The organism is Aedoeadaptatus nemausensis, from assembly GCF_903819165.1.
In the GTDB taxonomy this organism is placed as follows: domain Bacteria; phylum Bacillota; class Clostridia; order Tissierellales; family Peptoniphilaceae; genus Aedoeadaptatus; species Aedoeadaptatus nemausensis.
On record NZ_CAIJCS010000022.1, the window covers coordinates 1 to 56,756 of the forward strand.

Sequence of the window (56,756 nt, forward strand, 5' to 3'; positions counted from 1 at the left end):
CTATGCAGACCACGTCTACCGAAGCCGGAAAGAACTGGTTCGGGCTATTAAAAACTTTATCCACTACTACAACCATGATCGAATCAAAGAAAAGTTAGGGGGCTTAAGTCCGAAACAATACCGTGAACGCATGCAATCCGCATAGAAAATAAGCTATGAAAATAAAATCGAGTAAGCATTTGCTTACTCAATTAAGTCCAACTTTATGGGGTCACTCTAAACCTTCGTGGATTTTTTATTGGGGAGAAGAACGAAAAAAGAAGAGACCTGCCCGCCCGTAAGGGGAGGAGAAGAAACAATTAGAGAAGTAGCTGCTAAACTGAATATTTCTCATCCAGCCGTTATTAAAAGGCGTAATAAAGTCTTAGAAAAATTAAAGGAAATGTTAAAAGACTTTTAGATGACAGTTACCAAAAGGGTCTAATTTTCACTGTTACTTATGCAGTGGGAATTGGACCTTTTCATTTACCAAATTTTTTTGAAAATTAGTTACCAAGAAAGCTTCTACAAGAATAATCAAAAGGAAATAGACCAACATATAAGGGCAAGAACCTTAATTGAAAAAATCAGTGGAAAGAAAAATTTAAGAAAAAATGAATAATACAATATAGTGGACTATATAAAATAGAAGATGAGGTTAGAAAATACGTGGATGTATTATTGTGATTAATATCGAGAGTATAAAGGGCAAGATAAGAAGTCTGGCAGAGAAGAAAAACAGTATAAACATGTGGTGCTATAATAGATGTATTAGCAAATGAAAATTATACTGGAACTTACACTTTCAATATGCAAGATAAGTCAGTATTAAATCCTTCTTCTTTTAAATTCAAACCAAAAGAAGAATGGGGAAGAGTTGAGAATAACCATGAGACTATTATTTCTAGAGGAGACTTTGAAAAAGTTAAAAAAATTAAAGAGAAGAATCTATTTATGAAAGGTACAAATACCGATTATGAATGGAGAAAGAAATCTCCACTACAAGGTTTTGCAAAATGTCCAACTTGCAATCACATTTTAGGATGTGTTCAATCTAAACACAAAAGACCTGACGGAAGCCTCAGAGTACACACATATTTTACTTGTAGGATATGTAAGTGTAATAATGTTAAACACAAAAACTCAAGAGCAGGAAGCCTTGAAGAGCAAGTATTTGAAGCAATAAAAGAAAAAATACAAAAAGCAAAAGAAGAAAAAGAAGTACTAGACAACACTAAACTTACCAAAGAACTGATGGAGAAATATATAGACTCAGTATTCTGTGAAGGAAACGAAGTGTTGAACATAATATGGAAGTAGCAAAGGGAGTGAGCAATCACTCTCTTTCACAACTAGCTATTGGACAAATTTTGATAAAAATGTAAAATTATTGACTTTTTCAAAAACATAAGATATAATATAGACAAATACAATTTGGAGGTTTATAATTGAAAAAGTTAAAAGAAATTATAGCTAATGTCATTGTCGAAGCATTAGAACAAGATTTTTTAGATTGTAAATATAAATTAAACTTAGATACTCATAATTGTTTTGGTGGATTGAAATCAGATGTTATAAATACTAAGTTAAGGGAAGTACTTACTTCTGAGAATTATATAATTCATAAATTTAAAAGATATGCATGGGAAGGAAGATTTATTTTAGATTTAGAAAGCAAATCTTTAATAAGTATTACTAGTATATCGAATTTGAATAGAATACCAAAAGATAAAAATCGAAGAGTTCCTCATTATATGCAATCCATCTTATATTATTTAAATAGTGAAATTGATACTAATAAGCAAATATCTTTTGATTTAGGTAAAACTTTTAATCCAGATGTATACGAACAAGATTTTAAAAATATATTTTCTGGTTTAGATATAAATTTAAGTGATTTCACTTATTATGTAGTTGCATATGATTATAAGGCAAATAAAATAAATGAAATGAATTGGTATTTATTAGGAAACGAATTTAATATAGCGAAGAAAGAGTCTATTATGAATCTGGTAAATCCTGATTTTATCAATTTAACAAGACTAGAAAATGACTTTAGTGATGAATTAACTGAAATAGCAGAAGATAAACCTAATAAAGGTATTAGACTAGGATTAAAAGAGAAAAATGTAAAAAAAACATGGCTAAGAGGAGATTAAAGTATGAGTTCGAAATTTAATGGGGATAGCTTAAAAACAGCTAGAATATATAGAAGTATGACGTTAGCTGAATTAGGAAAATCTTTAGATTTGAGCAAACAAACACTATCCTTGTATGAAAATAATAAAGGGAATCCTGATTTTTCAACAGTTATTAAATTATCGAAAACTTTACATTTTCCTATTAATTATTTTTTTCAAGAGAAAAATATCAATATCACCTCTGGTACTACTTATTTTAGATCATTGAGTAGCACAAGTAAAAAAAGTAGATCAGCAGAAATTACAAAAGTTAAATTTATAGGTGCTTTATATGAAGCACTATACAATTACATCGAATTTCCAGTTCTAAACCTACCCAAAATAAATATAAATAGCCAAAATTTATCGGATGAAGAGATTGAAAATGTTGCTATAAAACTTAGAGAGTTTTGGAATTTAGGCTATGATCCAATAAATGATTTACAATATACATTAGAAGAGAATGGCTTAATAGTAACAGGAATGAATGTAGCAGACCAAAAAATAGATGCATATAGTCAAGTTGTAAATATTGATGGTATAGAAAACTATATTATTGTGTTATCTGTTGGAAATAAAGGGAAAGCAAGGATAAATTTCGATTTAGCACACGAATTAGGTCACATATTATTACATCCTTGGACAGAAGATATTGAAACCCTATCTAATGATGAATTTAAAGATAGAGAGAGACAAGCAAATAAGTTTGCAAGTTCTCTTTTACTTCCAAAAGAAACATTTTCAAAGGATTGTTCAAGATATCCAACAGAATTAGAATATTATATTAGGTTGAAGAAAAAGTGGGGAGTCTCTATACAAGCTATGCTCTATAGAGCGTGTGATTTGGATATTATATCAAATAATCAGTTTCAGTATTTAATGCGTCAAATTAGTAGTAAAGGTTGGAGAAAAAAAGAACCTGGAGATACACCTCATGTTTTAAATGAAAATATTTTTAAAATGGGCATAGAATTACTATTAGATAATAATTATACCAAACAGGATGTAACTAATATTTTTGAGGAATCATCGATAAATTTATTCAGTGATGAAATTGAAGAATTGCTAAATTTACCAAGTAAATATTTAAATGTTGATGATAAACCTAAGAATAATATTATAGAATTAAAACTTAATAAACACTAATAATTATGAATTCCGCGGAGCTAATAAGCTCCATTTTTTATCTTAATAATTGATGATTTTTTGTCATAAGCTTGACATGAGAGGGGACCGCCGGTTTTTTAGTTTCCGCCGCTCAGTATCTGCGCAAGGTGAAAAAAGACCTTTTCTACGATAAAGCCTTCGTTAAGTACTATCACCACTCCATGTTTCACGGCTACGATATGGATACGACCATGCTCCGCATCGCCGCCATGAACATGATGCTTCACCACGTGGACCATCCCCAAATCAGCTACCGTGATTCTCTTTCCGAAGAAAATGACGATCGCGGTGTCTACAGTTTAATACTGGCAAACCCGCCCTTTAAAGGATCCTTGGATGCCGATTCCGTGGCCAACGATCTTTTTACATCTATTAAAACCAAAAAAACCGAGCTTCTATTTGTTCAGCTGATATTAGAAATGCTGGAAACGGGCGGGCGCGCGGCGGTTATCGTCCCCGACGGCGTCCTCTTGGGCTCGTCGAGAGCCCACAAAACCCTGCGAAAAGAACTGGTGGAAGACCACCGCTTGCAGGGGGGCATCTCCATGCCGAGCGGCGTGTTTAAACCTTATGCCGGCGTCTCTACGGGGATTCTTCTCTTTACCAAAACGGGCATCGGCGGCACGGACGACGTATGGTTTTACGATATGACCGCCGACGGCTACACCCTAAACGATAACAGAACTCCCATCGAAGACAACGATATTCCCGACACTCTCCATTGCTTTAAAAACCTGGAGGATCAAAAAGAAAAACCTCGCACGGGGCAAATCCTTTATGGTGTCCAAGGAAGAAATCGCATCAAACGATTACGATCTTTCCATTAATAAATACAAAGAGATCGAATACGAGCCCGTGGCCTACGATCCGCCGGAAGAAATTTTGGTGAGAATCAACGATCTTGAAAAAGACATTCAGGAAGGGCTTGGAGCGCTGAAAAGCATGCTGGGTGATTTGTAATGACAAAAGTGCGCTTATCTGACATCTTTATGAACCCTATTACAGGAGAGTGGGGAGAATCCCTGAGTGACGATGAAATAGGAAGTCCAGTCATCCGAACAACTAATTTTACAAATGAAGGCGTCATTAATTATGATGATATCGCAATGCGCAGCATAGACATGGCAGCGAAAGATAATAAACTTTTACAGCCAGGCGATATTATAATTGAGAAATCAGGTGGTACACCCACCACCCCGGTAGGAAGAGTTGTATATTTTGATGGAGAAGAGAAGAAATATTTTGTGAATAACTTCACCTCCATCTTGAGAACACGTGATGATTTTTGCTCGAAATATTTATTATATCTATTACTTTATTTCCACAAAGTGGGTGTAGTTCTAAAATTTCAGAATAAAACAACCGGCATTATAAATCTCAAATTACGGGATTATCTCGAGTCAACCTTAATCAACATACCGACTCATTCTGTTCAAGAAGATGTAGCGTTTCGATTAGATCTGTTAAAAAACCTAATCGCCAAACGTCAGGAGCAGATTGAGGCTTTGGATGATTTGGTGGAGAGCGTGTTTTATGACCTTATTTTTGAAAATACCAATGAAAAAGTTAAATTAGGAAATCTACTAAGTGAATTTATTGCAGGCAAAAGTTTAGCGGGAACACGTCCGAGCGAGTATAGGGTTTTAAAGACATCATGCGTTTACAGTGGGTATTTTGATGAAGACGAGTGGAAGTTTTTACCCGAAGATTATAAACCTAAAGATGAACACATTATAAAAAATGGAGATTTACTCGTTAGCAGAATGAATACGGAAGAGTTAGTGGGGGCCTCGGCTTACGTTACGAAAGATTATGAAGATTTAACCATACCGGATAGGCTGTGGATATTACGAACTAACGAACAAGTTTCACCAATTTTCCTATGGAAATTTTTTTAAACACAATACTACAGAAGTTTAATCAATAAAATTGCAACCGTAACAAGTGGGTCAATGAAAAATATATCGAAAAAGAATTTTTCGGAACTTAAGATACCGTTGCCTCCCATCGTCCTTCAAAATCGTTTCGCCGACATCGTCCGTTCTATTGAAGGGAAAAAAGAGAAACTGAAAGCTTCTCTAGAGGCGTTGGAGACTTTGTTCGACGCTCTAATGCAGGAGGCTTTTTCCGGCAATTTAGTGTAAATTTCGCAGAAAGGAGGCGGCCATGGCCGGCAATTTTGATTTTTTACTTTCTCAATCGGATTATGGCGATTTCGCTCAAGCGGCAGTGGATGCCGAGCGCTCCATGCTTATTTCCACGATTAATTGTGCGGCGGCTACGCGGCGGGCGTTGGAGCTTGCGGTGAAGTGGGTCTATAAAGTGGATCGGAATTTATCTTTGCCTTATCGGGATAATTTAAGTTCCCTGACGCGCCACGGGGATTTTTTAAATATTATCGATGAAGATTTGGAGCCTTTAATCGTCTATATTATTAAGCTGGGCAATTTGGCGACTCATACGGGCAAATCCATCGACAAAACCAAGGCCATGGTGGCGCTAAGGAATCTTTTCGCCTTTATTCAATGGATCGATTACTGTTACGGCTATGATTACGAGGAGAGGGGCTTCGATGAATCCCTCGTTCCCTCGCCTCACGACTTGGCCACGACGCTTTCCGGGAAGGAAGCGGAGGCTGTTAAAGCGGCGGCTCAGGTAGAGGATGTGCCTCTGGAAGAGCAACGAAACGCCACCGACGAGGGACGAGGATTTAAAGGATCGCATGACCCATCAGCGGGCGTCTTCGGATCACCACGGGTTTTCTGTGGATCAACGTTCCGAAGCTATCACCCGCAAGGAGCTTATCGACGTAGATTTGGCTCTCGCCGGCTGGGTGATCGGGAAAAATGCCGAGGCGGAAGTGGAAGTTTCAGGCATGCCCAATAAAACGGGGAAGGGTTATGTAGATTATGTTCTGTACGGAAAAAATGGTCTGCCCCTCGCCGTGGTGGAGGCGAAGAAGTCGTCGAAGCATCCGGGGGAAGGGCGGCATCAGGCGCGCCTTTATGCGGAGCGTTTAGAGGCTCGTTATGGCAGGCGGCCTTTTACATTCACGACCAATGGCTTTGAAATTCATTTCACCGACGATGTTTCCGAGTGGAAGGTGTCGGGTTTTTACAGTGCCGGTGATTTAGAGCGGCTCATGAATCGGCGGGGGCTCAGTCGCCCCCTTACCGGGGAGCAGCCCGATGAATCTATTGCCGGGCGCGCGTACCAATTAATGGCGATAAAGGCGGTGAGAGAGCGTTTCGAGGAGAGCCGCCCCAGTGCGCTGATCGTCATGGCGACAGGCACGGGAAAGACCCGTACGGCGGCCAGTATTGTAGATATCATGATGAGGGCCAATCGCGCCACGCGGATTTTGTTTTTGGCCGATCGTGTGGCCCTCGTTAAGCAGGCGATGCGTACGTTTAATCAAGTGCTCCCCCGATCTTTCCATCGCTTCTTTAAGTGATACGAAGAATGTGAATGAGCTGGCCACGGCACGTATGTTGTTTTCGACTTACCCCGACATGCTTAATGCTTTAGACCATATGAAGGTCGGCGAGGATGCCCGCTTTTTTACGGTAGGTTATTTTGATTTGATTATTATCGACGAGGCGCACCGTTCGATTTACGAGCGTTACAAGACGATCTTCGATCATTTTGACGCTCGTCTCGTGGGGCTTACGGCCACGCCTCGAGAGGATTTGGATCGCAATACTTATGAAATTTTCGGTTTGGAAGACGGCGTACCTACTTTTTATTACGAATTGGAGCAGGCGGTAAAGGAAGGTTATCTCGTAAGTTATACCACGCGGGAGGTGCGCCTCAAGTTTCCCGAAGAGGGGATTCGCTACGATCTTTTATCTCCCGAGGAGAAAGAGCGTTTTGAAAAGATATTTGCCGTGGAAGACGGTGAGGACTATGTGCCGCCTTCGGCCATTAATAACTGGTTCTTAAATGTAGATACGATCGACATTGTCTTAAATGAGCTAATGGATAGGGGGATCCGGGATGAATCCGGAAATGACGTGGGCAAGACGATTATTTTCGCTGTCAATCAGCGCCACGCCGAGCTTATTAAGGAGCGTTTTGATCATTTATACGCCTACAAGGGGCCGGATTATGCCGATGTGATCACCCATAAATCCGCTTATGCTCAGGATCTCATCGATCGTTTTTCGGTAAAACAAAAAATGCTTCGAATCGCTATTTCTGTCAATATGTTGGATATGGGGATCGACGTGCCCGAGGTGGTGAACCTGGTCTTTTTCAAAAAGGTTTTGTCGAAGACGATGTTTTGGCAAATGGTGGGTCGCGGCACCCGTTTGTGTCCCGATCTCTTCGGGCCGGGCAAGGATAAAGAGAAGTTTTTGATTTTAGATTATGGCGGCAATATGGAACGCTTTGATGCGCCTTTGCCTCCTTCTATGGATTCGCCGCCTGCTTCTTTAACGGAGCGTTTTTACAGTGCCAAGGCGGACTTAATTTACGGTTTGGAGCACGGGATCTTTAAGGGCGATGATGTTCGCCTACTCCGTGCGGAGCTCGTGGATGAATGGATTGGGGCGCTTTCGGATCTCAATACGCAGCTTGTGGCGGTGCGTCAATCTCTGAAGGAAGTGCTCAGGTTTAGGGAACAGGCCTCTTGGGAAAGTCTGTCGCGGCAGGATTTAAGTATTTTGCAAGGGAATTTGGCGCCTCTTGTTCACGGTTCTTGTGAGGATATTAAAATTCAAAAGTTCGATTTGGCCATGACGATTCTCGCCGGAAAGGGCGCTCTCGGCGAGCGGGATGAGTATCAGGAAAAGCGTGTAAAGGAATGGGCTGATGAGCTTTTGGAAAAGAAAGATACGTTACCCATGGTGCGCGATCGTTTCTTTGAGCTTAAGCAGTTGTTGGAAGAGGGTTTTTGGGAAAAATCTTCGCCTACGGCTATTGACGATATGCGGAAAGCTTTAAGGGATTTAATGCCTCTTTTGCCCGACGGAGCCCGTCGCCAAAATAGGCGGGGGGATTTTGTCGACGACATTCTCGAAGCGAAAGAAGGCGGTCCCATTTACGGCACGGGTCAATTTGAATCTTATCGCGCCAAGGTGGAGCATCATATACGATCGCAGATCGAAGATGATTCGGTGGTCAATAAGATTTATAATAATATTCCTTTAAATGAAGATGATTTCGCCCATTTGGAAGAGATTCTCTGGCATGATTTGGGAACGAAGGAAGATTACGATAAGGCTTTCGAAAACCTTACGATTTTCAGGATGATCCGTGAGATCAACGGGCTTTCTCCGCAAGCGGTGCAAGATGCTTTTGCGGATTTTCTTCTCCATCACGATTTGAGCTTTGATCAATCTCAATTTGTACAGATGATTATGAATTATTATGAACGAAACGGTTATTTGGAAACAGTTAAATTTAACGAGGAGCCTTTTAAGAGTTTCGGCTCCGTCGTTCGTATTTTTAATAATGATCGGGAGGCTTTGCATTCCATCGTCGAGATTATAGACGTATTGAATGGTAAAGTGGCCTAAGTCGGTGAGAGGAAAATAATACAGAAACGAATCCACGAGGGGAGGCTCTCGAGGATTTTTTATTGGGGATTTTTATTGAATGGCTTTGAGGGGCGGTGCTCTTAACTTTTGTAGTGCGGCGTCTTCGAGTTGCTCTCTAGGAATGTATGAAATGCATGAGAAAAAAACATGAAGTTTTTTCATACAGACTGTGTTCAATCTATACTTATGTGGTACAATAGGAACAAGTTTCGAATCTACTCTTTATTTATCCTGATTCGAAACTACATATTTTAAGAAAGGGGTCGATAATGAACCGTAAAAGAAAACTTTATGTTACGCTTTTGCTGGCGTTTGTCTTCGGTTTGTTTTCATTGAATTCAAAGGCTTTTGCCGAAGAGATGAATTCCACGACGGAAACGGCAATCGAGGCCGATGAAGTAAAAGCGGATGCGGAAGTTAACGCAGCGGTCGATCGGGAAAGCCCCGCCATTTCAGAAGAGAAACTCTCGGATGAGGATCAAAATATTTCGTCCGGGGGGGTACAGAAGTAAAATCTGAACCTATTCATGAACTGAAAAGCGATGTTAACTCTCTGAACGAGGAGAAGACTATTCCCGACGATGAAGCGACTTCCGCAGTGAACGACGAAAACTCCAAATCTCAAGAACCGTCTCAAGATGGTGAAAATTTGGCGGAACAAGGGAAAGGTTTAGAATCTTCCGAAGAGAGTGACGCTCTCGATAAAAAAGAAGCTACCTTGGAGGTAGCCGAAGAAAAGAAGCTGGAACAAGTAAAGGCAGAAACACCATCTGATGTGCTCTATCTTAATGGACAAGGTGGTAGCGATGAGAACGATGGTTCGAGTCCTGAAAAGGCTTTGAAATCTTTTGCTAAAGCTAGAGATATAGCGAAGAATGTAAAGAAAACTATCGAGAATATCTTTATTACCGGCACAGTTTCTGTAGAAGGTGATGTCAGCCTTGAAGACACCAATGCCAAACTTGTTCGTCACAAGGACTTTAATGGTTATTTACTTAAAGTAGATAAAAAAGCTACCTTGGAGAATATTACCATCGACGGCAATTCGGAGAACAATCCGAACATCGAAAAGTCTTTGGTTTATGTAGATGGCGGTACTTTAAATATTAAAGATGGTGCCGTTTTAAAAAACAACAAGATTAAACCCGATGCGAATTTTATTCAGACCAAGGGTGGTGGAATTGATGCCCGTAACCATGCTACGGTCAATATGAGCGGTGGAAGCGTCGAGAATAACCAAGCTACTTATGGTGGCGGGGTTCATCTCGAGAATTCCACTATGAACTTCACCGGTGGTGCGGTTCAAAACAATCGATCAGACCTGGTGTATGATAAACCGTACAATTATTATTACGGTGCCGGTGGAGGCATTATTCTCAGAGAAGGCTCTGTGCTGAATATGTCAGAGAAGGCCGAGGTTTTAAATAACTTTGCGGCAGAAATTGGTGGCGGTGTTAGTGTGGGTTCGCATAATCCTGAAAAGGGCAGCATTCTCAACATGAAGGGCGGCACAGTCGACGGTAATGTAGCCGGTTCTTCCGGCGGTGGTATTTTTATTCAGGCCAAATACTATAGTGGAACTCAAGGAAAGGCCTATATTACTGCCGGACGAATCACCAATAATGAAATGGACGGCTCCGGTAAAACCAACATGGCCTTCGGTGGCGGCGGTATTTATGTCAATGGCGCTACGGAGACCATTCGTTATAAAGACGAAAATGGTGTGCTTCAGGAAGCAACCGTACATGGCGCAAACGGTGAGCTATACATTAAAAATGTTTTGATCACCGACAATAAATCTGAATGGGAAGGCGCCGGCATGGCCAGTTGCCCAATTTCCGATACGACTATTCACGTCAACAATGGCGTAGCCTTTGGTAAAAATCAAGCCGGCAAGCCCGGAAATGATTTGTTTATCTATTCCAACGAAGATTACGGCGCACACAGTGGCAATGCCAAATATAAGCTATCCAAGCGTATGCTCGGCGGCGGCCTCTTTAACTGGACGAAGCCGGACGGAACTGCATTGACTGATGAAGAACACGCAGGTACATTGGTCATACCCGAAGGTGAAAAGGATGGTAAGTTTGCTGTAAACTCCAATCCTGAAGATATCGGTCTTGCCAAAGCATTGGCGAAAGTTATTATTTCCGGAAACACCTCTGCAACCCGCGGCGGTGGTATCGGCAGTAACGGTACGATTGTTATCGGAACGGAAGAGGGAAAGACTGAAGTTAAAGTTGAAAAGAAATGGAAAGATAACAAGAACGCCAATAAGAAGCGTCCCGATACCATTGAGGTTCAACTTTTAGCCAAAGTCGACGGCAAGGAATACCTTGTAGAAACCAAGGAAGTAAAAGCTACAGAAGATTGGAAGGTTCAATTCAAAGATCTTCCCACTTTATTTGAAGGTGCAAAAGTTACCTACACCATCAAAGAAAAAGCTATCGACGGTTATGAATCTGAAGTAGCCGGAGATCAAACGAACGGCTTCATCCTTACCAATAAGAAAAAGCCTGAAGAGCCGAAAACCCGCGATATTAAGGTCACCAAGCGTTGGGATCTTGCCGGCAGTGAAAAGCCCGTGGAAAATATCGACGTAGAACTTTATCGCAACGGCGAATCTACCGGTAAAACCTTAAAATTAAACGCCGGCAACAATTGGAGCGGTGTATTTGAAGGTTTAGAGATTGCCGATAAGGAAACGCCTGCAGCCGAATATCGCTACACGATTAAAGAAGTCGGCGAAGTTCGCGGCCTTATCCAATTTGGCGGTAAAGAATTCGAAGTTAGCTATTCCGGCGATATGACAGACGGCTTTACTATTACCAATAAGGAAAAGCCTGAAAGACCTCCGGAAGAGCCGCCCACTCCTCCTACGAGGGATATTCACATTGTGAAGAAATGGGATCTTTCGGGAGATGACAAGCCTGTGGCTCGCATTGAGATCGAGCTTTACCGCGACGGCAAGGCCACCGGTAAGGTGATCGAACTTAACGAAAGTAACAACTGGTCCGGTTCGTTTACCGGCTTAGATGTAAGAGACGGAAATGATCCTTCCCGAGATTATGTCTATACGGTTAAGGAACGTGGCGAAAACGGCGGCTCCCTTCGTCTCGGCGACAGGGATTTCGACGTAAGCTATGAAGGTTCTATGGATTCCGGCTTCGTGATTACGAACAAGGAAAAACCGGAAACACCTCCGGAGACTCCTCCGGAAGAGCCTGAAAAGCCTGAAGAGCCCGGCAAACCGGAAGAACCTGAGACACCGGAAACACCGGATGTTCCCAAGGTTCCCGATAAACCTGAAAAACCGAATAAACCCGGAAAACCGGGCGCGCCTCAAACGGGCGTCGGTTCCGATATGGGTTTATGGGCAGGTCTCGCTTCGATGTCCGCTGCAGCCCTCGGGTTCATCGGTACGAAGAAAAGACGAGATGAAGAATAATTGTAAAATGGAAAGCTCCTATTGTTAGGGGCTTTCTTTTTTTGGCTGTAAATGTAGGGGCGGGCTAGGGCTTCAGGCTCGTCCCTACGAATGCGCAAGGCTTGGCTATTACGTATTAAAGTTACGGCCGGTACTTCAATCAGCCCTACCATTTCTTTCGTGTAATTTTGATTTCTATTTGCTTTTATGCGATAAAATAATAATAGAAAAGTCCGCTTAAAAAAATCAGTTCCCTCAATGGAGGAAGTTATGAAGCTTACATTTAAAAAGGTATTGCTCGCCGTTCTCGTCTTGTTCGTTCTCTTTGTCGCGAATACTTTTTTCGGTAATCCCGTTTCTAAGTTTTTGGCGGAAAGGGGAGCCGATCGGGTGATCGCTGCGAAGTATGAGGATTTGGATCTTTTCCGCGAAAAGGTGATTTACAATCTGAAAGACGGGGATTATATCGTATTCCTGGAGGATAAAAACAGTGTAGATTCTCAATTTGCATTGCACTTCGATTCCTTTGGGCGTTTAACGTGGGATTCATACGACGACCGTATCTCCAATACGGTGATGCGCTTCGATCGGATCGTGTCGCAATATGGCAGAAGTCTTGAAAAGAAGTATGATTTCCCTTATACGATCACTCTTTCCTCTTGGGACAAGGAGGACCCGGCGGAGTATTTAAAGGTGGATCAGCCGGTGGATGTCAAGCACTTGCCCTATAAGCTTCAGGCTCAGGCTTACGGCGTGGGGAAGGATGCCACGGCAGAAGAAGCTATGGCGGTTCTCAAGGGGCTCCAAGAGATTATGGACGAAGAAGGCCTCGATGTGGTGGACTACGCTATTGATCTCGTGCCGGAAAAAAATCGAGGCAAAGAGGACGAGGTGGAAACCTGGGAGGATATGTATTCGGCCTACGAGGTTCCGGCGGATGTGGTGCGCCGAGGGGATGTAAAGGCGCTGGAAGATTTAGTGAAGCTACAGACGACGACGGGCAAGGAGTAAACTTATGTGGCTTATTTTAGGCATGGCCGCCGTTCTGTTTGCCTTTTTAAAATGTCGAAAGCCGCGTGAAAAGCGGGAGCTGCATCGCTGGGCGAGCTTATCTTTTACGGCGCTTACCCTCTGCGCTTTTTACTCTGACGGCGCCGCAAGAGTGGTTCGAGAGGATTGGGGCGGGCTGATGGACACCATGCCCACTTTGAGTCACGCCCTTTGGATCTGTGCTCTCGCCTCTATTTTTTTAAACGGTTTCGATTTATTCAGTAAGGGTTTTCGTAAGTAGTTTTTTGAGTTCGGTTAAATCCGGGCTCTTTTTTGTAGCCTTTTTATAGGTTCTCTGTTTTTACAATCTTTGTTTTTCTCCATTAAAAAAGCCCGCATCAGCGGGCTCTTTTAATATATAGGTATCATATTTTAGAAGGGTTCGAAGTTTTGCATGTTCCACCATTCTTGTTGATAGATATCATATTGTTTTTGCAATGTGTCGACGTGGGATTGTTCCCATTTCACTAAGATGTCGAAAAGTTCTTTGGATTGTGCGCTTTCCACTTGGTCTTTGGCGTCTTCGTAGAATTTAACGGAATCTTTTTCCATGTTTAATCCTACGGAGAAGACGGTAACGGCTAAGCGTACCATGTCTTCATCAACTTTGTCCCAATTGAAGATGCCGGGAGATTCAACTTCTTTTTTAAGGTCTTCGGGATCGAAGTTGATTTCTTTAGCATCGTCGATTAATTTTTCCGAAAGGGATTTTAAATACTCGATGTGTTCTTCTTCTTGGCGAGCAAGATCTAAGAGGGCGTCTTTTGTGCCGGAGGGTGCGAATTTATCTGCGGAGAGTTTGTAAAATTCAGCGCCTTCGACTTCGTTGAGCATAGCTTGTCTTAGGATTTTAACTTCATTTTGCATTGATGATCTCCTTCATTTTGTTTTCGCCGAACTGAAGGGCTTTCAAGTTCATGGCGGTGACTTTTTCGCCTTTTTTGCCGTAAAGCTTATCTACGGATTTTTCCAATGCTTCTTGGCTTACCATGTTCAGCACTTCGTTAAATGCGCCGATCATGATCATGTTCAGAACTCTCGGGTTGCCGAATTCAGCGGTAAGTTCGTTGACGGGCAAAAAGTGAGAGGTGATGTCGCCTCTGGAGGTATCTTTATTGACGAGTGAGCTGTTAATAAAGATATGTCCGCCGGGTTTGACATAGGATTCGAATTTATCGAGGGACGGCTCGTTCATGACGATGGCCGCATCGGCGGTGGAAATATTCGGTGCGCCGATGGGTTCATCGGAGATGATAACCGAGCAGTTGGCAGCGCCACCACGCATGGCGGGGCCGTAGGAAGGTAACCAGGATACGTGTTTGTCGTCGAACATGCCGGCATAGGTTAGGAGTTGACCGATGCCCATTACGCCTTGTCCACCGAAGCCGGATACAATTACTCTATTGGTAGTCATTATAGATCCTCCCCGTTACGCAAATTTCCCAAAGGATAGTAGGGAATCATGTTGTCTTCTAACCATTTCAGTGCTTCTGCCGGCGGGAATCCCCAGTTGGTCGGGCAGGAGGAAAGTACTTCGACGATGCCGAAGCCTTTGCCGTCTAGTTGTAGTTGGAAGCATTCTTTGATGGCGCGTTTTGCCTTGCGAATGTTGGCGGGTGTGTTGACGGCAACGCGTTCTACGAATTTTGCGCCGTTAATGGTGGCGAGCATTTCGGCGATGCGGATCGGTTTTCCCGACCAGTCTTCGTCGCGGCCTGTGGGAGAGGTGGTGGTCTTTTGGCCGACGAGGGTTGTCGGTGCCATTTGACCGCCGGTCATGCCGTAGATACCGTTGTTAATGAAAATGGTGGAAATTTTTTCGCCGCGGTGAGCAGCTTGTACGATTTCACCACTACCGATGGATGCCAAGTCGCCGTCACCTTGATAAGTGAAGACGAATTTATCGGGATTGGACCGTTTAATACCGGTTGCAACAGCCGGTGCACGGCCGTGAGCGGCTTCAAACATGTCGCAGTTAAAGTATTTGTAGGCGAGTACCGCACATCCTACGGGCGCGATGCCGATGGTATCGCCGGTGATGCCCAGTTCTTCCAATACTTCGGCGACGAGTTTGTGTACTACGCCGTGGGTACAGCCCGGGCAGTAGTGTGTAGGTTCATCGGTTAAAGCTTTACTTCTGGTATAGATGAGTTTTTCCATGTTACGCCTCCAATAGTTCTAAGGCAACATCCGCGAGTTCTTCGGCTGTGGGGATCATACCGCCTTGACGGCCGTAAAATTCAACGCGATGTTTGCCGTTGACAGCGAGTCGGACGTCTTCCACCATTTGACCTTGGTTTAATTCGACGTCTAAGATCAATTTAACATTGTCGTTGATCTTTTGATAAGCGTCGTCGGGGAAGGGCCAGAGAGTGATCGGGCGTACGTAGCCGACTTTGTATCCTTTAGCCTTTAAGAGTTCGCCGGCAGATTTACAGATACGGCTCGTGGTACCGAATGCGGTAAAGACGATGTCGGCATCTTCTACATCGGTAACTTCAGCGCGTTTTTCGTTGGCGGTAATCGCTTCGTATTTTTTAATGAGTTTTTTGTTATGTGCTTCCAATTCGTCGGGGGAGAGGTAGAGGGAGTTGATGATATGGGGTTCACGTTCGCCCTTGGTACCTGTGGCGGCCCATTCCGAGTGGTCGAATTCTTTAGTTTCTTTTGCACTGAATTCGATGGGTTCCATCATTTGGCCGAGCATACCGTCGCCGCAAAGCACGACTGGTGTGCGGTATTGATCGGCGAGTTCAAAGCCTAAGTGCACGAGGTCGACCATTTCCTGAATGGAAGCAGGTGCTAAGCAAAGTGTGCGATAGTCGCCGTTTCCGCCGCCGCGAGTGGATTGGAAGTAGTCTGTTTGAGAAGGTTGGATCGAACCGAGGCCCGGACCCCCGCGCATCATGTTGATGATCATGCAGGGTAGTTCGCAGGCTGCGATGTAGCTGATGCCTTCTTGCATTAAGGAAACGCCGGGAGACGAGGAGCTTGTTGCGACCCGTGTGCCGGTTCCGGCGCAGCCGTAGAGCATATTAATAGCGGCTACTTCGGATTCGGCTTGTAAGAATGTACCGCCGATTTTCGGTAATTCTCTTGCTAAGTACTCGGGAACTTCAGATTGGGGTGTAATCGGGTATCCGAAATAGGTTTTACATCCCGCAGCGATTAATGCCGCGCCGATTGCTTCATTACCTTTAATTAGAATTTTTTCAGACATGTGAAGACTCCTTTCACTCTTCTATGCGATAGACGCTGATTACAGAGTCGGGGCAGATGATGGCGCAGCTTGCGCAGGCGATACATTCATCCGGGTTTTTCGCATAGGCAGGTCGATAGCCCTTCGGGTTCAATTCATCTGTCTTAAGAGCCAAAACATCTTTCGGGCATACAGACACGCAAAGGGCACAGCCTTTGCAGTAGTCTTGATCGAAAGTGACTTTTCCTTTTGCCATGTTATTCCTCCTTATAACATCCATTGATCTCTGAAGAAGAGATCGATGGGAAGAATATAGAGATCGTTTGTACGTGCTTTTACTTCATCGACCAGTTCTCGCTTACAGACCGTTCCCAATAGGGGAAGGCCTGTTTGATCCGAAACGGCCTCGGCAAGTTTTAGCCCTTCGATGACATCATCGGCGGTGGTGTCTTTTAGGAAATGGGCCGTGTTGAACAGACCCGTGACCTGCGTGCCACTGGTGGCCTGCGTATCTTCCATAAATTTAATGACTTGCTCGGGGGTTTTGGTTTCGGGTCGGTTGGAGTTTATGACGAAAAGTTGTTCGTAGCCGGTTTCCTCCAATGTGGGGCGATACCTGGCCAAGGCACGAGCACCCGAGGGATTGCCACCTACATCGACGATGACCCGTCCCTTGTCGTATAAGAGGGCGGCATCGATGGCGGGGTCTAATGCCGGAATGTCCACGGCTCGGGCTTTAACACCGGTGGAGAGTGTTTTCACTCCCGCTTTGTTGAGCGCTTCATCTTTATCCCGAATGCGGAAATAGGTGTTGATGATGTCTAAGTCCACGACGGTAACCTCCTCGCCCGCCGCGCGCCGCTCAAGTGCCAAGTTAATGGACATTTCAGTTTTACCGCTGCCGAAGTGGCCGGTAATAATGAGAATCCTGTGATGCTTCTTCCAATCCATATTTTCTTCCTTTCTTAAAAGAATCGCAGCAAGAAAACGTTCACGCAAAGGTAGTGGTTTTCGAGCTAAGTACAATATACCATATAAATCATAAAACGGGTAGCACGTTACTAAAAAAGTTGCAGGAAGGCTTGCTAAAAAGTAAGCAATCTGCACTTTTCTCGTTGAAGTCGTTTATTTCGGGTATAAAATAAACTATAAAATGGAATAAAAGGAGTGTCTTATGCAACAAGATAATCAGTACACGACGTTATATAATGAAAGAAAGAATCGCTTTCACGGAAAACCGTGTTATCAAATGTCCGAAGCGGAGACGGCAGTAAGGCAATTTCAAAGAAAAAATAAAGATTTAATTTTGCCGATTTTAAAACATAAACGGCGGGCCGCCATGGCGGGTTTTTTAATTCGCGGAGTGTTCCGCACCACGAGACGTACTTTCGGCATTCCCCGCCGGGTGCAAAAAGCAAGACTTTCCGCCCGTCGACAATTTTTAACATCGGACGATGTGAAGCGCGCGGTGGAGAACACGAGTTTCGCCATTAAGCGAGCGAGGAATTCGAAGCGCCATGGCAAATAGAACGCACCTTTTTAAAGGAATTGAAGAGAACGCTTTAAAGGATTATCTTTCGGCAAAGGGTGCCTTGGAGCGACGGATTTCAAAAGAAGATTATATTTTTAGGGAAGAAGAAAAACCGGAAGGCCTTTATGTTCTCCTGGAGGGCTCGGTGGAGGTGGAAAAGATCACTCCTTCCGGCAATCGCCAGGTAGTCAACCGCTTTACGGATTCGGGTACGGTGTTCGGAGAAGTGTATGTTTTTCTCGAGGAGAGACCCTACGACTTCGGCTGCGTGGCAAAGAATGAAAGCCGGATTCTCTATATTCCTAAAACGGCCTTCGACGCCGGCGGAGGAGAGGTGGCGGATCGATTGATCTCCAATATGCTGGGCATTTTATCGGAAAAGGCACTTTTTTTGAATCAAAAAATGCTTATCCACTCGGCGGGGAGCATTCGCAAAAAAATTGCCATGCACCTCCTTCAAAAAATGCCCGGCGGGGGCACAATGCAGTTAATGAAGCGGGAGGATCTGGCACAGTACCTTGCCGTGCCACGGCCCTCTCTCTCCAGGGAGCTTATGAAACTTCATAGAGAAGGCATTATAGAATTGGACGGAAGGGTCGTAAGGTTTGACGCTTCTAAAGTCGAGGAAATTTTATTCTGAAGAGCGTAACAATGGTTACATACATTGAAATCTCTATCTCCTATACTGTAATCAGAAACAGAAAAGGAAAATACTAGGAGGTAGCACATGTTTTGCTTTCAATGTCAGGAAACCGCTAATAACAAAGGTTGTACGGTAAAAGGCGTCTGTGGAAAGGCGGCGGAGGTTGCCGATCTTCAAGACAATTTAATTTTCGTCACCAAAGGTCTCGCTCAAGTTAAGAACAGAGTGAAGGATCTCGGCGATCGTCTGGAAGAAGTAGACGGTCGCATCGCCGACAATCTCTTTACTACTATTACGAATGCCAACTTCAGTGCCGAAAGTATTGAAGAATACATCGACGCAACCCTGGATTTAAAAGAAGAACTTATGGCATCTTTAGATTCTACGGAAGATCTTCCCTTAGAAGCTACATTCGACATGCGTAAAGGTATCTCTCCCGAAGAACGGGCCCGTTACATCGGCGTCATGGCTACGGAAGATGAAGACATTCGCTCCCTTCGCGAACTCATTACCTATGGCTTAAAGGGTATGGCGGCCTACACCCGCCACGCCAATGTTTTGGGCTTCCGCGACGAAGAAGTCCACACCTTTATTTCGGAAACTCTTGAAAAAATTACTGACGACTCTTTAAGTGTGGATGATCTCGTCGCTCTCACACTTGCAACAGGTGAACACGGCGTGAAGGCAATGGCTCTTTTAGATGAGGCCAATACTTCGAAATACGGTCATCCTGAAATGACGGAAGTTTCCCTTGAGCCCCGTAACAATCCCGGTATCTTAATCTCCGGCCACGATCTCGGCGATATGGAAGCTCTTCTGGAACAAACGAAGGGCACCGGCGTGGATGTGTACACCCACTCGGAAATGCTTCCCGCCAATTACTATCCTGCCTTTAAACAATATGATCACTTCGTCGGCAACTACGGCGGAAGCTGGTGGCATCAAAGAGATGAATTTAAATCCTTTAACGGTCCCATCCTTATGACCACCAACTGTATCGTGCCTCCGAAGGACGACAGCTATATCGATCGCCTCTATACCACGGGCGTTGCCGCCTTCCCCGGTGCGAAAGTCGTAGAAGAAAAAGGCGGCGAAAAAGATTTCTCCGCTTTAATCGAGCAAGCGAAACAATGTGAAGCTCCCGAAAAAATAGAATCGGGTACACTCGTCGGCGGTTTTGCTCATAATCAAGTGTTTGCCCTTGCAGATAAGGTAGTAGACGCTGTTAAGAGCGGTGCCATCAAAAAATTCGTCGTTATGGGCGGATGCGACGGCAGACAAAGCGACCGTAATTATTATGAAGAATTTGCAAAAGCTCTACCCGACAACACGGTCATCTTGACGGCGGGCTGCGCAAAATATCGTTACAATAAACTGCACATGGGCGACATCGGCGGCATCCCGAGAGTTCTGGACGCCGGCCAATGTAACGACTCCTACTCTCTCGCCGTTATCGCCATGAAGCTGCAAGAAATCTTCGGGTTGAACGATATTAACGAACTGCCCATCGCCTACAATATTGCATGGTATGAACAAAAAGCTGTTATCGTGCTTCTTGCACTCCTGTCCCTCGGCGTGAAAAACATTCACTTGGGACCGACTCTACCCGCATTCTTAAGCCCCAATGTGGTAGACGTCCTCGTAGAAAACTTCAACATCGCACCGAACACCACGGTGGAAGAAGATATTAAAACAATGATCGAAGCATAAAATTATAAAGTCAGTCCGAAAAATTTTCGGGCTGACTTTTTTGATGCGTTTTTATAAAAAATCACACTGTATCCTGCATGTTTGCGACTTTCGACTACATGAAGAAGATAGTGTGCAGCATACAAATTTAAGTTTTAACAAGAAAAGTGTATCGGAGAGACAAAAAATGCGACGGAGCACTGAAAATATAGCAAATAAATCCCGGTAAAAAAATTAAATTTTGTGGCAGAAAGAACGAATTTTTACTAAATAACAATAAAAACAGAAAATAATGGCTTGTTAAATGTAAGACACAAGAAACGGGATGTTTTTATAGCATTATATTGTACTAAAGCAAAAGAAAGTGTCGTCGCCTCGAGTTGCCTATTTTTAGATATGTATTATAATTAACATAGAAATGATAAATAAATCACATTTCGAAAATGAAGTTATTGCATCGGAAATATATCAGTATTAGGAGGAAAGATCATGACGAAGAAATGGGTTGGAATGAATTTTATCGGTAAGTTATCCTACATAATGGCTGGCGCTTTATTATTAGCTCTGCCGGTTGCTATACTGTCCGGTGAACTGTTCCATACCAGTCTCGTAAGTCCGGAACATTTCTACCTATTCTATATAGCAGTCGGTGCTGTAGCTGCATTGACGAAACAATGGAAACTATTCTTTGGCGTTATGGCCGGCAGCTTGTTCTTATCCACCGCCGCCATCGCTGCAACTGAAATTATCGGTATGTTTTTATAAGACGTCGGGCGAGTATCTGTTGCCCACAAAGGGGAGGAAATCATGGAAAAGAAATGGGAAAACATGACGTTAGACGGTAGAGTCTCTTATTTGTTAGCTGGCGTACTATTTTTACTTATCCCTTGCTTAGGTCTTTCGGTCGGACTTAACAGCAATATCGTTAGCCCGGAAGGCGTCTATACTTTCTTTGGCGGGGCGATGCTCGTAGCGGCTCTTGCCAAACAACGCAAGCTCGTGTTTATGATCTTAGCGGGCAGCTTGTTCCTATCCTCTGTCGTGATGGCAATCTTGGATATTGCAGGCGTATTAATGTAAAGAGAAGAGCGGTATAAGCCGCTCTTTTTTGTTGCTTAAAATGGGAATGTGGATATAAAAAAGACGATACTTTCGGGTATCGTCTTTTCGTTTACTCTGCAATGCGTTCTTCTGTAGTTCCGTCGAATAGATGGAGGCTTTCTTTTGAAAACTCTATATTTACTTTTTCTCCAAGCTCGTAATGTATGTGGCTAGGGGATTTTACAACGAGGACCTGTTCGGGTCCCGCCATGTATTTCAGAGTTATCAATTGTTCGCTGCCCAGATTTTCGATGATGTCGACGATAAATTCATCGCCTTCTACAATGGCAACATCTTCTGCGCGAATTCCCGCGACGGCTTTGCCGTCGTGATAATTCACCGAGAAGGAGCGGCCAAAGAGGGTAAAGTTTTTATCCTTAATTTCAGTGGGTACAAGATTGATTTCCGGGGAGCCGATAAAGGATGCGGTAAAAAGATTTTGCGGTTTTTTGTAAAGTTCGCCCGGCGTTCCCGATTGCATGATTTCGCCTTTATTCATTAAGACGATGCGTGTCGCCATGGTCATGGCTTCGATTTGGTCGTGGGTAACGTAGACGGTGGTAATGCCGAGGCGCTTATGGAGTTTTATGATTTCGGTACGAGTCTGCATCCGAAGTTTCGCATCGAGATTGGAAAGGGGCTCGTCCATTAAATAGACCTGAGGGTTTCGCACCATGGCCCGTCCCAGGGCGACCCTTTGCATCTGTCCGCCGGAAAGCTGACGTGGCTTACGATCTAAAAGATCTTGGATGCCCAATATGCCGGCGATTTCGTTTACCTTAGCATCCACAGTTTCCTGAGGCGTTTTTTTAAGGGTCAGGGGAATGGCGAGATTTTGATAGACGCTCATGTGAGGGTAGAGTGCGTAGTTTTGGAATACCATGGCGATATCTCTGTCTTTGGGCGGCGTGTCGTTGACGCGGGTGTTGCCGATTAAGATTTCGCCCTTTTGTAAATCTTCCAGCCCTGCAATAAGGCGAAGCAATGTGGATTTTCCGCAGCCCGACGGGCCGAGGAGGACGAGGAAATCCCCGTCATCGATGGTTAAATTGAAATCTTCCAATACATACTGCTTGCCGTCGTAGGTTTTGCTTAGATTTTTAATTTCGATACCGCTCATAATCTGCTCCTTTGCTTATGATTAAGCTAACTTTATCATTTTCCTATGTAAGCTTCAATCGTATAGAAAAAATCTATACAACCGGCAAAAGGAAAGCGTTTAACTATTGGTCTATTTTTAGATGCGGTGATACGATGAATTTATAAATAATATAAGGAGGACTTCATATGAAGAAGAAAGTACTTTTATCTTTGATGATGGTTATGCTCTTGGCTTTCGCCACCGCTTGCGGTAATAAAGACGCAGCCAATGCACCGAAGAACGACGGCGGAAACAATGCCGCGGCTGATGCCAATCAAGAAGGCACTGAAATCAGCTTAATGATTCCCGACTGGGGCGCTCCCACCGACGAAATGCTCGCGGAATTTAAAGAAGAAACAGGTATCACCGTTAAGGTTCTTCCCACTGCTTGGGACGATATTAAATCGAAAGTCTCCATCGCTTCCGCTGCAGGCAATGCGGCAGCCGACGTTATTGAAGTCGACTGGTCCTGGGCCGGCGAGTTCACTAGCGCAGGTTGGCTGGAAGAGTTGGATGTAGACGATGCGACTAAGGAAGACATTCCCTCGATTTCCTACTTCGACTTCGACAACAAGATCTACGCCGTACCTTATGCTAACGGTCTTCGCCTCGCATACATGAATGAAGATATGACGAAAAAAGCGGGTATCGACAAGGCACCTGAAACTTGGGATGAATTACTGAGTGATTTCCAACAACTTAAAGACAAGAATGTAGTGGAATATCCCTATCTTTTCCCCTTGGCAGCTGAAGAAAAAACCACCACTTCTTTTATGAGTGTGGTTTATACTCGTAGTGGCAAGATCTTTAATGACGATGACACCCTCAACAAAGAAGCTGTTCTCGACGCTCTTCAATTAATCGACGACTGCGTGAAAAAAGGTTATATCGATCCCGACAGCGTATCGAAAGCCGGCATCGACACTTTCCGCGGCATCAACAATGCTGAAGGTGCTTTCTTATTCGGCCCCACATCCTTTATCACCAGCTCCAACAATCCTGAATCTTCCAAGGTTGTAGGGCAAGTTACGACGATCCCCATGCCCTCTCTAGACGGCCCGGCGAAGAACACCATTTCTTTCACCGAAGCAGTGGGCGTTTCCAGCTTCTCCGAAAACAAAGAAGCTGCCAAGAAATTCGTCGAATGGTTCTCCAGACCTGAAACTCAATTGGCATTGAATAAAGCCATCGACAATACGCCGACCAGAACTTCCGTCATCGAAAAGATGGTAGAAGACGGCACTATCCAAAAACCCGGTTCCATCGTAGAGCAATCCAAGATTGTCAACACGCCGTTCCCCAATGGTGTGCCCAAATACTACACCAAGATGAGTACCGAAATTTTCAACCTTATCAACCAAATGGGTCAAGGCAAGATTACGCCTGAACAAGCAGCCGATCAAATGGTTGAAAAGGTCGACGAATTGGTAAAAGAAAATAAATAATGTTGAAAGCATAGCTTAGAGAACATTATAAAAGGAGAAAAGTCGGCTTAGCCCGACTTTTCTTTCGTGAGGTGCGCAATGAAACAATCAAAAAAAACGGCCTTTTTACTTTTGATTCCGGCGACGCTCATCATGGTGTTTACCGTGTTTTTGCCGATCATTACGACCTTTGGCTACAGTTTAAGGAATTTAAATTTAACGGAGCCCTATAATCAAAAGTTTGTAGGCTTTAAAAACTACGAGACGGTTTTAAAGAGCGAGGATTTCCATTCGGCTCTCTTCAATTCCGTCGCCGTCCTCGTCATGGTCCTCATTATCGGATTGGTTATCAGTGTGTTGATCGCCTTTGCCCTCAATAAAAAGACGAAAATCACGCCTTTATTGACGGCCATCGTCATCGTGCCCTGGGCGTTGCCGCCTATCGTAAACGGCATTATGTGGAAGTTTATTTTCTTCCCGGGCCACGGACTCATGAATAAGCTCCTTATGAACATGGGCCTAATTCAAGCGCCCATTTCGTGGATCAATAATCGAGGGCTCTTTTTATTCGTCGTGTCACTGGTAATCGCCTGGAGGATTATTCCCTTTTCCTCCATCGTTATTTTATCCAACTTACAAAGCATTCCTGAAAGCTATTACGAAGCATTCAAGATGGAGGGGAGCACGAGGCTCCAAGCCTTCCGCTACATTACCCTTCCCTTGATCGTGCCTTCTCTCGGGGTCGTGCTAATTAATCTAACCACGACGGCGATCAATGTTTTCGACGAAGTCATCGCCCTTTCGGGCTATCAATTCGCCAACCAGACCCTCTTGGTTTATAACTATTCCAACACATTCAGTTTTCTGGATTTCGGATTGGGAAGCTCTATTTCCTACATTATTATGGCCATTACGGGCATCTTCGGCTATTTCTATGTAAGAAATATGACAGTAGATAAGGTGTACGATTATGAAAAATAAAAACTTTACCTACCCGCTCATCGTCTTACTCATCGTGCTCTTCAGCTTGGGGCCCATTTTCTGGTGCTTTATCGTAAGCGTTACGCCGGAAAGCGATATGCTTCAGGCAACGGCGGGAATTTTGCCCGATATTACCACCTTCGAGCACTACGAAAAGATCTTCGACGCCGCATCACCTGAACATGCTACGGTTATGAACGGGCTTGTAAACAGTTTGAAGATTTCGGCCATCACTCTGGCCATCGGCGTACCCATTTCCTATTTGACGGCCTATGCTTTGGCCCGATTCGATTTTAAATTCAAAAAGATTTATATCCGCCTGCTTCTTTTAACCGTAGTTATTCCCGTGTTTACGACGATTATCCCGGTTTACAATATTTACAGAAAGCTCGGAATCTTAGACAATACTTTCTGGAACTGCGTGATCTATGTGTCCTCCTTCCTTCCTTTAAACACCTGGATCACCATGAACTATATTAAAGAAATTCCCGAGGAACTATGGCAAGCGAGTAAAATCGACGGTTTCAGCGAGGGCCAGATCCTGACGAAAATCGCCTTGCCCGTATCGGCGCCCGTGATCTTTACTACCACCTTGATCATGCTCCTAATGTCGTGGAAACAGTACATTATTCCCATGATTCTCCTGTCTTCCTACGACAACAAGCCCCTCACCATGATCATGTCGGAATTCATGTCCCGCTACGCCATTAATTACGGCATTATCGCCGCGGTTGGGATAATCTCTATTATTCCGCCGGCACTGGGCGCCCTCTTTTTCAGAAAGTTCCTGATATCCGGCCTGACATCGGGTTCAGTAAAAGGATAAGTCGATTAAAAAAACAAGTAAGTGTTTCCCTGCCGGGTACACTTACTTGTTTTTTATTGCTTATAAATGCGCTTTCACTCTTTTTTCCTTTACGCTTTGTTCCATAAAGATGAAGCTCGAAGCCACGGAGATCATGACGATGCCCACGACTTCATGAGGATAGATGATATCGCCCAAAAAAATCGCCGCCATTATGGGGGAGAGTACGGGTTTTACGGCGAAGACCAGTGAAGATATGGAGACAGGATTTTTCTCCACGGCGAAGAAGTGGCTTGCGAAGCCGATGCCCGTGACGAAGATACAGATATAGAGGAGAATGAGAATATTATCTCTATTGATTCCGGTAAAAATAGGTATGTCGATAAAAAGATCCAAGCCTATACTGTTCAGAAATGTGGCCGCCGGGGCCGTGTGGGAAAGGCCGATTAAGATCAAAAGCTCCGCCACGCCGAAGAAAAAAGAATGGGATGTAATGGTCGGGGCTTTAAAGGGTTTATCTTTGTAGAGTATTTTTCCCACTAAGGCGTAGAGGGAGAAAGTAAGGGCGGAAATGGAAATGATGATAACGCCTAAAAAAGAGCCTTTGAAATGAAGGGGATTGACCAAAATAAGAAAGCCCGCGAAGGAAAGGAGCACGGAATAAAAGGTTCTGCGGCTGATTTTTTCCGATGTAAAAAAGTGGGCGAGGATCATGGAGAAAAAGGTATTGGAACAAAATAATATCCCCGCCACATGGGCGTCTAAAAACGAAACCGATAAGGTGTAGAAGGTCATAGAGACGACGATGCACAGAAAGCCCGAAAGAGCGAAGTGTATGTAATCTTTTCCGTTGATTTTGTAATGGGTCTTCTTAAGCTCTCTTTCGCTTATCGGAAAGAGAATGAGGGCCGCGACAAAAAAGCGGATAAGATTCAACTGCACCGGATGGAAGGCGCCTCCTGTTAATTTGATGGCGACTTCCATGGATGAAAAGAGAAATGCTGCGACAAAAACATATATTAAATTCATAACACACCTCGAAAATAGTGTAGCACAACGAGGTGAATGGAGAGCATTTTTTACTAAAAACAGGAGAATTTTATAAATGCTTTTCCACACAACTTCTTATAGAACGAAAGACCTCTTCTATCGTGCCTTCCGAGGAGAGATTGTAATCGGCGGAAAAAACCATAATCTCTCTTCGAAAGCGTCCCTTTTCCCTGCGGAGATCCAGGCGGCGGTGCCGCTCTTTTTCCGGAAGGGTTAAGGCGATGGTAACGGCGCCCAGTGCTTGCAGCTTTTTTGCGCCGCGATCGTCCAGGACTACGACGCCGTGGCGATTTTTCGACTGAGCGAGAGAGACGAGGTCTTCTTTGGGAATGCCGTAGTGGGCGCCGTGGATTTTCGTAGGAGCTAAGAGTTCGCCGCGGTTTAATTTTTCGTCGTATAGTTCATCCGATAAGAAGTAGTAATCCCGCCCGTCGACTTCACCCGCTCGCTTGGGGCGGGTGGTGGCAGTAATGATTTTATGAAATCCGGGAAGTTCGGCGAGTTTTTCCGCCTGAGTGGTTTTTCCGGATCCCGAAGGGCCGAGGAGAACAAAGAGCATATTTTATCCTTTCTTTTACGGTAAATGTCGCATCGGCGATCAGTTTCTGATATGATGAAACTGACGGTTTTAATCGATACCTATGACGATTTCATGGGTATATAAACAATAGATATAAAACGAACTTACATTTTAAGGAGGAAACAATGTCAATTCGTGTAGGCGTAAACGGTTTTGGTCGCATCGGTCGCGACGTAGTAAGAGGAATTTGTCTTCGCAAGGATCTTCCCTTTGAACTGGTTCAATTAAATGCCAGCGGCGATTGGAATTTGATGGCCCACTTATTTAAATACGATACGGTATATCGTCGTTACCCCGGCGAAATCGAAGTAACGGATAAGGGCTTTAAAATTGACGGAAAAGACATTGTAATTTCCGATCAACGTGATCCCGTCAACATCCCCTGGAAAGAAAACGGCGTGGACATCGTCATCGACACCACCGGTGCCTTTAAAGATAAAGAAGGCGCTCAAAAACACTTCGACGCAGGCGCTAAAAAGGTCATCGTATCCGCTCCTACGAAGGGTGAAGATATTACTATCGTTATGGGCGTCAACGACGATCTTTACGACAACGAAAAACACCACTTCTTATCCAACGCATCCTGCACCACCAACTGCATGGCGCCGGTGACCAAAATTATACTCGATACCTTCGGCATTGAAAAGGGCATGATGACAACGGTTCACGCCTATACAAATGACCAACACATTCACGACGCTAAACACAAAAAAGACTGGAGAAGAGCGCGTGCCGCGGCGGAAAATATTATCCCCACCTCTACAGGTGCTGCAAAGGCCGTAGCGCAAGTTATTCCCGAACTCGCCGGTAAATTAGACGGCCACGCTCTTCGCGTTCCCGTTCCCACCGGTTCCATTACCGACATGGTCTTCGAACTTGAAAAAGAAGCCACTGTTGAAGAAATTAATGCAGCTATTAAGAAAGCGGCGGAAGGCCCGATGAAAGGCATTTTAGCTTACACGGAAGATCCCATCGTCTCTACCGACATTATCGCCGATCCCCACGCTTCTATCTTCGACGCATCCCTTACCTTGGCCCACGGAAAATTCGTAAAAGTATTCTCCTGGTATGACAATGAATGGGGTTACAGTCAACGAGTTATCGACTTGGCAAGCTTAGTTGCAGAAAAAATGTAAATGAGGTCGAGCTCTTAGGGGCTCGATTTTTCTTGGAGGTTTTATGGATATTCAAGCACTGAATCTTTCGGGGAAGACCGTCCTCGTCAGGGTAGATTTTAATGTTCCCGTAAAAGATAAAAAAGTAACCGACACGACCCGCATCGAAGCGGCGAAACCCACCATCGATTATCTTTTAGAACAAGGAGCCGCCGTGATCTTAATGAGCCACCGCGGACGCCCCAAAGGGGAATATGACGAAGCGTTCAGCATGGAACCCGTGCGCAAGGCTGCTGAAAAAGTATTGGGAAAAGATATTGTCCCTATGTTTTCCGGCCTCGTCGTCGACGACAATGTGGCCCGTATGGCGCGGGAATTAAAGCCCGGCGAAATCGGCCTTTTGGAAAATCTCCGTTTCAGAAACGAAGAAAAGAAAAATGATCCCGCCTTTGCAAAGGAACTGGCTTCCCTCGCCGATTGCTATGTAAACGACGCCTTCGGCACCGCCCACCGCGCCCACGCATCCAATGTGGGCATCGTAAAGGAACTTCCTTCGGCTCTCGGATTTTTAATGGGCAAGGAAGTAGAGGTGCTTTCGGATCTTTTAAACAATCCGAAGCGTCCCTTTATCGCCATTTTAGGCGGCGCAAAGGTCAGCGATAAGATTGCCGTCATCGAGCATTTAATGGAAGTATGCGACGGTATTTTAATCGTCGGCGCCATGGCCAATACTTTCCTCTTAAGTGAAGGGAAGAATATGGGCGCCTCCCTCGTGGAAGAAGGGGAAGTTCAAAAGGCGAAGATGCTCGTGGAAAAAGCGGAAGAAAAGGGCGTGAAGCTCCTCCTTCCCACGGATCTCGTAGTAGCGAAGGGGATCGACGCTCCGAAAACCGCCCACACAGTATCCGCAGACTCTATCGGAGAAGATGAGATGGCGCTGGATATCGGCGAAGACACGGTTCGCCGTTACGGAGAGGTTTTAAAGACGGCGAAATCCGTGGTCTGGAACGGACCTGCCGGCGTGTTTGAAACCAAACCTTTCGACAAGGGCACGGCGGCCCTCGCCGAATTACTGGGTGCCCTCGATGCAGAAGTGGTCATCGGTGGCGGCGACTCGGCGGCGGCTATTACCCAGGCGGGCCTTGCCGACAAGATGAGCCATATTTCATCGGGCGGCGGCGCCAGCTTGGAATTTTTAGAGGGCAAATCCCTTCCCGCCATTCAGGCCATAGAAGAGGTGTAAGATGAGACAAAAAGTAGTTGCCGGCAACTGGAAAATGAATACTACCCTGAAAGAAGGGGAAGAGCTTATTAAAGCCCTGGTCTCTGTGGATGCAAAGGGCGCGGAAGTCATTATTGCGCCGCCCTTTACCCACTTGGATCGAGTAGGCTCTCATATGGAAAAGACGGACTTCGCCCTGGCGGCACAAAATCTTTCTGAAGATTCCTTCGGCGCCCATACAGGGGAAATCGCCGGGGAAATGTTGAAAGACATGGGCTGCCGCTACGTCATCATCGGCCATAGCGAATGCCGGGGAAGAGGCGAAACTGATGAAGTGATTCAGAAGAAGATCACCCGCGCCATGGAAGTGGGCCTGACCCCCATTATCTGTTTCGGCGAAGACGAAGAGGTTTACAATAGCGGCAAGCGCATGGACTTTTTAAAGAATCAAGTGCACTCGGCTCTGGAATCTGTAAAAGAGGAAGAGTTCCTCCTGGCCTACGAGCCTATTTGGGCCATCGGCACGGGAAAAACCGCGAGCGCGGAAGATGCCAATGAGGTTATTGCGGAAATCAGAAATGAACTTCCCGAAGATCGACGTGAGGATGTAAGAATTCTCTACGGCGGCAGCGTAAAAGCCGACAATGTGGCGGGCTTTTTAAAGGCCGGCGAAATCGACGGCGTCCTCGTAGGCGGCGCCAGCTTAAAGGCGGATTCTTTCAAGGGCATCATCGACGAGGTTTCCCATGTCTAAGCCCATTTTACTGGCCATACTCGACGGACTGGGTCTTGCCGAAGGAGGCCCGAACAATGCCTTCGATCAGGCCCATACGCCGGTACTGGACCGCTTGATGGAAAATGGATACGCTCAGCTCCAAGCTTCAGGGGAAGCAGTTGGTCTACCTGAGGGACAAATGGGAAATTCCGAAGTGGGCCACACCAATATCGGCGCCGGCCGCATAGTCTACCAGGAGCTGACGCGCATTTCTCGCGACGCAAAAGACGGCACGCTGGCGAAAAATCCCGTGTTGCAGGAAGGTTTTTTGCATGCGAAAGATCACGCCCTCCATTTAGTAGGGCTCGTATCCTGCGGCGGCGTTCACTCCCATAGAGATCACCTGGTTTCTCTGGTCAAACTGGCCAAGGAAGCGGGTGTAGAAAAGATTTATATTCACGCCATTTTAGACGGTAGAGATGTGCCGCCTACATCGGCTAGGGAAGAAATCAAAAAGCTGCAAGAGGACCTGGCGACCATCGGCGCCGGAGAAGTGGTGAGTTTAGTCGGCCGCTTTTACGCCATGGACAGGGATACCCGCTGGGAGCGCGTAGAAGTGGCCTATGACCTCCTGACTCAGGGAAGGGGACGGGACTACACAAATGCCGACGAGATTTTCGCGGAATCTTATAGAGAACACAATACGGACGAGTTCTTTGAGCCCTCCTACTTGAAACGCGACGGAGAAGCCGTAGGGCGTATCGGGGACGGGGATGTGTTCCTGTTTTTCAATTTTCGACCCGATCGGGCCCGGGAAATTGTGCGGACCTTTACCGACCCCGATTTCGACGGATTTGTCCGGAAAGTATTCCCGAAAGTGCATATGGTCACCATGACCGATTACGACGAAACTATTCCGGGTACCCACATTATGTATCCGAAGGAAGAGCTGAGAGATACTTTAGGAGAAGTGATCTCCGATCAGGGGCTCAAGCAGCTTCGCATCGCCGAGACGGAAAAATACGCCCACGTAACGTTCTTTCTGAGCGGCGGCAGGGAAAATCCCTATATGGGGGAATACCGTATTCTCGTGCCTTCGCCGAAGGTGGCGACGTACGATCTGGAGCCGGAGATGCGCGCCGATCTCGTAGGGCGGCAGCTTATTAATGCCATTAACAAAGACCTTGCCGATGTTTACATCGTAAACTACGCCAATCCCGACATGGTAGGCCACACCGGCGTATTGGACGCCGCCATCCAAGCGGTGGAAGCGGTGGACAAATCACTCGGAAGTGTGCTGGAGGCCTTGGAGAAAAAAGGCGGACGAGCTTTAATTACGGCGGATCACGGCAATTGCGATGTAATGAAGGATGAGGAAGGAAACCCCGTCACATCCCACACTACCAATCCCGTATTCTTGATCCCCGTCGGATTTGAACGACAATTGAACGACGGCATTCTCGCCGACATTGCCCCGACCATTTTGGAAGAACTTTACATCGAAAAACCCGAGGCCATGACCGGCCGCAGTCTATGGAAATAAGGAGACGACATGAGCAGTATTATTGAAATTTATGGACGTGAAGTACTGGACAGCCGGGGAAATCCCACGGTAGAAGTTGAAGTTTACACACAAGACGGCGGTTTCGGCCGCGCCATCGTCCCCTCCGGTGCCAGTACCGGCGAATACGAAGCCGTAGAACTTCGCGACGGCGACGATCGCTACATGGGCAAGGGCGTGGAAAATGCCGTAGCCAATGTAAATGAAGTGATCGCCCACGATCTCTTGGGTTACGATGTGTTGGATCAACTGGGAATCGACGAGGCCCTTATCGCTTTAGACGGCACGGAGAACAAGGGCAAACTGGGCGCCAATGCGATATTAGGCGTATCCTTAGCCGTAGCGAAGGCGGCGGCCGATGAGCTGGGCCTTCCCCTTTATCAGTACATGGGCGGCGTAGGCGCGCGCACTCTTCCCGTCCCCATGATGAATATTTTAAACGGCGGGGAACATGCCGATAACAATGTGGACATTCAGGAATTTATGATCATGCCCGTGGGCGCCGAGAGCTTTAAAGAAGGCCTTCGCATGGGAACGGAAGTTTATCATCACCTGAAAAAGGTTATAAAAGAAAAGGGACTTTCCACCGGCGTCGGCGACGAAGGTGGATTCGCTCCGAATCTGGACAGTAATGTGGAAGCCCTGGACCTTATTGTGGAAGCGGTAAAATCCGCGGGCTTAGTTCCCGGAGAGGACATTGTCTTTGCGCTGGACGTGGCGGCTTCTGAAATGTACGATAGCGACAAAAAAGTCTACGTTCTCGCAGGAGAAGGCAAGGAAAAAACCGCGGCGGAAATGGTGGAATGGTACGCAGACATTACCTCTCGCTACCCGGTTATGAGTATCGAAGACGGTCTGGATGAGGACGACTGGGAAGGCTGGAAGCTCCTTACGGAAAAACTCGGCGACAAGATTCAACTGGTCGGCGACGATTTATTCGTCACCAATGTTAAGCGTCTGGCTCGCGGCATCGAAGAAGGAGTGGGCAATTCCATCCTCATTAAGCTCAACCAAATCGGCAGCTTATCGGAAACAGTCGATTCCGTACAAATGGCGCACCGCGCGTCCATGACCGCCGTTATCAGCCATAGAAGCGGCGAAACGGAAGACGCCACCATCGCCGATCTCGCCGTAGCATTAAATGCCGGCCAAATTAAAACCGGCGCTCCGGCGAGAACGGACCGCGTCGCCAAGTACAATCAATTGCTTAGAATTGAAGATGAACTGGGCGAATTGGCACGTTATGAAGGAATCAATGTATTTAGAAAATAAGAGGCAAATATGATTTTATATCTCATGCGTCACGGCGAGGCGGAAAGCTTTGCCGATCGAGACGAGGAAAGGGCCCTTACACAAGAGGGGGTCTTTCAGGCGGAAGATACGGCCGATGCTTTTTTAAGAAGAGAATGGCCGCTCCCGCAAAAAATCATCGTCTCGGAATATAAGCGCGCCGTGGAAACGGCGGAAGTGGTTGCGAAAAAACTGGGCGTTCACGATGTAAAGATCGTGAGCTATAAAGACGCCACCCGCTGGCGAAATATGAAGGAATATATTACCGACGAGCCCATTTTATTTATCGCCCATCAACCGAGTCTCGGTTACACGATCGAAGAGATCACAGGTGAAATCGTCTCGGTAAAAAAGGCGAGCCTTCACCGTATCGAATACGACCCCATTTTAGATAAGGGCGTCTATGTAGATAAAATAGAAAGGGTGAGAGCGTGAAATATGCACACACTTGTATTCGCGTAAAAGACTTAGAAGCATCGATCAAATTTTATGAAGAAGCTTTAGGTTATAAAGTGACCCGCGAAAAGGACCATACGAAAGACGGTTTTAAATTGGTCTATATGGCTCTGGAGGGTGACGAAACTGAGCTGGAGCTTACCTATAATATCGGCCACGGAGCTTACGATATCGGAAACGGCTACGGCCATGTCGCCGTCTATGCAGACGATCTGGAAGCGGAGCACGAACGTATGAAAAAAGCGGGCTTCGATGTGACCGAGCTTAAGGGCCTTCCCGGAGACCCGCCGCGCTACTTCTTTGTCACCGATCCCGACGGCTATAAGACCGAAGTTATTCGCAACAAGTGATATCTAAGACTTGGTAAACGGCGGTCAACCACCGACAATATAGGTTAAATATGATACAATAAGAACGCTTAGAGTATATACTCCGAGCGTTCTTATTATGTTTAAAAACTGGCCCGATCGGGCATCAAGATAATAAATCGTATTAGTAAGGGGAGATCGTTTTTGGAAAGAATAGTCGTGGAGAGAAGTCCCGCATTAAAAGGTCGCGTTCGTATCAGCGGCGCTAAAAATGCGGCGCTGCCCATTTTAGCCGCCTGTCTTTTAGGCACGGAAGATATTTATTTAGAAGAAGTACCGGAATTACAAGACGTACATATTATGTGCGAACTTTTAGAATCCCTGGGTTCCACCGTCGAAAAGTTGGGCAAGGGTAAACTTAAAATCAACTCCTCCGGCCTGCACGAGTACCGCACGCCTTTCGAGCTTATGAGCAAGATGCGCGCGTCATTTCTCGTTATGGGGCCTCTTTTGGCGCGCCTCGGCAAAACGGAAAATTCTCTGCCGGGAGGTTGCTCCATCGGTGCGCGGCCTATCGACTATCACTTAAAGGGCTTCCGCGCTTTGGGTGCCGATATTCAGGAAGACATCGGAAATATTACCGCTTCCTGTGATCGCTTAAAAGGCGATAAGATCTACTTGGATTTCCCCTCCGTAGGCGCCACGGAAAATATTATGATGGCGGCCGTCTTGGCGGAAGGGGAGACGATCATCGAAAACGCGGCGAAAGAACCGGAGATCGTCGATCTTTCGAATTTTTTGAGAAAACTCGGCGCGAAAGTAACCGGCGCCGGCACTTCCACTATTCGTATCGACGGTGTGGAAAAGCTGGGAGGCGCGCGCCACGCTATTATTCCCGACCGAATCGAGGCGGGTACCTTTATGGTGGCGGCGGCTATTACGGGCGGCGACGTTCTCGTGGAAAATGTTATTACGAGCCACATTAAACCCGTCATCGCCAAGCTCAAGGAATCGGGCTGCGAAATTATTGAAGAAGGGGAGAATGTTCGGGTAAAGGCGGCAGCCATTCCCGAAACCATCGACATCAAAACCCTTCCCTATCCCGGATTCCCGACGGATATGCAGGCACAATTTATGGCCTATATGACCCAATGTAAGGGGAGCAATGTCACCATCGAAACCGTCTTTGAAAACCGCTTTATGCACGTGGACGAGTTTAAGAAAATGGGCGCTGATATTAAAATCGACGGCAGGAGCGCCGTAGTGGTAGGCCCGAAACATTTGACGGGAACCTCCGTTAAAGCCAGCGACCTGCGCGCAGGTGCAGCTCTCATTCTCGTAGGCCTCGTCGCCGAAGGAAAGACCACCATTCGCGATATCTATCATATCGACAGAGGGTACGAGGACATCGAGGAAAAATTCCGTGGACTGGGCGCCAATGTTTACCGCATCGAAAGGGAAGAGGATGAATAATCTGATTCTTTAAGGATTTAGAAGGGTATAAAACCAGAGACACTAAAATTTATGTAGAAAGTGAAGGGATACCCATGAAGAAACGTTTAATGGCAATGTTTATGGCCATGGCGCTTATTTTAACGGCGTGTGGCGGCTCCGCCTCCAAAGGTGGGGACAAAGACAGCCTCGTCATCGCTCAGGCATCCGATGCGGAGTCGATGGACCCGATTATTCAAAACAGTATTTACGCTGAAAACATCATCAAGCAAATTTACGACACTTTGCTCGTGAGAAAGCCCGACGGCACCATGGAAAACCGCCTGGCGGAATCCATCGAACAGCCCGACGATTTAAGCTATGTCATTAAGCTTCGCGAAGGCGTCAAGTTCTCCAACGGAGAAGAGCTGACCTCGGAAGACGTGGCCTTTACTTTAAACCGCGCCGCTCAATCCGATGCCTACGGTTATATTTACAAGCAAATCGATCCGAACAGTTACGACACGTCGGATCCTCTGGTTTTAAAATTTAAACTTACAGAACCCGACGCCACTTTTACGGCGGCTTTAGCTCACCCGGCGGCTTCTATCGTGGATAAGACTACTACGGAAGCCGATCCCGAATCGTTGGGCACTAAGCCCATAGGCACCGGCCCCTTTAAGTTGGACGACTGGAAGAAGCTCGACAATACGACCCTAAGTTACAATGAAAACTATTGGGGCGAAAAGCCGGCTTTCAGTCAAATGATCTTCCGCATTATTCCGGAAGATTCCAACCGCCTTATCGAGTTGGACAGCGGTCAAGCGGATATCGCCATGGAAGTGGCGCCTAACGACGCGACGAAAGTGGAAGAAAATGAAGATCTTACGCTCTATACCAAGCTGGACAACTCCGTCCACTTTATGGGCCTTACTGTAGACAAGGGCATTTTCCAAAATCCCAAGGCTCGCGAAGCCATGACCTACGCATTGGATATGCAGGCCATTATCGATGCGGTTTACATGGGTCACGGTAAAGTAGCTACAGGCCCTGTAAACCCGAACATTCCCTATTCCATCTCCGATTCCATCGAGCCTACGAAGCGGGATGTGGAAAAAGCGAAGGCTCTCTTAAAAGAAGCCGGCGTTAAGGAAGGGGATACGATCAAACTTTATTGCCACGATCAACAATCCCGAGTCGATATGGCGACGATTATTCAATCGCAACTTAAAGATGTGGGACTTAATGTAGAAATCAATTCCATGGAATGGAATACCTATATGTCCACCTTGGCTCGTCCGGATCACGATCACGATATGTTCTTAATGAGCTGGTCGCCTTCCGTCGTGGATGCGCACTATCCTCTTTACGCCACCTATCATTCCGATAAAAAGGGAACGGGTCCGAACTTTATGTTCTATGGCAATCCGGCATTGGACGCTTTAATCGAAAAAGGTCTACGTGCACCGGAAAAGGACCGTGCCACCATTTATAAAGAAGCGCAAGAGCTCGTCATCAAAGAGCATCCCGCGATCTTCGCACTTTACGGCGAACAGATTATCGGCGCGCAAAAGAATATTAAAAACTTCGATCCCGATCCTTCGGGAAGCAACGAGTTTTATCACATCACGTTTGAATAAACACAGCAATAAAGACTCCTTTAAAAGGAGTCTTTATTACATGTTTTCACATGGAAAGAGGGAAACATGATTAAATACATTTTAAGACGCCTTTTCTTTATGGTGCCTACGATGCTCGGCGTGAGCCTGATTATTTTCGGGCTCCTCTACTTAACGCCCGGGGACGCTGCCGTGGCGAAGCTCGGCCAACAGGCGCCGCCTGAGGCTATCGAGGCGTACCGGGAAGAGCTCGGGCTCAACGATCCCTTCCTCGTACAATACGGACGCTATATTAAAGGCGCTCTCCACGGCGATTTGGGAAAGAGTTATCTTTCCGGCGCCGATGTAGGGGACACACTGAAAGAATATTTTCCCGCCACAGTGAAGCTCACTTTATTTTCCCTGGCGGTGGCCGTTATCTTCGGCATTATCTTCGGCATTTTAAGTGCCGTCTTTAAATACAGCTGGATCGACAAGATCTCCATGTTTTTCGGCATGATCGGCCTTTCCATGCCCATTTTCTGGTCGGGTCTTTTGTTTATTTTGCTCTTTTCCGTGAAGCTGGGCTGGTTGCCCTCCTCGGGACTTCGCTCCTTTAAGCACTTGATCCTTCCGGGCTTTGCATTGGGCTTTCAGTCCATGGCCGTCATTATGCGCCAAACAAGATCTTCTATGCTCGATGTCTTAAATAAAGATTATATTCGCACCGCGCGTTCCAAGGGATTCAGAGAGCGCTATGTTATTTTCGTTCACGCCCTTAAAAACGCCATGATCCCCGTATTAACCAGTGCGGGCCTTTTAACCGGCGCCCTTATCGGCGGAAGCGTGCTTACGGAGACCATCTTCTCCATTCCGGGCATCGGACGGCATATGGTACAAAGCATTACGGCGAGAGACTACCCTATGATTCTCGGCGCCGTTCTCCTGATCTCACTTTCTTACTGTATCTTAAATCTCGTCGTCGACATTCTCTACGGCTTCCTCGATCCTCGAGTTCGAAGCCAATACGAATAAGGAGGGCTTATGGAACAGAAACAATCGCGAACAAAAGACCTCCTGCGTATTTTTTACAAAAATAAAATGGCGGTAATGGGCTTTATTATTATTCTCGCCATGGTGATCATCGCCGTCTTCGCGCCGCTCATCGCCACGCAGGCCCCGGAGGCGCAGGATCTCGCCATAAGATTTCAATCGCCGTCGGCGGAGCATTTCTTCGGCACGGATAATTTCGGGCGGGATATCTTTTCAAATGTGGTCTACGGCGCCCGGATCTCTCTTTTTATCGGCCTCGTGGCCACGATTATCTCCGTCGTTATCGGCACGATCATCGGCGCCGTCGCCGGTTTTTTCGGCGGAGGTGTAGACAATGTGCTCATGCGCCTCGTGGATATTATTTTATCCATACCGTCTTTAATTTTAGCCATCGCCATTTCCGCCGTATTGGGCACGGGGATTCGCAATTTAATCCTCGCCGTATCCCTTTCGAGCATTACGAATTACGCCCGCATTGTAAGAGCCAGCGTGCTTTCCGTAAAAGAGCAGGAATATGTAGAGGCGGCTAAAATCGGCGGGGCGAGTAATTTCCGCCTGATCTTTCGCCATATTCTACCGAACTGCACGGGTCCCATTATTGTGCAGGCCACTTTGGGCGTAGGTACGGCGATTTTACAGGCGGCGAGCTTGAGCTTTATCGGCCTTGGCGTACAACCGCCGACACCGGAATGGGGCGGCATGCTTTCCCAGGGAAGAAGTTATATTCGGGACTATCCCCATATGACTATCTTCCCGGGTCTCGCCATCGCCCTTACGATTTTCTCGCTGAATCTTTTCGGCGACGGACTTAGTGATACGCTGGATGTAAAACAAAGGGGGTAGTTGTGAATTTAATCGAATTTAAGAATCTGCATACTTCCTTCTATACGGATAATGGCGTCGTCCATGCGGTAAACGGCGTCAACTTTTCCATTCCCGAAGGCTCTACTTTGGCCGTGGTCGGCGAAAGCGGCAGCGGTAAGAGCGTAACCGCCCTGTCCCTTATGGGTCTTTTGCCGAGACCTATAGGTAGGATCGACGAAGGGGAAATTCTCTATCAGGGGAAAAATATCCTCGATATGGATCCTGTGGAGCGTCGGAAACTTAGAAGCAGAGACTTGGCCATGATCTTCCAGGAACCTATGACCAGCTTAAACCCTGCCCTGAAAGTGGGCTTTCAAATAGAAGAAGTCTACCGACGCATTATGGGCCTTTCTAAAGAAGAGGCGAAGAAAAAGACAATCGAAATGTTGGAAATGGTGGAGATAGAAGATGCCGCCAACAAAGCCAAGAGCTATCCCCACGAACTTTCAGGCGGTCAGCGCCAAAGGGTCATGATCGCCATCGCCCTGGCCTCGTCGCCGAAACTTTTAATCGCCGACGAGCCTACGACGGCGCTGGATGTTACCATTCAAAAAGAAGTTCTGGAACTTATGGACGATTTAAAGCGGGATCTCAACACCTCCATTATGCTCATTACGCATGATCTCGGCGTCGTGGCCCAAATGGCGGACGATGTGGTGGTCATGTACGGCGGACGGGTGATGGAAAAATCCGACGTCTGCACGATCTTCGACAATCCCATGCACCCCTATACCAAGGGGCTTTTGCGGGCCCGTCCCACTTTGGAAAACCGAGGAGAAAAACTCTACAATATTCCCGGCAATGTGCCCCCACCCTCGGAAATGGAAGGGCATTGCCCCTTCTACTCCCGCTGCGAAAGCCGCATGGACAGATGTAAGGAAGAAGTGCCGAAGCTGAGAGCGCAATATCCGGGGCATTGCGTCGCCTGCTTTTTATACGAGGGGGAAAGTTGTGAATAAATTACTTGAAGTCAAAAATTTAGTTCAGGAATTTCCCGTCGGTAAAAAAAGCCTCTTCGGCAAGAGGCAGGATATGTTTCGCGCCGTAGACGGCGTGTCCTTTACATTGGGAGAAAAAGAAACTCTCGGAATCGTCGGCGAAAGCGGCAGCGGAAAATCCACCCTCGCTCGTTGTATTTTAGGGCTTTACGGAAAAGCCCAAGGCTCCGTCATCTACAAAGGGAGAGAGGTCTTAAAAGCCGATGCTAAGGAATTGAAGGAGATTCGCCGAGACGTTCAAATGATTTTCCAGGACCCCTACAGCTCTTTAAATCCTCAAATGAGCGCCAGGGAAATCGTCATGGAGCCCTTGATTAATTTAAACGCCCACATGGACCGCGGGGAAGCTCGAAAACGTGCCGAGGAGACACTCTCTCTATGCGGTCTCTCCGAAACCCATTTCGGCCGCTTTCCTCATGAATTTTCAGGCGGACAGCGTCAGCGCATCGGCATCGCCCGGGCCCTTGTCGTGGAACCGACCCTTATTTTGGCAGACGAGCCCACATCGGCTCTCGACGTATCCATTCAGGCCCAGATCATTAATCTCCTGGAGGAACTTCAAGAGGAGCGTAATCTGAGCTATCTCTTTATTTCTCACGACATCGCCGTCGTAGAACATATTTCCGATCGTATCGGCGTTATGTATCATGGGAAACTCGTGGAGATCAACGATCGGGACAGTATTATGAACGATCCTCAAGAGGATTACACGAAAAGACTACTTTCGGCGGTACCGCCCTTGGATCCTCATTGTAAATAAAATACCGGTAGATGCACCATACTTTGTAAATTTTCTATGAAATTATGAGATCGACAAAGTATGGTGTGTTTTTTATAAAGGAGGACACTTGAAACAAGTTAAAAGTAAAAGGAAGCTTCTCTTGATCATCCTATTACTGCTCATTCCCGTTATCTATAGTTTGATGACCAAAAATCCCGAGGGAACGAATATCTCCGGAAATCCGGAGCTCACGGAGGCGGAGTTTATTTACGATCTCAGTTACGTAAAAGAAGGAAAGAAAATTCACGAGCAAAATATCTTTAATCGGGAAATGGAGACCATAAAAAATGCAGAAGAATTTCTCGTCGTCGATTTTTTCCTCTTTAATGACGAGTATAATAAAGAATTAAAATTTCCCAATCAAGTGGAGGCAATGACCGATCTTTTAATCGAAAAGAAAAAAGCTCGGCCGTCTATGCCCATATTATTCGTCACCGATCCCATTAACAATTTTTACGGCGCCTATGAAGAGGACAATATTAAGAGGCTGAGGGACGCCGGAGTTCAGGTAGTCGTTACGGATCTCAATCAAATGAGAGACTCTAATCCTCTTTTTTCGGGATTTTACAGGGCCTATATCCAGTGGTTCGGTACCGGCGGCAGAGGTTGGATACGAAACTTTTTTGCTCGGGACGGAGAGAAGGTTACGGTTCGATCCATTTTAAAGCTGGCTAATTTTAAGGGTAATCATCGGAAGGTCGTGATTTCCGAGAAAGAAGCCGTCGTAGCGTCGGCCAATCCTCACGATCCCAGCGCCTATCATTCCAATGTGGCGATGGTATTTCGGGGAAAACCGATGGAGGATTTGATCCGTTCGGAAAGTGTCTTTTTCGATGAAATCCCTGAGGCTATTAATAATTTTCGCTGCAATGTAGAAGACTCGCCCTATAGACTGAAAGTAATCACCGAGGAAAAAATCCATAATGCGCTTTCTGAAAATATTCGCAAGAGTAAAAAAGGCGATAAGATTAGGGTCGGGATTTTCTATATTTCGGAGTTCGAGATTCTGAAGGAACTCGGGGAAGCCGCTAAACGGGGCGTCGACGTGAGAATTATTGCGGATCTGAACAAAGACGCCTTCGGCATTGAGAAAAACGGTTCGCCGAACCGGCCGGCCCTCAGCGAGTTGAAGGACGAAGTGCCGGAGATACAAGTTCGCTGGTACAACACCCATGGGGAACAATTCCACACTAAGATGATTTATTTCGACTTTCAAGATCGTGCACCTTATGCGATTTTAGGGAGCGCAAATTATACGAGGCGAAATTTAAATAATTATAATTTGGAAACAAATGTGGCAGTGGAGATGGAGAGACATTCTCCTATGCATGAAGAAATAGACCGCTACTTTAACAGGCTTTGGAATAACGAAGACGGCGAATATACTTTGCCTTTTGTGGCATATTATGAAGGCGGATTCTTTATGCGTCATCTTTGGAAATTGCAGGAAGTGACGGGAATTTGTACCTGGTAAGAGAGTTTGGCAAAAAAAGAACCGGAGACATAGGGAGTCTCCGGTTTTTTAATGGGCAAAATCAATCTTTCTTGTGTGCACTGTTTCCTTTACCATAGTGAGATATCATGTAAACGAGGATTCTGAAAAAAATTGTGGCGCCGATAAAGATCCAATAATAGAGATTTTTATAAAAATCACTGAACTGCCAATGACCGTAGATCCTCATGGAAATGAAGTAGTTCACCAAAATGGGGCCGAGGAAGACTACGGCAAGGAGTAAGCTTGTTGTTTTTAAATCTTTCATGATATCACCTCTCATCTTCATTTTATTCGCCGGAGAAAGCTTTGTAAAGGAAGTATTCCGCCATGGCAATTTCACCCGGCGAAATTTAGATAACTACCGGAAATTCCAAGAGGCCACGAGGCCATGCACCAGGTAAAAGACGATAAAAGCTTATAGGCAAAATAAAACCGGAGACAGGATGTGTCTCCGGTTTTTATATTGGGCAGATTATTTTTTCTTCATATGATCTCGGTTAATGCCCGCCAACACATTGGATACCAAATAAATGAGGGGAATATACCAATTCATAGGTTTGCTGTAAAAATCACTGAACTGCCAGGTGCCGTTGCCACGGTGAACTACAATGACGCTGGCGACAATTTCGAGGATAAAAATTAAAAGAAGAAAGGGAAGGGCTCGTTTTACATATTTCATATTGCGTATCTCCTGTCTTTATATTGAATGATTTGTAGATTATTCGACGACGGCGATGTAACCGTCGCAGCGCTTTTCCGTGCCGCCCATATAGACCTTTCGCTCCCGGTCGTATAGGAGGTACTGACCTCTGCCCATATCGAGATCGTGGGCAGGGCGTTCGATACGGTGGCCCCGACGGATCAATTCTTCCACGGCTTTTTCATCGTAATCTTTCTCTACGACGAGGGTTTTGTCTCCCGTCCACATAAAGCGCGGCGCGTCGAGGGCCGCCTGAGGATTGCGACCGTAGCGTAATAACTCGAGGAGGGTCTGCACGTGGCCTTGTGGCTGCATAAAGCCGCCCATAACGCCGAAGGCACCGTAGGGCGCACCGTCTTTAGTGAGAAAACCGGGGATAATCGTGTGATATGGTCTTTTTCCCCCGGCGAGGCAATTGTCGTGGCCTTCCTCCAACGTGAAATTCAACAGGCGATTGTTTAGAGAGATCCCCGTTTCCGGCACGACGATCCCCGCGCCGAAGCCGTCGTAATTGGACTGAATCATGGAGACCATATTGCCGTCCTCGTCGCCCACGGCGAAATATACCGTGGAGCGATCCAGGGGATTGCCGTAGCGGATCGTCTCCGCCTCTTCGCCGATACGATCAGCACATTTTTTCAGATACTTCGGATTTAAAAGATCTTCCGGCGTTAAAGACATATGCTCGGGATCGGTAACATACCTCGCCGCATCGGTCATGGTTCGCTTAATCGCCTCGGCGATGTAGTGGGCGCTTACACCGTCTCGTGGAACTGTCGATTTGTGTTTTAAGATCTCGAGGGCCATTAAGACGGAGATCCCCTGGCCGTTGGGAGGCAATTCCCAAACCTCGGCGCCTTCGAAAGAGACGGAAAGGGGCTTGACCTCGAGGGTTTCCTGGCGGGACAAATCGTGAGCGGTCATATAGCCGCCCTGTTCTTTCATAAAAGACTCGATTCTCTCGGCGATGGCGCCATTATAAAAATCCTGTCCGCCGTCATTTGCAATAGATTCCAGGGTGCGAGCCATATGGGGAAAATGAATGGTGTCGCCGGCTTTCGGCGCTTCGCCGTTTATGGAGAACTGTTCCCAAAAGCTTTCGTAGAGAGGGCCGCCACACTTCCTACGCTTGTCCAGTTCCATGGCCCAAATGCGCGCCACCGTAGGGGAGAGGACGTATCCTTCTTTCACATAGCGAATGGCGGGGGCGAGAACGTCTTTAAAAGGGAGTTTTCCGTGTAAGCTATGAATATCTGCCCAAGCCTTTACGGCGCCGGGTACGCCGACGGATTCGATGCCGAAATCGGGCATAGTATCGTGGCCTTTCTCCTTCATGGCGGATAGGGAGAGGGAAGCCGGGCTCTTGCCGCTTCCATTGTAGCCGTAGAGTGTATCGCCTATGGAGAGAATGGCGAATAAATCGCTCCCCAATCCGTTACTCGTAGGCTCGACTACTGTTTGGGCGGCGGCCACGGCGACGGCGGCGTCTACGGCATTGCCGCCTTGGCGTAAAACCGTCTCTCCGGCCTTGGCGGCTGCCGGGTTCGAGGCGAGCACCATGGCCTTGCCGTAGGTCACGGTGCGTTTGGAGCCGTAGGGATAGTCTTGGTACATGATATTCACTCCTTTTCGATCAGTATAGCATAGAGGAGAAGGCTGTAAGTTACAAATTGGGAAATGTGTAAAACAAGCCTTTTAGAGCCTTAATTTAATTGCAATAAAGTGTACGCTATGGTAGTATAGAAACGTTATAAGTAGATCTTTTCATCGAGGAGGTGTAAGTTTGACCACATTTTTAAGTGTGATCGTCGCTCTTTCGGCTATTTGCGTCACGGGGTCTGTAGTTGTTCAGGAATCTAACCAAGTGGGCCTCGGAACCCTTGACGGCAGCGGAAGTGCTTCGTCTGAATGGGGCTCCAATCGGGGGACGAGCCGTAAAGAAATGTTAAAGCGTATTACGCTTGTATCATCCATTATCTTTTTTATTGCGACCATTTTATTAGTTGCGATTACGAAATAACCAGGAGGAATCATGAATTACAATATTTTAATTATTGCTCCTATCATCGGGATTATCGCCATTCTGTTCGGCCTTTACAAAGCTTCTTACGTAGGTAAGCAAGACGCAGGTAACGAACGCATGAAAGAAATTTCCGGCTATATCCACGAAGGAGCCATGGCATTTTTACAACGTGAGTACAAAGCTCTCGTCGTCTTTGTCGTCGTATTGGCGGCTGTTTTATTCTTTGCCATTAACTGGCAAACCGCCGTCTGCTTTATCGTCGGCGCAATCTTTTCCGTTCTCGCCGGCTACATCGGCATGAACACGGCCACCAAAGCCAATGTTCGTACAGCACAAGCTGCCCACACCCACGGTATGGCTAAAGCCCTCGATATCGCCTTCTCCGGCGGGGCCGTTATGGGTCTTGTCGTCGTCGGTCTCGGTATCGTCGGTATTTCCTTATTCTATTTATGGTTCGGCAATGCTGAAATCATTACGGGCTTCTCCCTCGGTGCATCGTCCATCGCACTCTTCGCACGTGTCGGCGGCGGTATCTACACCAAAGCGGCCGACGTCGGTGCCGACCTGGTCGGTAAAGTCGAAGCCGGTATTCCGGAAGACGACCCGAGAAACCCCGCCGTTATTGCGGACAACGTAGGCGATAACGTCGGCGACGTAGCAGGTATGGGTGCCGACTTGTTCGAATCCTATGTCGGTGCGCTACTTTCCGTTATTACTCTCGGTTTCTTGGCATTCCAAGACAAAGGTATTCAATACGGTCTTTCTATCGCCGCAATCGGCATCGCTGCATCGATCATTTCCATGTTCTTTGTAAAAGGAGACAAGAATCCTCAAAAAGCATTAAACATCGGTACCTATGTGGCATCGGGTATCACCATTGTTTGCGCAGGTATCCTTTCCAGTAAAATTTTCGGCGGACTTTCCGTCTTCTGGCCGGTTATTATCGGCGTGTGCGTCGGCTTGATTATCTCTAAAATCACCGAATACTACACAGCCGACAACTACGCTCCCGTACAACGTATCGCAAGAGAATCTGAAACGGGCGCTTCCACCAATATCATCGCCGGCCTTTCCGTCGGTATGATGTCCACCGTCGGCCCGATCATCGTACTGGCTATCGGCATCATCGCCGCATACTCCCTCGGCGGCGGTCATGAAGACGCTGTCTTCGGCTTGTACAGCATCGCCCTTGCGGCAGTAGGTATGCTCGCTACTACGGCATCCACCATCGCCGTCGACGCTTACGGCCCCATCGCCGACAACGCAGGCGGTATTGCCGAAATGTGTGAACTCCCCGAAGAAGTTCGCGAAATCACCGACTCCTTAGACTCCGTCGGTAACACCACGGCCGCTATCGGTAAAGGCTTTGCCATCGGTTCTGCAGCTTTAACGGCTCTTTCCCTGTTTGTTTCCTATATTCAAGCGACGGGCCTTGCAGGCATCGATATTTCCAAGCCGAGTGTAATTGCCGGTACCTTTATCGGCGGTATGTTGCCCTTCGCTTTCTCCGCTCTCACCATGAGTGCGGTAGGTAATGCGGCAACGGCTATGATCGAAGAAGTACGTCGTCAATTTAAAGCGATCCCCGGCATTATGGAAGGAACTTCCACTCCGGAATACGCTAAATGTGTCGATATTTCTACCGGTGCAGCCCTAAAAGAAATGGTCGTACCCGGCATTATCGCCGTTATCGTACCCCTTCTCGTAGGCTTCTTACTCGGTACTGAAGCACTGGGCGGCCTTCAAGCAGGTGCCCTTGTAACCGGCGTTCTTATGGCGATCTTCATGAGTAACGCAGGCGGCGCTTGGGACAACGCTAAGAAATACGTCGAAGGCGGCGCACACGGCGGCAAAGGCTCCGAAGCGCACAAAGCAGCGGTAACCGGCGACACTGTCGGCGACCCCTTCAAAGATACTTCCGGCCCCAGCTTGAACATCTTGATCAAGTTGATCACCGTCGTATCCTTAGTATTCGCTCCGCTCTTTGTACAATTCGGCGGCATCTTTATGTAATATCAATCAGCATAAGGGAAATCCCTTGTGCTGATTTTTTTATGCGTGAAAATTTTTTATAATTTGTTCGGATGGTTTTTCTCTTTCAAAAGTAATCCATTCATCTTAAAAATCTTCCCCGGACCCCAATCCTTTCCACCATAACGCTTTCTAAATGTTTAAACGGCTAACGCCGTTTAATTCCTATGGGGCTGCGTCGCTAGAGGACACCTAATAAGTCGGGTAAATATCGTCGTTCTCGACTAATGGGCGTGCAGGGCACGCCCCTACATTGGATTTCATCCGAGATAACAGATTTTCTGTCGGACCGATATTCTCACCCAATGTTATAAAATGATATCCGCAACGACCATACTTTACGCTCACGTAGGGGCGAGCCTGCTCGCCCGCCACAGGTGGGCGTCAATTTAAATCGGTGAACAAATTATTTTTGGAGCTTGTAGAAATCATGGCCCACTTTTTATGGTGTCCTTTACCCCATAAAAAGTGCTATAATAAAGCAAGAAAGTATTACATAGTGACGAACATTTGAATGTTGTCCGTCACAGGCTGTTTATGAGAAAGGAAGTTCTTATGAAAAGATTGAAGATCTTAGCTCTCGTGCTGGCTCTCGTCTGTCTCCCCATGTCGGTATTCGCTCAGCGGGATCTGACATTGAATGTAAACGGAAAAGTTGTAGAATCTAAACCTGCCGCTTATATCGAAAAGGATCGCACCATGGTGCCCGTTCGCTTCGTTGCCGAATCTTTGGATTACCAAGTGTATTGGAACAAAGACGGGCGGGACATTTTCCTAACGAAAATGAATTTTGACACGAACAAGCCGGAAGCGGGAATTTATTTAAAGGTGGATTCAATGGAAGCTCTTCTCATTCAAGCGAAAGATGTAGACGCTTTTTATAATGCGACGATCAAAGATTCTTTCCAAACGAAAGATGTGGAAGGGATTTTAAAATCCGCCAAAGCCGTGCCCCTCGATGTCAAACCTACCATTAAAGAAGATCGCGCTTTTATTCCTCTGCGGGCCGTGGTAGAACTTTTCGATCAAAAAGTCAGCTGGGACGCGAAGACTTTTACCGTTAGCATCGACGCCAAAGTAGAAAAGACCGACGAAGAAATCGCCGCCACCTGGCTCTATAATAAATTGCCGGCGGAGTATAAAAAAGCGCCCTTTAAACTCATCGATTCCCTCGACGCCGATCGCGACGCTCTCGCCGCAAAAAATATTTACGCTTACGATTTAATCGAAGATTACCCGGAACGTATCTTAACCGTCGAACGGTACCGCTTGGACTTAAACAAGGGCATCTTCTTTAAATACGATGCAGCTATGGATCAATGGATCGCCGTGGGAAAACTTTAAATACAACATCCTCTCTTTCGAGGGGATGTTTTTTTGTGGAAAAGAATCTATATCCTACCGTCATAGTCTGATATTGACAATCTTTGACTATTATTTTATACTACTAATACAGAAACTAAGTTAGGAGGGGGATATGGCACGCTTAAGTAATCATATCGAAGATTATATTCTCGGTCTTCTGCTGGAAGAAGACGGGCGAATTGAAATTAAACGCAATGTGCTGGCGGAGCATTTCGGTTGCGCCCCCAGCCAAATAAATTACGTTCTCACCACGCGCTTTACGCCGGTGCAAGGTTTTTTCGTCGAATCCCGCAGGGGAGGCGGCGGCTTTATTCGCATCGTGAAGGTGGAGCTGAATGACGAAAAACAATATTTTGACCTTTTAAATGAGGAAGTGGGTACGAGTATTACACAGTCCCATGCCAATCGTCTTTTAAAATCTTTAGAAGAGAGCGGGTATCTTTCGGAGCGGGAAGGCCATCTTCTCGTCATCGCCATGAGTGACCGCGCCCTCGCCGGCGCAGGGGACGAACGCAACGCCGTTCGGGCGGAGATGCTTCAAAACGTCCTGCTCGGTATTTTTGCCTAAGGAGGTGACCTATGCGCTGTGAACACTGCCACGAAAACGAGGCGACGATCAACTTTACCACTGTCGAAAACGACGAAACCAAGGAACAACATCTATGCAGTTCCTGTTTTCAATCCCTGATCAAGGAGCAATTCCCCGTAGTACAATTGCCGCCCCTCGATATTCAATCGGTGATGCAGGAGCTTTTATCCATGTTTCAGGGAAATCTGGATTCCGGAGAAGATCGCACCTGCCCCCATTGTCACACGAGCCTTCCCAAGGTTCGGAAGACGGGAATGTTCGGCTGCGATCAATGTTATGAAACTTTCGCCGAAGAACTGGATAAGGTGCTTCCGCGAATTCAAGGCGCAAAGGAACACGTAGGGGAGGCGCCGAAAGCTTTTCGCGAGGAAAGGGCTCTTAATCAAAAGCAGGCGGAGCTCCAAAAAGAATTGGACCGCGCCGTGGCCGAGGAGCGCTACGAAGACGCCGCTCTTTTGCGGGACGATTTAAAGGCGCTGGAGGTGGGCCATGAAGAATGATCAAATTCTCCTCACCTCAAGGATTCGCCTGGCGCGGAATATTCAGGGCTACGGCTATCCCGGTCATTTGAGCGACGAGGAGGCCCGGGAACTTACGGAAAAAATCATCGATGTGCTCCACAAGCGAGACGACTTCTGGACCTTCTACCCCTTAGCCGATGTAAAGCCTTTAAAGAGCCTTTACGATTTGGAAGAAAATCGCATCAGCATGCAGTTGATGAAAAATAAAGATCAGGCCGGCTATTTTATCGGCGAAGGTGGCGAAACCATTATGGTCATGGAAGAAGACCATTTGCGCATGCAAGATATGCGCAAAGGCTTTTTCCTCGATGAAGAATACGAACGAATGAAAGAGATTGCACGGGCCATAGAAGATGAACTTCCCGTGTCTTTCGACAACAAGCTCGGCTATTTAACTGCCTGCCCCACTAATGTGGGCACGGGCCTTCGCGCCGGCTGCATGATGCACTTGCCGGCCTTGGATACCCTCGGCATGGAGCGTCTGGAACGTTCTATTGCGCGTATGGGTTTCGTACTGAGGGGCATGCGGGGCGAAGGCTCTAAAATCGTAGGCCATGTGTACCAAATTTCAAACGAGCGCACATTGGGTCTCAGCGAAGAAGAATTTTTAAAGCGTGCAAAATCCATTACGGCGGAAGTGGCGGCTTTGGAGCGTATAAAGCGCAAGGAAATGTATCTGGATCACTTAATCGAGCTGGAGGACATGGCGCGGCGCAGTTACGGCGTACTCCGCAACGCGCGGATCATGAGCTATGAAGAGGCCATGCTCCATTTAAGCCATATGAAACTGGGTATCGAACTTTCCGTGCTCTCGCCGAAAAAAGATTTCGATTTATACGACTTAATGATTTCCCTTGGAAAAGCCCATCTTCAGATGGAAAGGGGCAGTTTCCTCGACGAGAGGAGCAGTAATATTTACCGCGCCAATAAGGTGCGTCAATTAATAAAGGAGGTATTTTAATGGCTATGTTCGGAAAATTCACCGAAAAAAGTCAACGTGCCATGGTCTTCGCCCAGTCGGAGGCCAGGGAACAAGGCCATTCATATATAGGAAGCGAGCATATTCTGCTCGGTATTTTAAAAGAGCCCGGCGGCGCATCGAGTATTTTAATGCAGGTCGGGGTCAATTACGAGCGGGCGAGGGAGGCCATTGCTGAAATCGTGGCGGCGGAAGATAAGACCGTCACCACCCTCACCTATACTCCGCGAACAAAGAAGATCTTCGAGCTGGCACTTGAGATCGCAAACGAACTGGGCCACAACTATATCGGCACGGAACATCTTCTCCTGGCGATTTTAAGAGAAGGTAAGGGGGTCGCCGTCTTGGCCCTGCGCAATTTAGGTATCGATGTGGACACTTTAGAACGCAGTATTTTCATGGTCATCAAGAGAGTCGACGGAGGCGGAGAGGATCTCGGCGAATTGGAAGATGAGTCGGCCCTCGAAGAATTCGGCTACAATCTCAACGAACGGGCGGAACAGGGTAAGATCGACCCGGTGATCGGCAGAAAAGACGAAATCGAGCGTATCATTCAAGTCCTCGTGCGCCGCACGAAGAATAATCCCGTCTTAATCGGGGAACCCGGGGTCGGTAAAACCGCCATCGCCGAAGGATTGGCCCAGCGCATCGTCGAAGGAGATGTGCCGGAGATTATTAAAGACAAACAGATCTACACACTGGATGTATCCGCTTTAATCGCCGGAGCCAAATACCGAGGAGACTTCGAGGAACGTTTGAAAGATGTCATCGCTGAAGTGGAACATCGTGAAGATGTTATTTTATTTATCGACGAAATTCACGTGGTTATCGGCGCCGGCGGCGCGGAAGGGGCCATGGATGCTTCGAATATTTTAAAGCCCTCTCTCACCAAGGGGGATTTGCAAATTATCGGCGCAACCACCATCGACGAATACCGCAAGCATATCGAAAAGGATACGGCCTTCGAGCGTCGGCTCATGCCCATTATGGTCGAGGAGCCTTCTGTAGAAGACGCCATTCAAATTTTAAAAGGCGTGCGGGATAAATACGAAGCCCACCACAATGTAAAGATTACCGATGATGCCCTCATAGCGGCGGCGGAGCTTTCCCACCGCTACATCAACGATCGATTCTTGCCCGACAAGGCCATCGACCTAATCGACGAGGCGGCGAGCAAGCTTCGCGTGGAAAACTTTAACAGCCCCAATGCCCTGAAGGAATTGGAAGACAAGCTGAACAAGCTCTCCAAGGAAAAGGAAGAGGCGGTAAACGCCCAAAACTTCGAGGAAGCGGCGAAGCTTCGAGACGAAGAAAAGAATTTAAAAGAAGCCCTCGCCGACGAAAAGAAACATTGGGACAGGGAAAAACACGCTCAAAACATGATCGTAACGGAAGAAGAAATCGCCGAGATCGTAAGCAAGTGGAGCGGCGTTCCCGTCACCACCATGAACGCCGAAGAGAGCGAGCGACTGGTGCAACTTGAAAGGGACTTAAACGACGAAGTCATCGGTCAGCCTCAAGCGGTAGAATCGGTGGCTCGGGCCATTAAGCGGGCGAGAGTGGGGCTGAAGAGCCCGGATAAACCTATCGGAAGCTTTATTTTCGTAGGTCCTACAGGGGTCGGGAAAACTTATCTCGCTAAGAGTCTCGCCAAGAGTCTTTTCGGCGACGACGACGCCATGATTCGCATAGACATGAGCGAATATATGGAAAAACACAGTGTATCCAGACTCGTAGGTTCTCCTCCGGGATATGTGGGCTACGATGAAGGGGGACAGCTCACGGAAGCCGTGCGCAGAAAGCCCTATTCCGTCGTGCTCTTCGATGAAATTGAAAAGGCACATCCGGATGTCTTTAATATGCTTCTGCAAATTTTAGACGACGGCCGACTGACCGACGGCCAGGGCAGAACCGTGGACTTTAAAAACACCGTGCTTATTATGACGAGTAATGTGGGGGCTACCCTTCTTAAAAAACAAAATACCATGGGTTTCGGCGCACCGGACAAAGCAGCTGCCCAGGGCTACGATAAGATGGTGGAAACCATTCAGGAAAAACTGAAGGATACTTTCCGTCCGGAATTTTTAAACCGTATCGATGAGATCATTGTCTTTAAGTATCTGGAAAAAGAACAGGTCCGGGAAATCGTGAAACTTATGCTTCGCGATCTTCAAGAGCGTTTGGAAGCCGGAGAGTTCGCAGTCGACTTCTCTGAAGATGTCATCGACTATATCGGGGAAGAAGGTTTCGATGAGGAATACGGTGCGCGCCCCTTAATCCGCTCCATCCGGAAAAATATCGAAGATCGTCTGGCCGATGAAATTCTAATGGGCCATGTGGCGAAAGAAGACGCCATTCATGTGGGCGTAGAAGAAGGTGAGCTCGTCTTTACGAGTGACGCCGCGAAAGAGATCCCGGTCCATGAAGGGTAGAGGCTATGTCTGCAGGGAATGCGGCTATAAAAGCTCCGGCTATTTCAGCAAATGCCCCAACTGCGGTCAGTGGAACACCTTTGAAGAAGTGGTGGAGGCGAAATCCAAGCCCGGGAAGCCGAAGGGAAGTTCCAAGCCGGCCAAACGTTTAAAAGACGTTTCCGGCGAGGCGAAAAAGCGACTTTTAAGCGGCATGGAAGAATTCGACCGGGTCATGGGCGGCGGCATCGTAGAAGACGGGGTGAGCATTCTCGCCGCCAAACCGGGTGCGGGGAAATCCACTCTCCTCTTTCAAATCGCCAATGCCCTGGCAAAAGAGGGGCTTCACGTGCTCTACGCCTCCGGGGAAGAGAGCGAGACCCAGATCAAAATGCGCGCCGAACGGATCGCCGATGAAATTTCCGATAATATTTGGATCTACTCCGGCACCTCTATGGATGATGTAAGCCACTGGATCGAATCGATCGATGCCGATGTGATTATCCTGGACAGTATTCAGACCTTTACTTTGGATGAATTTACGGCTCGGGCCGGCACGCCCACCCAGACCATGGAATGTGCCAATCGCCTCGTGGATTACGCCAAAAGTTCCGAAAAGCCCCGCGCCGTCTTTATCGTCGGCCAGTTGACGAAACAGGATTCCCTGGCAGGGGTGCGGGCACTGGAACACTTGGTCGATACCGTGCTCTATATCGACGACGAGATGCGGGAAGAGCTTCGCATTTTACAGGCGACGAAAAATCGCTTTGGCTCCACAGGAGAAATGGGCTTTTTCAATATGACGGAGAAGGGCATGCTCTCCATCGACAATCCCTCCGCCCACTTTATGACCAAGCGGGAAGCGGGAAGCGAAGTGCCGGGAAGCGCCATGTGCATCGTGCGGGAGGGGACGCGGAGCATTATTGTAGAAATCGAAAGCTTGGTGAGCAAGAGCTTTACCCCCTATCCCGAGCGCATCAGCGAATGTTTCAGAAGAGAACAGCTCGGGGTTTTGCTCTCCATTTTAGAAGAGCGGGGGCGGCTTTCCCTTTACGACAAAAACGTCGTGGTCAAGACGACGGGTAATCTCAGGCTCAAAGAGGGTGCCTGCAATTTGGCCGCCCTTATGAGCATGGCCTCGGCTCTCAAGAATAAACCCATCGATCGCAACACTCTTTTTATCGGGGATGTGGGCCTTACGGGAGAACTGAAAGTGATCCCCGGTATGGAATCCCGCATAAAAGAGGCTGCCCGCATGGGCTTTAAAACCATTTACACGCCCGCAATAAATAAAATCAAACCGATTGAGGGTGTAGAATTACGAGAACGTCGCCTTTTGATGGATGTTATAAAAGAAAACCTTTAAGGGAATTGACAGGTATTTACCTCTGCTGTACACTTTTACAATCGCAGGAAATAAAGGAAGAAGATAATAAGAGAGGTTATTATGGAACACACAGCACAAGACTTTTACAACTATCTTTCATCGGGAAACACGACGTTGATCGGCGGAATTGTCTATATCATCTGCATCGTCGGGTGGTGGAAACTATTTGAAAAGGCCGGGTTTTCGGGAATCTTATCTATTATTCCCATAGTGAATCTCTTCGTCCTTTCAAAAATCGCCTACGGAAGCTATCCCTATGGACTGCTCGCCTTCGTTCCCATCGTGAACATATTCTACGCTTTGGCATTGAACTATCAGATTATGCGCCGCTTCGGCTGCGGCATGGGGCTTTCGATCATCGGGGCATTCTTTCCCGTCCTCGCCCTCTTCCCGGCCTTCGGCGACAATCAGTACTTGGGGCCGAAAAAATAATAAAAGCGACACTTCGGTGTCGTTTTTTTATTGTGCAGCTTTAGATCGGGCCCTTATAGAAAATACAAATATAGCGCTATGGAAGAAAGGAGAATCCAATAGAGAACGCCTATTCTATGGGTATACATGAAATAATCCTATATCTCACAAAATGAAAAGGAGTCTATTTATGAAACTTTCGAAATTAATAAAACTGTCCACTCTCTCTACCTTCACTCTAATGGGTGGCGGCGGATCCTGCAGCATTCCCGCCGATGTGAAACCTCATAGCGAGCTTGCGGCGGAAGAAGCGGCCATGAATTTAGTAAAGGATACGGCAAGCGGAGGATATGATCTGATTTCTACAGAGGACATTAAAAAGAAATTAGACGCAGAGGAAGATATGGTGATCATCGACACCATGCCCGAAGATTCCTATCGCAAAAACCACATTCCCGGCGCCGTCGGTGCGGTACTGCCCGGAAAAATGGAAGAAGTGGATCCCGAACGTCGGGCAGCTTTTGTGAAGGCTCTCGGCGAAGACAAGAATAAACCGGTGATCATTTATTGCGGACGGGTAAGCTGCTACCGCTCCCATGTGGGTGCGCTTATCGCAAAAGAAGAAGGCTTCACCAATGTATTGCGCCATCCGGGCGGAATCGATGCTTGGCTCGAAGCGGGATATAAAGCTGAAAGCAAATAAAAAACGGCGAGGGAAAAATCCCTTGCCGTTTTTTATTTGGCGATGTTTTTCATAACTCGCGCCATGGGCTTTACGAGGACGCCCACGATAATGGCGGAGACGATGATTTGAATTATATTACCCGGTATGGAGGCCAGGGGCGCTACGAGGGAGCCGAACATAATGGACTCGCCGATATAGTAAGTAAGAATTTTGACGATGGTGACGAGAATAATGGAAATAGAATAATTTCGAAGGCTGAATTTGTTGAAATTAAATGTGGCCAGAATGTAGCCCATAATGAGGGCGGAAATTACCGTCATAGGCGACCATAACACCCATCCGCTGGTAAGATCGAACAGGCCCAGGCCGATGGCACCTGAAAGCATGCCGGTGCGCTTGCCGAAGAAGATACAGGCTAAGAAAAAGGGAACATTGCCCAAGTGAATAAGGCCGCCGTTCGGGGCAAAGGGCAGTTGGATTTTAACGAGCCAGGTGAAAACGTACACCAAGGCGATAAATAGAGCTGTAAAGACCAGCTCCCGTATGGATATTTCTTTCAAGAGAACCTCCTTTAATTATGTAAAAACTCCTCAACATCTAGTATACTTCATTCTTTCATCGAATAAAATGATAAATTAAAAACGGAATTCTTTTCATAAGGATGTGAGAATTTTCTGAAAATTTTTTAAAATCTGAGGAAAGCGATTTACAAATAAAGCATAAAATGATACGCTACAATTATCACAAGGAGGTATTTTTATGAAATTAGGTAAAGTATTTGCAGTTACTGCACTGTCCGCTCTTTTACTCGTAGGTTGCGGCAACGGCGCGAACAATCAAGCTGACAACGAAACGGCAAACGCAGGCGCGGAAGCTCCCGCAGTTGAAATGAAAGATCTTCCCGGCACTTCGAGAGACGGCAGCGAAGTTGAAATCGAAATGGCTTCCATGAATCTCGTAAAAGCTGTAGAAGAAGGTAAGTACCAAATGATCAGCACCGAAGACTTAAAGAAAAAAGTCGACGCTAAAGAAGACATGGTGCTTATCGACACTATGCCCGCTAAGTCTTATGACAAGAACCACATCCCCGGCGCATTAAATGCAGAACTTCCCGTTACCATGGAAGAAGTTACTCCGGAACAAAGAGAAGCTTTTGTTAAAGCACTCGGCGACGATAAAGCAAAAGAAATCGTTCTTTACTGCGGTTTCGTAGGCTGTGAACGCTCTCACGTAGGCGCACTTATCGCCCAAGAAGAAGGCTTCACTAATGTTGTTCGTCA

The 56,756-nt window shown here is 46.7% G+C and carries 58 protein-coding genes and 4 pseudogenes (1 of these 62 running past the window's edge); 49 read left to right on the forward strand and 13 right to left on the reverse strand.

Going from position 1 to position 56,756, the window contains the following annotated elements; genetic code table 11:
- From PEPTYR26121_RS09285 to PEPTYR26121_RS06565, 16 genes and pseudogenes are all read left to right on the forward strand, one after another.
- The coding region (locus PEPTYR26121_RS09285) for an IS3 family transposase (protein ID WP_180500396.1) at positions 1–145 on the forward strand (145 nt) is incomplete at its 5' end.
- A gap of 144 nt (positions 146–289) precedes the next feature.
- A pseudogene (locus PEPTYR26121_RS06500) lies at positions 290–400 on the forward strand (sigma-70 family RNA polymerase sigma factor); the annotation flags it as partial.
- A 326-nt stretch (positions 401–726) separates the two neighbouring features.
- Positions 727–1,299 (forward strand): annotated as a pseudogene (locus PEPTYR26121_RS06505) (recombinase family protein); the annotation flags it as partial.
- A 128-nt stretch (positions 1,300–1,427) separates the two neighbouring features.
- A complete protein-coding gene (locus tag PEPTYR26121_RS06510) occupies positions 1,428–2,138 on the forward strand; it encodes a DUF5986 family protein (protein WP_180500398.1) in 711 nt (236 codons plus the stop codon).
- Between the two features lie 3 nt (positions 2,139–2,141).
- Entirely contained in the window at positions 2,142–3,305 is a 1,164-nt protein-coding gene (locus PEPTYR26121_RS06515; protein WP_180500400.1) for an XRE family transcriptional regulator, read from the forward strand.
- Positions 3,306–3,400: 95 nt separating this feature from the next.
- Positions 3,401–4,153, forward strand: a pseudogene (locus tag PEPTYR26121_RS06520) (HsdM family class I SAM-dependent methyltransferase); the annotation flags it as partial.
- Entirely contained in the window at positions 4,104–4,286 is a 183-nt protein-coding gene (locus PEPTYR26121_RS06525) for a hypothetical protein (RefSeq protein ID WP_218956337.1), read from the forward strand. The pseudogene PEPTYR26121_RS06520 and the gene PEPTYR26121_RS06525, both read left to right, overlap by 50 nt.
- Positions 4,286–5,224, forward strand: coding sequence for a restriction endonuclease subunit S (locus PEPTYR26121_RS06530; protein WP_180500402.1), 939 nt, complete (start codon positions 4,286–4,288; stop codon positions 5,222–5,224). Before PEPTYR26121_RS06525 ends, PEPTYR26121_RS06530 begins: the two co-directional genes overlap by 1 nt.
- An 18-nt stretch (positions 5,225–5,242) precedes the next feature.
- Positions 5,243–5,470: pseudogene (locus tag PEPTYR26121_RS06535) on the forward strand (restriction endonuclease subunit S); the annotation flags it as partial.
- A 22-nt stretch (positions 5,471–5,492) separates the two neighbouring features.
- Entirely contained in the window at positions 5,493–6,212 is a 720-nt protein-coding gene (locus PEPTYR26121_RS09165) for a DUF4145 domain-containing protein (protein WP_246285912.1), read from the forward strand.
- The gene (locus PEPTYR26121_RS09215; RefSeq protein WP_281359994.1) at positions 6,202–6,780 is read left to right on the forward strand and encodes a DEAD/DEAH box helicase family protein; all 579 of its coding nucleotides are present in this window, start codon (positions 6,202–6,204) and stop codon (positions 6,778–6,780) included. The genes PEPTYR26121_RS09165 and PEPTYR26121_RS09215 overlap by 11 nt, the downstream gene beginning before the upstream one ends.
- Before the next feature lie 10 nt (positions 6,781–6,790).
- Positions 6,791–8,845: a type I restriction-modification enzyme R subunit C-terminal domain-containing protein gene (locus PEPTYR26121_RS09220; protein ID WP_180500406.1), complete on the forward strand. Its 2,055-nt coding sequence runs from the start codon at positions 6,791–6,793 to the stop codon at positions 8,843–8,845.
- Positions 8,846–9,135: 290 nt separating this feature from the next.
- The gene (locus tag PEPTYR26121_RS06550) at positions 9,136–9,378 is read left to right on the forward strand and encodes a hypothetical protein (protein WP_180500408.1); all 243 of its coding nucleotides are present in this window, start codon (positions 9,136–9,138) and stop codon (positions 9,376–9,378) included.
- An 86-nt stretch (positions 9,379–9,464) separates the two neighbouring features.
- On the forward strand, positions 9,465–12,314 hold the full coding sequence (locus PEPTYR26121_RS06555; RefSeq protein ID WP_180500409.1) for a Cna B-type domain-containing protein: 2,850 nt from the start codon (positions 9,465–9,467) through the stop codon (positions 12,312–12,314).
- Between the two features lie 249 nt (positions 12,315–12,563).
- Entirely contained in the window at positions 12,564–13,304 is a 741-nt protein-coding gene (locus tag PEPTYR26121_RS06560; RefSeq protein WP_180500411.1) for a YfjL-like protein, read from the forward strand.
- A 4-nt stretch (positions 13,305–13,308) separates the two neighbouring features.
- On the forward strand, positions 13,309–13,584 hold the full coding sequence (locus PEPTYR26121_RS06565) for a hypothetical protein (protein ID WP_180500412.1): 276 nt from the start codon (positions 13,309–13,311) through the stop codon (positions 13,582–13,584).
- Between the two features lie 131 nt (positions 13,585–13,715).
- Here the strand turns inward: PEPTYR26121_RS06565 and PEPTYR26121_RS06570 are convergent, their stop codons facing one another.
- Genes PEPTYR26121_RS06570 through PEPTYR26121_RS06595 form a run of 6 tightly spaced genes read right to left on the reverse strand, consistent with a single transcriptional unit; the run spans position 13,716 to position 17,493 of the window.
- Positions 13,716–14,210, reverse strand: coding sequence for a ferritin-like domain-containing protein (locus PEPTYR26121_RS06570; RefSeq protein WP_180500413.1), 495 nt, complete (start codon positions 14,208–14,210; stop codon positions 13,716–13,718).
- Positions 14,200–14,757: a 2-oxoacid:ferredoxin oxidoreductase subunit gamma family protein gene (locus tag PEPTYR26121_RS06575; protein WP_180500414.1), complete on the reverse strand. Its 558-nt coding sequence runs from the start codon at positions 14,755–14,757 to the stop codon at positions 14,200–14,202. Before PEPTYR26121_RS06575 ends, PEPTYR26121_RS06570 begins: the two co-directional genes overlap by 11 nt.
- Positions 14,757–15,503, reverse strand: a complete 747-nt coding sequence (locus PEPTYR26121_RS06580) for a thiamine pyrophosphate-dependent enzyme (protein WP_180500415.1) — start codon at positions 15,501–15,503, stop codon at positions 14,757–14,759. Before PEPTYR26121_RS06580 ends, PEPTYR26121_RS06575 begins: the two co-directional genes overlap by 1 nt.
- 1 nt (position 15,504) lies before the next feature.
- Entirely contained in the window at positions 15,505–16,563 is a 1,059-nt protein-coding gene (locus tag PEPTYR26121_RS06585; protein ID WP_180500416.1) for a 3-methyl-2-oxobutanoate dehydrogenase subunit VorB, read from the reverse strand.
- 13 nt (positions 16,564–16,576) lie between these two features.
- The gene (locus PEPTYR26121_RS06590) at positions 16,577–16,798 is read right to left on the reverse strand and encodes a 4Fe-4S dicluster domain-containing protein (RefSeq protein WP_180500417.1); all 222 of its coding nucleotides are present in this window, start codon (positions 16,796–16,798) and stop codon (positions 16,577–16,579) included.
- 11 nt (positions 16,799–16,809) lie between these two features.
- Positions 16,810–17,493 carry an ATP-binding protein gene (locus tag PEPTYR26121_RS06595; RefSeq protein WP_180500418.1) on the reverse strand — a complete coding sequence of 228 codons (684 nt, stop codon included), beginning with the start codon at positions 17,491–17,493 and terminating at the stop codon, positions 16,810–16,812.
- A gap of 223 nt (positions 17,494–17,716) precedes the next feature.
- On the opposite strand from PEPTYR26121_RS06595, the gene PEPTYR26121_RS06600 reads away from it, so the two are divergent.
- The 5 genes from PEPTYR26121_RS06600 to PEPTYR26121_RS06620 all read left to right on the forward strand — a co-directional run bounded on the left by PEPTYR26121_RS06600 (position 17,717) and on the right by PEPTYR26121_RS06620 (position 21,485).
- A complete protein-coding gene (locus tag PEPTYR26121_RS06600; RefSeq protein ID WP_180500419.1) occupies positions 17,717–18,070 on the forward strand; it encodes a hypothetical protein in 354 nt (117 codons plus the stop codon).
- A complete protein-coding gene (locus PEPTYR26121_RS06605; RefSeq protein ID WP_180500421.1) occupies positions 18,060–18,713 on the forward strand; it encodes a Crp/Fnr family transcriptional regulator in 654 nt (217 codons plus the stop codon). The genes PEPTYR26121_RS06600 and PEPTYR26121_RS06605 overlap by 11 nt, the downstream gene beginning before the upstream one ends.
- A gap of 87 nt (positions 18,714–18,800) precedes the next feature.
- On the forward strand, positions 18,801–20,426 hold the full coding sequence (hcp, locus tag PEPTYR26121_RS06610) for a hydroxylamine reductase (RefSeq protein WP_180500422.1): 1,626 nt from the start codon (positions 18,801–18,803) through the stop codon (positions 20,424–20,426).
- Between the two features lie 468 nt (positions 20,427–20,894).
- The gene (locus tag PEPTYR26121_RS06615) at positions 20,895–21,170 is read left to right on the forward strand and encodes a hypothetical protein (protein WP_180500424.1); all 276 of its coding nucleotides are present in this window, start codon (positions 20,895–20,897) and stop codon (positions 21,168–21,170) included.
- Positions 21,171–21,212: 42 nt separating this feature from the next.
- On the forward strand, positions 21,213–21,485 hold the full coding sequence (locus PEPTYR26121_RS06620) for a hypothetical protein (RefSeq protein ID WP_180500426.1): 273 nt from the start codon (positions 21,213–21,215) through the stop codon (positions 21,483–21,485).
- Positions 21,486–21,576: 91 nt separating this feature from the next.
- On the opposite strand, the gene PEPTYR26121_RS06625 is transcribed toward PEPTYR26121_RS06620, so the two are convergent.
- Complete coding sequence (locus PEPTYR26121_RS06625; RefSeq protein ID WP_180500427.1) at positions 21,577–22,626, reverse strand: ABC transporter ATP-binding protein; 1,050 nt, start codon at positions 22,624–22,626, stop codon at positions 21,577–21,579.
- A gap of 167 nt (positions 22,627–22,793) precedes the next feature.
- On the opposite strand from PEPTYR26121_RS06625, the gene PEPTYR26121_RS06630 reads away from it, so the two are divergent.
- The 3 genes from PEPTYR26121_RS06630 (at position 22,794) to PEPTYR26121_RS06640 (ending at position 25,878) form a co-directional block, all read left to right on the forward strand.
- Positions 22,794–24,092, forward strand: a complete 1,299-nt coding sequence (locus PEPTYR26121_RS06630; RefSeq protein WP_180500429.1) for an extracellular solute-binding protein — start codon at positions 22,794–22,796, stop codon at positions 24,090–24,092.
- A 78-nt stretch (positions 24,093–24,170) separates the two neighbouring features.
- On the forward strand, positions 24,171–25,052 hold the full coding sequence (locus PEPTYR26121_RS06635; protein ID WP_180500431.1) for a carbohydrate ABC transporter permease: 882 nt from the start codon (positions 24,171–24,173) through the stop codon (positions 25,050–25,052).
- Positions 25,042–25,878: a carbohydrate ABC transporter permease gene (locus PEPTYR26121_RS06640; RefSeq protein WP_180500432.1), complete on the forward strand. Its 837-nt coding sequence runs from the start codon at positions 25,042–25,044 to the stop codon at positions 25,876–25,878. The genes PEPTYR26121_RS06635 and PEPTYR26121_RS06640 overlap by 11 nt, the downstream gene beginning before the upstream one ends.
- A 60-nt stretch (positions 25,879–25,938) precedes the next feature.
- Here the strand turns inward: PEPTYR26121_RS06640 and PEPTYR26121_RS06645 are convergent, their stop codons facing one another.
- Complete coding sequence (locus PEPTYR26121_RS06645; RefSeq protein ID WP_180500434.1) at positions 25,939–26,886, reverse strand: DMT family transporter; 948 nt, start codon at positions 26,884–26,886, stop codon at positions 25,939–25,941.
- A 70-nt stretch (positions 26,887–26,956) separates the two neighbouring features.
- Positions 26,957–27,466 carry a guanylate kinase gene (locus PEPTYR26121_RS06650; protein ID WP_180500436.1) on the reverse strand — a complete coding sequence of 170 codons (510 nt, stop codon included), beginning with the start codon at positions 27,464–27,466 and terminating at the stop codon, positions 26,957–26,959.
- Positions 27,467–27,612: 146 nt separating this feature from the next.
- Between PEPTYR26121_RS06650 and gap the strand changes: the two genes are divergently transcribed.
- The 14 genes from gap to PEPTYR26121_RS06720 all read left to right on the forward strand — a co-directional run bounded on the left by gap (position 27,613) and on the right by PEPTYR26121_RS06720 (position 42,353).
- Entirely contained in the window at positions 27,613–28,623 is a 1,011-nt protein-coding gene (gene gap / locus PEPTYR26121_RS06655) for a type I glyceraldehyde-3-phosphate dehydrogenase (protein WP_180500438.1), read from the forward strand.
- A gap of 43 nt (positions 28,624–28,666) precedes the next feature.
- On the forward strand, positions 28,667–29,845 hold the full coding sequence (locus PEPTYR26121_RS06660; protein ID WP_180500440.1) for a phosphoglycerate kinase: 1,179 nt from the start codon (positions 28,667–28,669) through the stop codon (positions 29,843–29,845).
- Between the two features lies 1 nt (position 29,846).
- Positions 29,847–30,578: a triose-phosphate isomerase gene (gene tpiA / locus PEPTYR26121_RS06665; RefSeq protein ID WP_180500442.1), complete on the forward strand. Its 732-nt coding sequence runs from the start codon at positions 29,847–29,849 to the stop codon at positions 30,576–30,578.
- A complete protein-coding gene (gene gpmI / locus PEPTYR26121_RS06670; RefSeq protein WP_180500444.1) occupies positions 30,571–32,082 on the forward strand; it encodes a 2,3-bisphosphoglycerate-independent phosphoglycerate mutase in 1,512 nt (503 codons plus the stop codon). The genes tpiA and gpmI overlap by 8 nt, the downstream gene beginning before the upstream one ends.
- A 9-nt stretch (positions 32,083–32,091) precedes the next feature.
- Positions 32,092–33,372 carry a phosphopyruvate hydratase gene (gene eno / locus PEPTYR26121_RS06675; RefSeq protein WP_180500446.1) on the forward strand — a complete coding sequence of 427 codons (1,281 nt, stop codon included), beginning with the start codon at positions 32,092–32,094 and terminating at the stop codon, positions 33,370–33,372.
- A 9-nt stretch (positions 33,373–33,381) separates the two neighbouring features.
- Complete coding sequence (locus PEPTYR26121_RS06680) at positions 33,382–33,825, forward strand: SixA phosphatase family protein (protein WP_180500447.1); 444 nt, start codon at positions 33,382–33,384, stop codon at positions 33,823–33,825.
- The gene (gene gloA, locus PEPTYR26121_RS06685) at positions 33,822–34,196 is read left to right on the forward strand and encodes a lactoylglutathione lyase (protein ID WP_180500449.1); all 375 of its coding nucleotides are present in this window, start codon (positions 33,822–33,824) and stop codon (positions 34,194–34,196) included. Before PEPTYR26121_RS06680 ends, gloA begins: the two co-directional genes overlap by 4 nt.
- A 162-nt stretch (positions 34,197–34,358) precedes the next feature.
- Positions 34,359–35,627 (forward strand): UDP-N-acetylglucosamine 1-carboxyvinyltransferase, encoded by a 1,269-nt coding sequence (gene murA / locus PEPTYR26121_RS06690; protein ID WP_180500451.1) that lies wholly within the window; start codon positions 34,359–34,361, stop codon positions 35,625–35,627.
- Positions 35,628–35,701: 74 nt separating this feature from the next.
- Entirely contained in the window at positions 35,702–37,225 is a 1,524-nt protein-coding gene (locus PEPTYR26121_RS06695; protein ID WP_180500453.1) for an ABC transporter substrate-binding protein, read from the forward strand.
- A 66-nt stretch (positions 37,226–37,291) separates the two neighbouring features.
- Positions 37,292–38,218, forward strand: coding sequence for an ABC transporter permease (locus PEPTYR26121_RS06700; RefSeq protein ID WP_180500455.1), 927 nt, complete (start codon positions 37,292–37,294; stop codon positions 38,216–38,218).
- Between the two features lie 9 nt (positions 38,219–38,227).
- Complete coding sequence (nikC, locus tag PEPTYR26121_RS06705) at positions 38,228–39,079, forward strand: nickel transporter permease (RefSeq protein WP_180500457.1); 852 nt, start codon at positions 38,228–38,230, stop codon at positions 39,077–39,079.
- Between the two features lie 2 nt (positions 39,080–39,081).
- Positions 39,082–40,059 (forward strand): ABC transporter ATP-binding protein, encoded by a 978-nt coding sequence (locus tag PEPTYR26121_RS06710; RefSeq protein WP_180500459.1) that lies wholly within the window; start codon positions 39,082–39,084, stop codon positions 40,057–40,059.
- The gene (locus PEPTYR26121_RS06715) at positions 40,052–40,858 is read left to right on the forward strand and encodes an ATP-binding cassette domain-containing protein (RefSeq protein WP_246285913.1); all 807 of its coding nucleotides are present in this window, start codon (positions 40,052–40,054) and stop codon (positions 40,856–40,858) included. The genes PEPTYR26121_RS06710 and PEPTYR26121_RS06715 overlap by 8 nt, the downstream gene beginning before the upstream one ends.
- A gap of 88 nt (positions 40,859–40,946) precedes the next feature.
- Complete coding sequence (locus PEPTYR26121_RS06720) at positions 40,947–42,353, forward strand: phospholipase D family protein (protein WP_246285914.1); 1,407 nt, start codon at positions 40,947–40,949, stop codon at positions 42,351–42,353.
- Positions 42,354–42,414: 61 nt separating this feature from the next.
- Here the strand turns inward: PEPTYR26121_RS06720 and PEPTYR26121_RS06725 are convergent, their stop codons facing one another.
- From PEPTYR26121_RS06725 to PEPTYR26121_RS06735, 3 genes are all read right to left on the reverse strand, one after another.
- A complete protein-coding gene (locus PEPTYR26121_RS06725) occupies positions 42,415–42,639 on the reverse strand; it encodes a hypothetical protein (RefSeq protein WP_180500460.1) in 225 nt (74 codons plus the stop codon).
- Positions 42,640–42,846: 207 nt separating this feature from the next.
- Positions 42,847–43,053, reverse strand: a complete 207-nt coding sequence (locus PEPTYR26121_RS06730; protein ID WP_180500462.1) for a hypothetical protein — start codon at positions 43,051–43,053, stop codon at positions 42,847–42,849.
- A gap of 39 nt (positions 43,054–43,092) precedes the next feature.
- Positions 43,093–44,688 carry a gamma-glutamyltransferase family protein gene (locus PEPTYR26121_RS06735; protein ID WP_246285915.1) on the reverse strand — a complete coding sequence of 532 codons (1,596 nt, stop codon included), beginning with the start codon at positions 44,686–44,688 and terminating at the stop codon, positions 43,093–43,095.
- 169 nt (positions 44,689–44,857) lie between these two features.
- On the opposite strand from PEPTYR26121_RS06735, the gene secG reads away from it, so the two are divergent.
- From secG to PEPTYR26121_RS06785, 10 genes are all read left to right on the forward strand, one after another.
- Positions 44,858–45,094: a preprotein translocase subunit SecG gene (gene secG, locus PEPTYR26121_RS06740; protein ID WP_180500464.1), complete on the forward strand. Its 237-nt coding sequence runs from the start codon at positions 44,858–44,860 to the stop codon at positions 45,092–45,094.
- Between the two features lie 12 nt (positions 45,095–45,106).
- Complete coding sequence (locus PEPTYR26121_RS06745; protein ID WP_180500466.1) at positions 45,107–47,110, forward strand: sodium-translocating pyrophosphatase; 2,004 nt, start codon at positions 45,107–45,109, stop codon at positions 47,108–47,110.
- Positions 47,111–47,683: 573 nt separating this feature from the next.
- Positions 47,684–48,472, forward strand: coding sequence for a copper amine oxidase N-terminal domain-containing protein (locus tag PEPTYR26121_RS06750; RefSeq protein ID WP_180500468.1), 789 nt, complete (start codon positions 47,684–47,686; stop codon positions 48,470–48,472).
- Between the two features lie 133 nt (positions 48,473–48,605).
- Positions 48,606–49,061, forward strand: a complete 456-nt coding sequence (locus tag PEPTYR26121_RS06755) for a CtsR family transcriptional regulator (protein WP_180500470.1) — start codon at positions 48,606–48,608, stop codon at positions 49,059–49,061.
- An 11-nt stretch (positions 49,062–49,072) separates the two neighbouring features.
- Positions 49,073–49,582 carry a DUF7685 domain-containing protein gene (locus tag PEPTYR26121_RS06760; RefSeq protein WP_180500472.1) on the forward strand — a complete coding sequence of 170 codons (510 nt, stop codon included), beginning with the start codon at positions 49,073–49,075 and terminating at the stop codon, positions 49,580–49,582.
- Positions 49,572–50,564 (forward strand): hypothetical protein, encoded by a 993-nt coding sequence (locus PEPTYR26121_RS06765; RefSeq protein WP_180500473.1) that lies wholly within the window; start codon positions 49,572–49,574, stop codon positions 50,562–50,564. The genes PEPTYR26121_RS06760 and PEPTYR26121_RS06765 overlap by 11 nt, the downstream gene beginning before the upstream one ends.
- Positions 50,564–53,014, forward strand: a complete 2,451-nt coding sequence (locus PEPTYR26121_RS06770) for an ATP-dependent Clp protease ATP-binding subunit (RefSeq protein WP_180500475.1) — start codon at positions 50,564–50,566, stop codon at positions 53,012–53,014. Before PEPTYR26121_RS06765 ends, PEPTYR26121_RS06770 begins: the two co-directional genes overlap by 1 nt.
- On the forward strand, positions 53,004–54,359 hold the full coding sequence (gene radA / locus PEPTYR26121_RS06775) for a DNA repair protein RadA (RefSeq protein WP_180500476.1): 1,356 nt from the start codon (positions 53,004–53,006) through the stop codon (positions 54,357–54,359). The genes PEPTYR26121_RS06770 and radA overlap by 11 nt, the downstream gene beginning before the upstream one ends.
- Positions 54,360–54,440: 81 nt before the next feature.
- Positions 54,441–54,812 (forward strand): DUF5684 domain-containing protein, encoded by a 372-nt coding sequence (locus PEPTYR26121_RS06780; protein WP_180500478.1) that lies wholly within the window; start codon positions 54,441–54,443, stop codon positions 54,810–54,812.
- 169 nt (positions 54,813–54,981) lie between these two features.
- On the forward strand, positions 54,982–55,494 hold the full coding sequence (locus PEPTYR26121_RS06785) for a rhodanese-like domain-containing protein (protein ID WP_180500480.1): 513 nt from the start codon (positions 54,982–54,984) through the stop codon (positions 55,492–55,494).
- Positions 55,495–55,526: 32 nt separating this feature from the next.
- On the opposite strand, the gene PEPTYR26121_RS06790 is transcribed toward PEPTYR26121_RS06785, so the two are convergent.
- A complete protein-coding gene (locus PEPTYR26121_RS06790; protein WP_180500482.1) occupies positions 55,527–56,036 on the reverse strand; it encodes an ECF transporter S component in 510 nt (169 codons plus the stop codon).
- Between the two features lie 199 nt (positions 56,037–56,235).
- Here PEPTYR26121_RS06790 and PEPTYR26121_RS06795 point away from each other — a divergent pair, with 199 nt between their 5' ends.
- Positions 56,236–56,756, forward strand: partial view of a rhodanese-like domain-containing protein gene (locus PEPTYR26121_RS06795; RefSeq protein ID WP_246285916.1) — the 5' portion only. 58 nt of this gene lie beyond the right edge of the window; 521 of the gene's 579 nt are visible here — the first part of the coding sequence; the start codon lies at positions 56,236–56,238; its stop codon lies beyond the right edge, outside the window.

Coding starts and splice junctions, on each gene's coding strand:
- PEPTYR26121_RS06515 (WP_180500400.1), top strand. CDS start 2,142: ATGAGTTCGAAATTTAATGGGGATAGCTTAAAAACAGCTAGAATATAT.
- PEPTYR26121_RS06525 (WP_218956337.1), top strand. CDS start 4,104: ATGGTGTCCAAGGAAGAAATCGCATCAAACGATTACGATCTTTCCATT.
- PEPTYR26121_RS06530 (WP_180500402.1), top strand. CDS start 4,286: ATGACAAAAGTGCGCTTATCTGACATCTTTATGAACCCTATTACAGGA.
- PEPTYR26121_RS09165 (WP_246285912.1), top strand. CDS start 5,493: ATGGCCGGCAATTTTGATTTTTTACTTTCTCAATCGGATTATGGCGAT.
- PEPTYR26121_RS09215 (WP_281359994.1), top strand. CDS start 6,202: ATGCCCAATAAAACGGGGAAGGGTTATGTAGATTATGTTCTGTACGGA.
- PEPTYR26121_RS06550 (WP_180500408.1), top strand. CDS start 9,136: ATGAACCGTAAAAGAAAACTTTATGTTACGCTTTTGCTGGCGTTTGTC.
- PEPTYR26121_RS06560 (WP_180500411.1), top strand. CDS start 12,564: ATGAAGCTTACATTTAAAAAGGTATTGCTCGCCGTTCTCGTCTTGTTC.
- PEPTYR26121_RS06565 (WP_180500412.1), top strand. CDS start 13,309: ATGTGGCTTATTTTAGGCATGGCCGCCGTTCTGTTTGCCTTTTTAAAA.
- PEPTYR26121_RS06570 (WP_180500413.1), bottom strand. CDS start 14,210: ATGCAAAATGAAGTTAAAATCCTAAGACAAGCTATGCTCAACGAAGTC.
- PEPTYR26121_RS06575 (WP_180500414.1), bottom strand. CDS start 14,757: ATGACTACCAATAGAGTAATTGTATCCGGCTTCGGTGGACAAGGCGTA.
- PEPTYR26121_RS06580 (WP_180500415.1), bottom strand. CDS start 15,503: ATGGAAAAACTCATCTATACCAGAAGTAAAGCTTTAACCGATGAACCT.
- PEPTYR26121_RS06585 (WP_180500416.1), bottom strand. CDS start 16,563: ATGTCTGAAAAAATTCTAATTAAAGGTAATGAAGCAATCGGCGCGGCA.
- PEPTYR26121_RS06590 (WP_180500417.1), bottom strand. CDS start 16,798: ATGGCAAAAGGAAAAGTCACTTTCGATCAAGACTACTGCAAAGGCTGT.
- PEPTYR26121_RS06595 (WP_180500418.1), bottom strand. CDS start 17,493: ATGGATTGGAAGAAGCATCACAGGATTCTCATTATTACCGGCCACTTC.
- PEPTYR26121_RS06600 (WP_180500419.1), top strand. CDS start 17,717: ATGCAACAAGATAATCAGTACACGACGTTATATAATGAAAGAAAGAAT.
- PEPTYR26121_RS06605 (WP_180500421.1), top strand. CDS start 18,060: ATGGCAAATAGAACGCACCTTTTTAAAGGAATTGAAGAGAACGCTTTA.
- hcp (WP_180500422.1), top strand. CDS start 18,801: ATGTTTTGCTTTCAATGTCAGGAAACCGCTAATAACAAAGGTTGTACG.
- PEPTYR26121_RS06615 (WP_180500424.1), top strand. CDS start 20,895: ATGACGAAGAAATGGGTTGGAATGAATTTTATCGGTAAGTTATCCTAC.
- PEPTYR26121_RS06620 (WP_180500426.1), top strand. CDS start 21,213: ATGGAAAAGAAATGGGAAAACATGACGTTAGACGGTAGAGTCTCTTAT.
- PEPTYR26121_RS06625 (WP_180500427.1), bottom strand. CDS start 22,626: ATGAGCGGTATCGAAATTAAAAATCTAAGCAAAACCTACGACGGCAAG.
- PEPTYR26121_RS06630 (WP_180500429.1), top strand. CDS start 22,794: ATGAAGAAGAAAGTACTTTTATCTTTGATGATGGTTATGCTCTTGGCT.
- PEPTYR26121_RS06635 (WP_180500431.1), top strand. CDS start 24,171: ATGAAACAATCAAAAAAAACGGCCTTTTTACTTTTGATTCCGGCGACG.
- PEPTYR26121_RS06640 (WP_180500432.1), top strand. CDS start 25,042: ATGAAAAATAAAAACTTTACCTACCCGCTCATCGTCTTACTCATCGTG.
- PEPTYR26121_RS06645 (WP_180500434.1), bottom strand. CDS start 26,886: ATGAATTTAATATATGTTTTTGTCGCAGCATTTCTCTTTTCATCCATG.
- PEPTYR26121_RS06650 (WP_180500436.1), bottom strand. CDS start 27,466: ATGCTCTTTGTTCTCCTCGGCCCTTCGGGATCCGGAAAAACCACTCAG.
- gap (WP_180500438.1), top strand. CDS start 27,613: ATGTCAATTCGTGTAGGCGTAAACGGTTTTGGTCGCATCGGTCGCGAC.
- PEPTYR26121_RS06660 (WP_180500440.1), top strand. CDS start 28,667: ATGGATATTCAAGCACTGAATCTTTCGGGGAAGACCGTCCTCGTCAGG.
- tpiA (WP_180500442.1), top strand. CDS start 29,847: ATGAGACAAAAAGTAGTTGCCGGCAACTGGAAAATGAATACTACCCTG.
- gpmI (WP_180500444.1), top strand. CDS start 30,571: ATGTCTAAGCCCATTTTACTGGCCATACTCGACGGACTGGGTCTTGCC.
- eno (WP_180500446.1), top strand. CDS start 32,092: ATGAGCAGTATTATTGAAATTTATGGACGTGAAGTACTGGACAGCCGG.
- PEPTYR26121_RS06680 (WP_180500447.1), top strand. CDS start 33,382: ATGATTTTATATCTCATGCGTCACGGCGAGGCGGAAAGCTTTGCCGAT.
- PEPTYR26121_RS06695 (WP_180500453.1), top strand. CDS start 35,702: ATGAAGAAACGTTTAATGGCAATGTTTATGGCCATGGCGCTTATTTTA.
- PEPTYR26121_RS06700 (WP_180500455.1), top strand. CDS start 37,292: ATGATTAAATACATTTTAAGACGCCTTTTCTTTATGGTGCCTACGATG.
- nikC (WP_180500457.1), top strand. CDS start 38,228: ATGGAACAGAAACAATCGCGAACAAAAGACCTCCTGCGTATTTTTTAC.
- PEPTYR26121_RS06725 (WP_180500460.1), bottom strand. CDS start 42,639: ATGAAAGATTTAAAAACAACAAGCTTACTCCTTGCCGTAGTCTTCCTC.
- PEPTYR26121_RS06730 (WP_180500462.1), bottom strand. CDS start 43,053: ATGAAATATGTAAAACGAGCCCTTCCCTTTCTTCTTTTAATTTTTATC.
- PEPTYR26121_RS06735 (WP_246285915.1), bottom strand. CDS start 44,688: ATGTACCAAGACTATCCCTACGGCTCCAAACGCACCGTGACCTACGGC.
- PEPTYR26121_RS06745 (WP_180500466.1), top strand. CDS start 45,107: ATGAATTACAATATTTTAATTATTGCTCCTATCATCGGGATTATCGCC.
- PEPTYR26121_RS06750 (WP_180500468.1), top strand. CDS start 47,684: ATGAAAAGATTGAAGATCTTAGCTCTCGTGCTGGCTCTCGTCTGTCTC.
- PEPTYR26121_RS06755 (WP_180500470.1), top strand. CDS start 48,606: ATGGCACGCTTAAGTAATCATATCGAAGATTATATTCTCGGTCTTCTG.
- PEPTYR26121_RS06760 (WP_180500472.1), top strand. CDS start 49,073: ATGCGCTGTGAACACTGCCACGAAAACGAGGCGACGATCAACTTTACC.
- PEPTYR26121_RS06765 (WP_180500473.1), top strand. CDS start 49,572: ATGAAGAATGATCAAATTCTCCTCACCTCAAGGATTCGCCTGGCGCGG.
- PEPTYR26121_RS06770 (WP_180500475.1), top strand. CDS start 50,564: ATGGCTATGTTCGGAAAATTCACCGAAAAAAGTCAACGTGCCATGGTC.
- radA (WP_180500476.1), top strand. CDS start 53,004: ATGAAGGGTAGAGGCTATGTCTGCAGGGAATGCGGCTATAAAAGCTCC.
- PEPTYR26121_RS06780 (WP_180500478.1), top strand. CDS start 54,441: ATGGAACACACAGCACAAGACTTTTACAACTATCTTTCATCGGGAAAC.
- PEPTYR26121_RS06785 (WP_180500480.1), top strand. CDS start 54,982: ATGAAACTTTCGAAATTAATAAAACTGTCCACTCTCTCTACCTTCACT.